This window comes from Phyllobacterium sp. 22229 (assembly GCF_052056495.1).
Classification (GTDB): domain Bacteria; phylum Pseudomonadota; class Alphaproteobacteria; order Rhizobiales; family Rhizobiaceae; genus Phyllobacterium; species Phyllobacterium myrsinacearum.
The window spans coordinates 114,417-169,847 of the sequence record NZ_JBQEPA010000013.1 but is presented as its reverse complement, the minus strand read 5'-3'; the positions used below and the strand labels follow the sequence as shown (position 1 = coordinate 169,847).

Here is a 55,431-nt window from a genome sequence, read left to right as displayed (position 1 = left end):
TGAGATAAAGGTCGGCGCCCGCATAATAGACGATGCACAGAAGCGCAAAGCCTGAGAGCCAGGTGGCATAGGACTCCCATTTGAACCAGATCAGATGTTCCGGCATGTTGGGCGGCGCGACCATATATTTCTGGATGTGGTAGAAGCCGCCGCCATGCACCTGCCATTCCTCGCCATTCACCCCCTGCGGCAGGCCCTGATGGCGGCGCAGTCCCAGATCGAGCGCGATGAAATAGAAGGATGAGCCGATCCAGGCGATTGCAGTGATCACATGCAACCAGCGGGCGGCAAAGCTGAGCCATTCCCAGAAAATAAGGTAATCCATCGGGGCCTCATGCAAAGCATCACAATGCGTGTGTTCGCGGCCCGATGCAAGGTGATGAACTACTTGGAATCGTGAAAGATAATCCCGAGTGTATGGCGCTGGCCGCTGCGCACGCGGCTCACACCATGGCGCATGTTGACCCGGTAATAGCCGCGCGATCCCTTGACGGGGCGCTGGCTGACCGGAAAGACCACGCCATCCCCCTGCCGCAGCGGCACCACCTCCGCCCGCGACTGCATGCGCGGGCGCTGCTCGGTCAGCACGAACTCACCCCCGGTGAAATCCGCTCCCGGCTCTTTCAGCAGAAACGCCACCTGCAGCGGGAACACGTGAATGCCATAGATATCCTGATGCAGGCAGTTGTAGTCGCCCGCGCCATATTCCAGCAGCAGCGGCGTCGGCCGGTCCTGCCCGGCGGCATGGCAACGCGCGATGAAAGCCGGATGCGCCTCGGGATAGCGGATGTCGATGCCCATCTGCCCGTTCCAGCGATTGGCGATATCGGCCAGCGGCGGATAGAGCGCTTCCCGCAACCCGTGGACAATTTCGGGGAGCGGATAGGAGAAATACTTGTATTCCCCCTGCCCGAAGCCATGCCGCGCCATGACGATGCGCTTGCGGAAGATGGTATCGTCGGGATAGGCATCCGCCAGCATCCGGCATTCGGTCTGCGACAGGACATTACGCAGGATGGTGCAGCCGGAAGCCTCCATCTCCGTTTGTGCGGCGGTCCAATCAATAGGGCTCAGCTCTGGCATTGCGGCATCCTTACTCACGCAGAAAGTCCTGCACAGGAGACAGCAATGCGAGCTGATCGACCACCCGTTTCCTGCGCAGAGTAGGATGAAAGGGCCTGCGCTTCACAAAAACGACGGTTTTTTTGGTCATGAGGCCGGGTGCGCGACGATTTTAAGTGACTCAGCATCCCGGACTTCATAAATAGAGTCGCAACGGGGTCTGACAGACCGCGAACGGGAAATGCTGGAAACGCATATGGGCTTGAACAGAAATGGCAAATCAGAAAGGCGTGGATCCGCTCCGCTGCTGATTTCTATCTTCTGGCTCATTGCGACCCTGGGCGCCGTCTATATCGCCGCTCCCGAAACGGACCTGCGCAACAACCGCGCCAGCGCGCCGGTGCGCGACGATGCCCGCCTCGCCCATGAGAGCGACAATCGCTCCGCCCCTGTGCAGAACTCCATGCGCATCGCAGCGCTCGAAGCCCTGCACCTGAAGATCAAAAGCGGCCTGCGCGCGGATACGAATTCCCATGACGGCATTGTGCCGGACGGGAATGCCCTGATTCTGGCCGGCGCACAGTCTGCCGCCCCCTTCGAAACCGGTTCCAGCCTGGCGCTGGACCGGATCAGCGTTTTTAGCGCCCGGGCTCCACCCCTCGCGCTTGCCTGAGGCAATCCGTTGCTCGGCAACGGTTCCAACGCAACACCATCGGCAGCCGCCCGGAACAGACGTGACCATTTCCCGGCAGCCTCGCCGCAATTCATGACGGAACACTGATATGCGCACTTCGAAATGGGTTCTGGGAACCTATATTTTCATCATTCTTGCGGGCATCATTCTCGCACTGCCCAATATTTTCACCAAAGCACAGCTCGATGCCTTGCCCAACTGGCTGCCGAAAAAGCAGATTTCGCTCGGTCTCGATCTTCGCGGCGGTTCCTATCTCGTTCTTGAAGTCGACGCCGCGGCCCTGAAGAAGGACCGCGTCCGTGCCATGCTGGACGATGCGCGCAACAAGCTGCGCACCGAACGCATTCAGGCGCAGTCGGTGCGCATCGCCGGTGATTCCGTCATCGTGACCATTGCCGACCAGGCTCAGCGCGACCGCGCCGTGACCGTTCTGAAGGAACTGACGGCCCAGGTCGCCCAGGTCGGCTTCGCCGCCCCGGTCAGCGACATCGATATCACCTCGGCCGACAACACGATCCGTCTCACCCTGACGGATGCCGGCATGAAGGACAGGCTCGACAACGCCCTGCAGCAGAGCCTTGAAATCGTCCGCCGCCGCGTCGATCAGGTCGGCGTGGCCGAACCGTCGATCCAGCGCGTCGGCTCCGACCGTATCGTCGTCCAGCTTCCCGGCCTGCAGGATCCGTCCCAGCTGCGCGCGCTGCTCGGCAGCACGGCGAAGATGACGTTCCACATGGTCGCCGACCGCAATTTCGGCGATACGCCGCCGCCCGGCATTTCCATCCTGCCGGATGCCAAGAATCCCGGCCAGACCTATCCCGTCGAGGACCGCGTTGCGCTCAGCGGTGAACGCCTGACCGACGCCCGCGCCGCCTTCGACCCGCAGACCAACCAGCCGATCATCTCGTTCCGCTTCGACAATGTCGGTGCACGCCAGTTTGCCGAAATCACCAGCCAGAATGTCGGCCGTCCCTTTGCCATCGTTCTCGACGGCAAGGTGCTGACCGCGCCCGTCATTCAGGTGCCGATCACCGGCGGTTCCGGCCAGATTACCGGCAATTTCACGGTGCAGGACACGGTGACAACAGCCGCCCTGCTGCGCGCCGGTGCCCTGCCCGCGCCATTGACGGTCATCGAAGAACGCACGGTTGGTCCTGATCTGGGCGGCGACGTCATCAAGATGGGCATCCTGACCGGCCTTGTCGGCTTCGCCCTCGTCGTCGGCTTTATCTTCGTGCTCTATGGCGCATGGGGCTTCATCGCCAACCTGGCGCTGGCGCTCAATGTCATCCTGACATTCGGCGTGCTCAGCCTCATCGGCGCCACCCTCACCCTGCCCGGTATCGCCGCCATCATCCTTGGCATCGGCTTTGCGGTGGATGCCAACATTCTCATCAACGAGCGTATCCGCGAAGAAGCCCGCAAGGGCATCGGCGCCATGGCCGCCGTCGACCGCGGCTTCAAGCACGCCTACGCCACCATCGTCGATGCGAACGTCACCCACCTGATTTCCACGCTGCTGCTGTTCCTGTTCGGCACCGGCCCGATCCGCGGCTTCGCCGTCACCATGGTCATCGGCACGCTGATTTCGATGTTCACCGCCGTGACCGTCGTGCGCATCGTCATGACGGCCATCGTCCGCCGCCGCAAGATGAAGACCATCCACATCGAGCACGTGGTCAAGCTGGTTCCGGAGACGACGAAAATCTCCTTCATGAACGCCCGCTTCTTCGGTATCGGCGTCTCGATCTTCCTGTCGATCGCCTCGGTGATCCTGTTCATCCACCCGGGCCTCAACTACGGCATCGACTTCAAGGGCGGCATCCAGGTTGCCGTCACCACGTCGAAGCCCGCTGACCTCGCCACCATGCGCAGTTCGCTGGAAGCACTCGGCCTCGGAGAGGTCGTGCTGCAGCAGGCCGGCGGCGACAATCAGGTCCTGATTCGCGTCCAGCGCCAGGATGGCGGCGAAGAAGCCCAGACGGCTGCCGTGACCAAGGTCAAGGCCGCAGTCGAACAGCTCGATGCCGGCGTGAAGATCGAAAGCTCGGAAGTCGTCGGACCCAAGGTCAGCCAGGAACTGGCGCGCTCGGGTGTCCTGGCGGTCATCCTCGCCAGTATCGCCATGCTGCTCTATATCTGGTGGCGGTTCGAGTGGCACTTCGCCCTCGGCGCGATTGCAACGCTCATCCTCGACACGACGAAAACGGTGGGCTTCTTCGCCCTGATGGGGCTGGATTTCAACCTCACCGCCATCGCCGCGCTTCTGACGATGATCGGCTACTCCGTCAACGACAAGGTGGTGGTCTATGACCGCATGCGCGAGAACCTGCGCATTCACAAGAAGATGCCGCTGCGCGAAATCATCGACATGAGTATCAACCAGACGCTGGCCCGTTGTATCTACACCTCGGTCACCATCTTCCTTGCCATGCTGCCCATGGCAATCTGGGGCGGCAAGGCCGTGGAAAACTTCGCGCTGCCGATGCTTTTCGGCGTCGTGATCGCCACAAGCTCGTCGATCTTTATCGCCGCGCCGATCCTTCTGCTTCTGGGAACCTGGTGGGAAAAGAACCACCAGCACCGCATCGGATCGAGCGAGACACCGGCGGTGAAGAGCTGAGCGGAGCCTGATCTGAGCTCTCCAGGCTAAATATCTGCGGCGTATGAAAAAAATTGCATTTCATGCGCCGCAGAACGACAAAAGTTGTTTGCAAGACATCATGTGTACGCAATACTGAGGCAGTCATTAGCTGTTCGCAGTTTGATTTCATTATTTTTCATCACGACCCAGGGGGAGACACCGACATATGCCTCATGAAACGCCGCTGATTGCGACAATCGTTGTGGGCCTTGTGGTGGCCTTCATCTTCGGTGCGATTGCCAACCGTCTGCGCGTTCCTCCCCTTGTCGGTTACCTGCTCGCCGGTGTCCTTGCCGGCTCCCATACACCCGGTTTTGTCGCCGATCAGGAACTGGCGGCCGAGCTTGCCGAGATCGGCGTCATTCTGCTGATGTTCGGCGTCGGGCTGCACTTTTCCCTGAAAGACCTGCTGTCGGTGCGGGCGATCGCCATTCCCGGTGCCATCGTGCAGATTGTCGTGGCAACTCTGCTCGGCGCCGGGCTTGCCTGGATTCTCGGCTGGAGCATGCAGGCGGGGTTTGTCTTCGGTCTCGCTTTGTCCGTTGCCAGTACCGTCGTGCTTCTGCGCGCCATGCAGGAACGCCGCCTGATCGAAACGGAGCGCGGGCGCATCGCCGTCGGCTGGCTGATCGTCGAAGACCTGGCCATGGTTCTGGCGCTGGTGCTGCTGCCGGCCATTGCCGACGCCGTCAACGGCAAGAACCCGGCGGCTGAAGCCGCTGCCCATATCGCCAGCGATCCCATCGCCGCCTATTTCAACCTCGGCATTGGCGGCATCATCGGGCTGACGCTCGGCAAGGTTGCCGCCTTCGTCGCCGTGATGCTGATCGTCGGCCGCCGCGTCATCCCGTGGACACTGCATGCCATTGCCCATACCGGCTCGCGCGAACTGTTCCGGCTCGCCGTGCTGGCCATTGCGCTGGGTGTCGCCTTCGGTGCGTCGAAACTCTTCGGTGTGTCGCTGGCCCTCGGCGCCTTCTTCGCTGGCATGATCATGAGCGAATCCGAACTCAGCCACCGGGCGGCGGAGGAATCCCTGCCGCTGCGCGATGCATTCGCCGTGCTGTTCTTCGTCTCCGTCGGCATGCTGTTCGACCCGATGACCATCATCAACGATCCGCTGCCGCTTCTGGCAACGCTGGCGATCATCGTGGTGGGCAAATCGCTGGCAGCCTTCTTCATCGTGCTGGCGTTCGGTTATCCCACCGGTACCGCCCTGATCATTTCGGCCAGTCTGGCGCAGATCGGCGAGTTCTCGTTCATTCTGGCGGAGCTGGGTGTCGGGCTTGGCATGCTGCCGCAGGAGGGGCGTGATCTCATTCTTGGCGGCGCCATCCTGTCGATCCTGCTCAATCCGGTTGTCTTTGCCGGGGTGGGATATCTGAAACCCTGGCTGGAAAAACGCTCCGCCTCGGCAACCGAAGCCAGCCCCGAGACGACGGTCGTCGAAGAACCCGACGTGGAAGAGCTGCATCCCACCACCCTCACCAACCATGCGGTGCTGATCGGCTACGGCCGTGTCGGCAGTCTGGTGGGCGATGCGCTGAAGGAGGTCGGCAAGCCGTTCCTGGTGATCGAGGATGCCGACAAGACCGTGGCAAGGCTGCGCGACGACGAGGTGGAAACCATCGTCGGCAACGCCGCCAATGGCGATGTGCTGGCCGCGGCCAACCTTGCCGAAGCCAGACAGCTCATCATCGCCATTCCCAACGCCTTCGAAGCCGGCCAGATCGTCGTCAAGGCGCGTGCCGCCAACCCGGCGATCAGCATCCTGGCGCGGGCCCATTCGGACGCCGAGGTCCAGCACCTGCAGGATCTGGGTGCCGACGCGGTGATCATGGGCGAGCGGGAAATTGCCCGGGGAATTGTCGCGCATATTCTCGATCTCGACAAACCGAAGCCGGAGGAGCCGTTATCGGCATAAGCAAAGAAAAAACGGGGTTCGCGGCGCAAGCCAGGTGAGAATGATTGGACGGGAATAGGTATGAAGTTAAAGGATTATATATGGCCGGTGATCGGGTTGGCCGCTGTTGCTGTCTCCGCATGGCTCCTCTACCGGGAGTTGCGGAGCATATCCCTTGAGGATGTGATCCACAGTCTCTATGCGATTCCGACCCACCGCTGGATTCTGGCCGCCCTTGCCTCCCTGCTCGCCTACGCCGCCCTTGCAGGCTATGACCGGATTGCGCTCCTGCATCTGCGCCGCAAGATTTCCTGGCTGTTCATCACCCTATGCTCCTTCACCACCTATGCGCTCTCGCACAATATCGGCGCGTCGGTGATCTCGGGGGCGGTGGTGCGCTATCGCGCCTATTCTTCGCAAGGGATGAGCGCAGCGGAAATTGCCCTGCTCATTGCCTTCTGCTCCTTTACCTTCATGCTCGGCACCATTACGCTCAGCGCGTTCGTGCTTCTGATTGAACCGGAAATCCTGCAGCGCTTCAACAATGAGTGGCCGCTCTCCCTCAGCTATATCCTTGGTTTCGGCGCCCTCGCCTTCGTGCTGCTCTATGTCTTCGGCAGCTGGCTGCAATTGCGGCCGCTGCGCATCCGCAAGTTCACGCTCGAATATCCGCGTCTGACCGTTGTCGCCCAGCAATTGATCGTCGGACCGCTGGAACTGATCGGCGCCGCCGCCATCATCTATTTCACCCTGCCCGAAGCGGGTAATCCCGGCTTTCTCATCGTGCTCGGGATTTTCCTCATCTCGTTTTCCGCCGCCCTCATTTCCCATGCACCGGGCGGCCTCGGCGTGCTGGAACTGGTCTTCCTGACCGGGCTTCCCGACATGAACCAGGCCGATGTGCTGGCGGCCCTCATCATCTTCCGTCTGTTCTACCTGCTGATCCCCTTTGCCCTGTCGTTGCTCGTCGTTCTGTTTTTCGAGCGCTCGCAATTGCTGTTGCGCTGGTACAAGAAAGACAGCGAGAGCTGAGCAGCCAACGCCGGACCGATTTCACGATTCCGGATTTTCGCATTGGAATTTTTTTCCAATACACCCCGACTTTAGACCCCCATTCCTTCAAAGAATGGGGGCCGGCACCTATTTTCAGGCTGTGATTTCAACATTTCCTCCCAAGCTGGAAGGATGAGCGCCTGATGACAACATTGATCATTCCCGGATATCTCGGCTCCGGGAAAGGCCATTGGCAGCGGCAGTGGCTGGCCGATGACGATACCGCCCGCCTTGTCGAACAGGATGACTGGGAAAACCCCGTTCTGTCGCAGTGGCTGCATGTGCTTGAAGCGGCGATCTCGGAAACACCCGGCGCCATTCTCGTTGCCCATAGCCTGGGCTGCGTGCTCGTCGCCCATCTGGCCAGCCGCCCCTCCGCCGCCCATGTGGCGGGCGCCGTGCTGGTGGCGCCCGCCGATGCCGAGCGCATGGCGGTGCAGGACCCGAAATTCCGCAGCTTTGCCCCGCTGCCGCGTCACGATTTCGGCTTTCCCTCCATCGTCGCCGCCAGCCGCGACGACCCCTACATGTCCTTCAACAAGGCGCAGGCGCTGGCAGACATCTGGGGCTCGGGATTTGTCGACATGCGTCATGCCGGCCACATCAATGTTGCCAGCGGTTTCGGCGCATGGCCGGAAGGTTACATCCTGGCGCAGTCCATGCGGCGGCCGGACGATGCCCTTCGCACCAGGCGGGCAGCCTAGCCCGCCTGCTTGCGTTCCAGAACATATTTGAGGATGAGGGTGACGACCGCGATCAGCGCCAGGGTCGACGAGGCGGCAAAGGCCCCGGTGACGTTGTAATCGTTGAACAGCAGTTCGATCTGCAGCGGCAGCGTGTTGGTCTGGCCGCGGATGGCGCCCGACACCACCGACACGGCACCGAACTCGCCCATGACGCGTGCATTGCATAGCACCGCGCCGTAGAGCAGCGCCCAGCGGATATTCGGCAGCGTCACATAGAAGAATGTCTGCAGCCCCGACGCTCCAAGGGTGATGGCCGCTTCCTCGTCCTCGCTGCCCTGCGCCTGCATCAGCGGAATGAGTTCGCGCGCCACGAACGGGCTGGTGACAAACAGGCTGACCAGAAAGATCGCGGGCACCGTAAACATGATCTTGATGTCATGGCTCTCCAGCAGCGGACCGAGCAGGCCCTGGCTGCCATAGAGGAAGAGATAGGTCACACCCGCGACAATCGGCGAGACGGAAAACGGAATCTCGATGAAGGTGATCAGCAGCCGGCGGCCGGGAAAGCGGAAACGCGTGACCAGCCAGGCGACGCAGATGCCGAAGACCATGTTGATCGGCACCACGACGATGGCCGTCAGCACGGTCAGCCAGATCGCATGCAATGTCGCGGGCTGGGTGATCTGCGCGATATAGACGGAGATGCCCTCGCGCAGCGCATAGGTAAAAATCACTGCAATCGGCACGCCGATGAACAGCGCCGACAGCGCCATGGCGGCGAGGATCAGCAGCCAGTGCGCCGTGCGTGCCGGGCGCTGGCCATGCCGCCGGGATGACTGCATTTTTGCGGGCGCGGCGGGCTCAGCTGCGGTCTGCATAACGAAGCTGCCAGGCTTGAATGGAATTGGTGACAAAGAGCATGAGGAATGCCAGCACCAGCATCACGGTGGCGATGGCCGCCGCCGCCGGATAGTCATATTCATCGAGGCGGATGAACACGAGCAGCGACATCACCTCGGTCTCGAACGGCAGATTGCCTGAGATGAAGACGATGGCGCCGAATTCGCCGAGGCTGCGGGCAAAGGACAGGCTGCATCCGGCAATGAATGCCGGGAAAATCGCCGGCCAGATCACCCGCGCAAAAATCTGCCAGTTCGTCGCCCCCAGCGACCGCGCCGCTTCCTCGACATCGACAGCCACATCCTCCAGCACCGGCTGTACGGTGCGGATGACAAAGGGAATGCTGGTGAACATCATGGCGATGGCGATGCCGAGCGGCGCATAGGCGACCTTGATGCCCAGGGGCTCCAGATAGCGGCCAAACCAGCCATTGGCGGAAAAGACGGTGACGAGCGCAAGACCGGCAACGGCTGTCGGCAGGGCGAACGGCAGGTCAACCACTGCGTCCAGCAGCCTCCGCCCCGGAAACTCATAGCGCACCAGCACCCAGGCAAGCAGCAGGCCGAACAATGCATTGAACAGCGTGGCAAGCAGCGCCGCCCCGACGGTAATCTTGTAGGTTGCAACCGCGCGCTCGGACGAAATGATCGCCCAGAAATCCGGCCAGCCGAGATTGACCGACTTGTACAGCATCGCCAGCAAGGGCAAAGCCACGATGACGGCGAAGTACAGCAGCGTCACGCCGAGGGTCAGGCTGAACCCCGGCAACAATCCGCGCTGGCTGGATTTTGAAAACAACGGCATGCTCGGGTTCTAAAGCCTGTTCGCGTGAAAGCAAGCAGAGGTTGAAAAAATGCGGCGCAGCTTGGAGGCCGCGCCGCTTTTTGGATTTTTAGCCGCTGATCAGCGCTTGGTGAAAACCTTGTCGAGGATGCCGCCTTCGCTAAAATGCTCCTTGGAGAGCTTGTCCCAGCCGCCGAAAACGTCCTCAACAGTCACCAGACGCGTTTCCGGGAATTGCGCGGCATATTTCGCCTTGATGGTCTCGTCATGCACGCGGTTGAAATTCTGGGCGAGAATGTCCTGCCCTTCCGGCGTGTAGAGGAATTTCAGATAGGTTTCGGCAATGGCCCGCGATCCGCGCTTGTCGACGACCTTGTCGACAACGGTGACGGGAAACTCCGCCAGCAGGCTGACCGGCGGCACCACCGCTTCATACTTGTCTTCGCCCAGCTGCTTGCGCGTGCCCAGCACTTCCGCCTCGAAGGTGATCAGCACATCGCCGATGCCGCGTTCGGCGAAGGTCGTGGTGGCGGCACGGCCGCCCGTGTCGAACACCGGCACGTTGGCGAAGAGCTTCTTGACGAAATCCTGCGCCTTGGCCTCATCCTTGTTGTTGGCCTCAAGCGCATAGGCATAGGCCGCCAGATAGGTGTAGCGCGCATTGCCCGAGGTTTTCGGATTGGGGAAAATCACCTTCACATCGTCGCGGACGAGATCATCCCAGTTCTTGATATGCTTCGGGTTGCCCGCACGCACCAGAAAGGCCGGCAGGGAATAATAGGGCGAGGAATTGTTCGGCAGGCGCGACTGCCAGTCAGCGGGAATGAAATTGCCCTTGTCATGCAACACCTGCACGTCGGTGACCTGGTTGAAGGTCACGACATCGGCTTCCAGCCCTTCCAGGATCGAGCGGGCCTGTTTTGACGATCCCGCATGCGACTGGCTGACGGTGATGTCCTTGCCCGCCTCTTTCTTGTAGGCGGCCGTAAAGGCCTTGTTGACCTGTTCGTACAGCTCGCGCGAAATGTCGTAGGATACGTTGAGGATTGCGGTGGGTTCGGCGGCATTCACCGGCCCGAGGCCGAGCGCCAGAGCGACCGTGGCATAAACGAACAGTTTCTTCATTGCATTCTCCCAAGCAGCCAGCACGGATCGTGCTGTCGAAATAAACCCAGCCCCATCCAACCCAGCGATGTCATAGGAGAACGGATATTTTTTCCGAGAATGCCGTCAATTTTCCGGGAGAGGAAGAATTGCAATTCCAACAATCACTTGCTTCTTAAAACTTTATTCTAAGAAATACCCAAAATGAAATATTCGCCCGGTCTATCGGGACCGGTTCCGCAATCTGCTTCCACCTCGCGATGCCGCGAGGCAGCGTCTCGATCAAAAGCGTCTTACCAGAAGCCGCGATGCTGCCAGCACCAGAGGAAATCCTCTTCGGTCCAGTTGCGGTGGCGCTTGGCCGAGGCCTCGTCGCTGTCCCGCTTCTTCGCATCGCGTGTCCCGGTATCGAGGGTTTCCGAGGCAAATACCTCGCGCCACAGGCGTTCCGCCCGATTAAAGATGCCGGATACTTCACTGTACATTGCGACCTCCAGAAAACAGTTGGGTTGCAGAGTGCAGCTGTCTCCACGAGACAACCAATACCCGATGATGACCGGTTGTAAAAATTTGTCAACAATCACTACCTGTTTAATCGTGTATCGATTTTAACGCTTTTGCAACTTTTAGAATGCTTAATTCTTTATGAATGATTATTTTTCAGGGCCTTAACAGCCATTTTTAAGACATTTGGCCGCCATGAAAAAACTCCATTTTTTAACATTTTTACACTAGAAAATGTGGAGCGAGGGACTATGACTGCATCTCATAGGGTGGTCAGGCAACAATCATGATTTCGCAGAAAGCCAAATATGCGCTCCGGGCGCTTGTCGTTCTCGCCAGAGCCGATGCCGAAAAGGCCCTCTTCATTTCGGATATCGCTGAAGAACAGAACATTCCGAAGAAATTCCTGGAACAGATCCTGCTTGACCTGAAACACCAGGGCATCGTCATGAGCCGCCGCGGCAAGATGGGCGGCTATCTCCTGCTCAAGCAGGCAGAAGACATCACCTTCGGCGAGGTCCTCAGACTGATCGACGGGCCGATTGCGCCCCTGCCGTGCCTCAGCAAGATTGCCTACCGGCGCTGCGAAGACTGCGACAGCGAAGACAAGTGCGAAATCCGCCATGTCTTCAGCGAGGTCGCCAATGTGACGCGCGGCGTGCTCGATAAGACCACGATTGCCGATTGCCTCGCCTATGGCAACGGCGGCAAGCTGGCAGCCGTGCTCGACAGCTAACCCCTCGGGAAACACCATGACCGCCAATGATCCGGAAACACTGGCTTTTTACGCCGATGAAGCCGTACGTTACGCCAAACGGCCCTGATCAGGTAAAGACAGCCTTTCCGATAACTGGCGTTGACGGCACCGCCACATCGCGCGGCTCCAGCATGCCCGCATGAAAGGCCATGTGCCCGGCATCCGCCGCCTTGGCGAAGGCAGCGGCCATGGCAACCGGGTCCGCCGCCTTGGCAACAGCGGTGTTGAGCAGGATCGCGTCAAAGCCCAGCTCCATCACCGTGGCGGCATGAGACGGACGGCCGAGCCCGGCATCGACGATGAGCGGAACCTCGGGAAAATGCCCGCGCAGGGCACGCAGCGCGTGCAGATTGAGCGGGCCGAGCGCCGATCCAATCGGAGCACACCACGGCATCAGCACCTCGCACCCCGCCTCGAGCAGGCGCTCCGCCACGACCAGATCGTCCGTCATGTAGGGAAACACCTTGAAACCATCCGCGTTGAGGATGCGCGCCGCTTCCACCAGCGCAAACACATCCGGCTGCAGCGTGTCGTGATTGCCGATGACTTCGAGCTTGATCCAGTCGGTGGCAAAAATATCCCGCGCCATCTGGGCGGTCAGCACTGCCTCCTTGACCGTGTGGCAGCCCGCCGTGTTGGGCAGGACATGCACGCCGAGCGACTGGATCAGCGACCAGAACCTGTCGCCGGATTTGCCGCCCGCCATCTCCCGCCGCAGGGACACTGTGACGATGCTGGTTTGCGATGCCTTCACCGCATCCATCAGGATCGCCGGTGACGAATATTGCGCGGTGCCAAGCAGGAGGCGCGAGGACAGTTCGGTGCCATAAAGGGTCAGCATGGCTCAGCCTCCCTGCCGCGGGGTGAGGATTTCCACCCGGTCGCCGTCATTCAGGCCCACGGCAGCACGCGCGGTCGCTCGCACCAGTTCGCCATTGAGCGCGGTCGCCAGCCATTCGCCCTCATACTCCAATTCGCCGAGCAAATCGGCCAGTGTTTTGGCCGCAACCTCGTGCGGTTCTCCATTGACGATCAGTCTCATGATCAAGCTACCTTCTGCGAGTCAAAAACCATCGCTGCCGCCCGCATCGCCATGGCAGGCGCCAGCAAAAATCCGTGCCGGTACATTCCGTTGATGCTGATCACCCGGCCATCGCGCGTCACGCGCGGAAAATTATCCGCATAGGCCGGGCGCACGCCCACGCCGGTCTCGATGATCGCCGCCTCGCCAAAGGCCGGGTGCAGGCTGTAGGCGGCATTGAGCAGTTCCATCATCGACCGCGCGGTGACCGGCCCCGTCGCATCGCTTTCGATCATCGTCGCGCCGACCATGAAGAGGTGATCGGCGCGCGGGACGATGTAGACGGGAAAACGCGGATGGATCAGCCGCACAGGCCGGGCCAGCGCGATGTCGCGGGTTTGCAGGATGAGCATTTCACCGCGCACCCCGCGCAGGTCCGGCTTGGCCGTGGAATAACCGGTGCAGTCGACAATGCGATCGAATTTGCCCTCGTCCCGCTCGTTCTCAAAGCGAACGCCGGATGCGGCCAGCTTCGCCGCCAGCGCCGTCAGGGCGCGGCGCGGATCGAGATGCGCTTCGTCCCTGAAAAACAGCGCCCGGCGGAAGCGTCCCGCAAGGTCAGGTTCGAGACTGCTCAGTTCCTGCGCGTCTAAGCCGGCAAAACCCGAGGTGCGCGAACCAAAACGGTCGAGTTCCCCGGCGTCGCGCGCCGGCGCCAGCACCAGCGTGCCGTTGCGCGTGACACGTCCAGGCAGGGCCGCCTCCCACCAGGAGGCAGCCGCCAGGCCGAGTTCCAGCACCCGCTCCTCCGCGCTTTCCCGCTCGCAATAGGGGGCGAGCATGCCGCCCGCATACCATGAGGCGGTCGAGGACGTATCGCGGCGCGGGTCGAAGACGGTCACGTCTGCGCCCCGCGCCATCAGTTCATGCGCGGCGGTAAGCCCGGCCACGCCAGCGCCTTTGACAAGGATACGCATCAGAAATCGTCACCCGATGCCGGTATGGGCTCACTAGCCGATTTCAGCGGCATGTAGAGATCGCCGCCCTGCCGGAATTTTTCCGCCATGGCTGACATGCCCTCCTTCTGCGCTTCGGCGCGGATGTCGTGGGAAATCCGCATCGAACAGAATTTCGGCCCGCACATCGAGCAGAAATGCGCCACCTTGTGCGCCTCCTTCGGCAATGTCTCGTCGTGGAACAGCCGCGCCGTTTCGGGATCGAGCGACAGGTTGAACTGGTCTTCCCAGCGGAATTCGAAGCGCGCCCGCGACAGGGCATCGTCCCGCACCTGCGCCGCCGGATGGCCCTTGGCAAGATCGGCCGCATGGGCGGCGATCTTGTAGGTGATCACCCCGATCTTCACATCGTCGCGGTTGGGCAGGCCGAGATGCTCCTTCGGCGTGACATAACAAAGCATGGCGGTGCCGAACCAGCCGATCATCGCCGCGCCGATGCCCGAGGTGATGTGATCATAACCCGGTGCGATATCGGTGGTGAGCGGTCCCAGCGTGTAGAACGGTGCCTCGCCGCAGACGGCCAGCTGCTTGTCCATGTTCGCCTTGATCTTGTGCATCGGCACATGGCCGGGGCCCTCGATCATCACCTGGCAGCCCTTGGCCCAGGCAATCTGCGTCAGTTCCCCCAGCGTTTCCAGTTCGGCAAATTGCGCCGCATCATTGGCATCGGCGATGGAACCCGGACGCAGGCCGTCGCCAAGCGAGAAGCTGACATCATAGGCGCGGCAGATATCGCAGATTTCCTCGAAATGCTCGTAGAGGAAACTTTCCCGGTGATGATGCAGACACCACTTGGCCATGATCGAGCCGCCGCGCGACACGATGCCGGTGACGCGGTCGACGGTCAGCGGGATATAATGCAACCGAACACCCGCATGGATGGTGAAATAATCCACGCCCTGCTCCGCCTGCTCGATCAGCGTGTCACGATAGACCTCCCATGTCAGGTCTTCTGCGATGCCGCCGACCTTTTCCAGCGCCTGATAGAGCGGCACCGTTCCGATCGGCACCGGCGCGTTGCGGATGATCCATTCGCGGATATTGTGGATGTTGCGGCCGGTCGACAGATCCATCACTGTATCGGCACCCCAGCGGATGGCCCAAACCATTTTCTCCACTTCCTCCGCCATGGAGGAGGTGACCGCCGAATTGCCGATATTGGCGTTGATCTTGACCAGAAAGTTGCGGCCGATGATCATCGGTTCGAGTTCGGGATGATTGACATTGGCCGGAATGATCGCCCTGCCCCGGGCAATCTCCTCACGGACGAATTCCGGCGTGACATGATCCGGCACCGACGCGCCGAAGGAATTGCCGTCGCGCTCCAACTGCGCTCTTGCGGCGTCGCGGCCGAGATTTTCGCGGATCGCCACATATTCCATCTCGGGCGTGATGATCCCCGCCCGGGCATAGGCAAGCTGGGTGACGGCTTTATCGCCCTTCGCCCGCAGCGGCCGGTTGCGCACCGGAAATTCCGGTGTCAGCCGTTCGCCGGTGACGAAGCCATTGTCTTCAAGCTTGACGTGGCGGCCGTCATAGGCGGCAAGGTCCGCATGACCGGAGAGCCAGCTCGCACGGAGGCGCGGCAGGCCTTTGGCAATGTCGATGACAGCATCGGCATCCGTATATGGCCCGGACGAATCGTACACCGTCACCGGCGGCTCGCCCGCCGTCGGGTGCACCGATATCTGGCGCAGCGGCACGCGCAAATCCGGATGGATATGGCCCGGTTTGTATATCTTGATCGAAGCCGGCAGCGGTCCTGCCGAAACGGTTGGGGTAATTGCGGTCATCATCAGGCTCCTAGGCGGTTAAGCGTGGAAACCCAGTTCTGTGCCGGAAGGATGAAAAGAGATTGCGAATCCGGATACGGATGTGCCGAGGCTGACTCGCATGACTTTCGCACCGTCCCTACGCCAGTATGAACTGGATCAGGTTCAACGGGTCACTGCGCTGCAAAAGCCAGCAGAATCTCAGCCCCTTGTCGGGACCCCCCTGGTGAATGTCTTGAATTGAACGCCCGATCCGCCATTTGTCAAGCGGATCGGTAAAATCGTGTGCGTGGCGCCCTGCTGTTTCCGGACGCCTTTACCGGATCAGGACGCGCGCAACGGCTTCAACGCATTGCTCCACTTGAGCAATTCGCCAAGCATGGTGTTGGCGCTCGCCGTCACCAGTTCATTGGCCTGGAAGACGCCTTCATCGTTGATGAACTGCTGATACGCCGGAACGGGAACGCCTTCGGGGATGGGAACCATGCGCAGGCCGGAAATGAGGCCCTTGACCGATTCGACCGAGCGCAGGCCGCCCGACACGCCGCCATAGCTGACGAAACCGACCGGCTTGTAGTTCCACTCCTGCCAGAGATAGATGATCGCATTGGTCAGGGATGGCGGGGCGAAATAGTCATATTCCGGCGTCACGAACACGATTGCATCGCCCGCCTCGACCAGCGCGCTCCACTTTTTCGTGTGCGCATGCTCGTACTTCTTGGCGCGCGGGTGGTTGGGTTCGTCGAAAACCGGCAGGTTGAGATCGGCCAGGTCAATCAGGACGGGTTCGAACTGGCCATCCTGTTTGACGAAGTCATGGAACCATTTCGAAACCGGCGAACCGGCGCGGCCCGGGCGGGTGCTGACATGGACGATGTTGAGCTTGGGTGCCATTGAAAGGTCTCCATAAGGCTTGAATATCATGGAGCATGCATAGGCGCGGCGTGATGCAACGCACAAGAAGGCACTTTTTTGAAACCGGGTAATATCGATGTGAAGACGACAGTTACGGCGGAGTCTTCATAAAACGAAACCCGCTCCAGCATGGCGTGCTGTGCGGGTTCTGTCGCGTTTTGCAAGGACCGGAAACTCCAGTCATTGATTATCGGTTGTTGTTGAAATCGCTGGAAGCGGCGCCTGGACGGGCAACGCGTTCTTTCTTCTTCGGACCAGGAAGCAGACCTTCACGCTGTGCCTGCTTGCGCGCTGCCTTGCGGGCGCGGCTGACGGCTTCAGCCTTTTCACGGACACGGCGCTCGGATGGCTTTTCAAAAGCCTGGCGCGCCTTCATTTCGCGAAAGAGACCTTCGCGCTGCATCTTCTTTTTCAGGACCCGGAGGGCCTGTTCAACATTGTTATCACGGACGAGAACTTGCAATCGTTTTCCTTACCCATGCTTGTCTCGTCTTGCGGACATAAGCGCCACAATCAGACAAGCGTTTGATGAATTACCACAACGGCAATCCCGAGAAGCGCGGACTTTATTCATTCCCGCGCTAAAAATCCAGTGCACGGGCGCAGTTTTACTGACATGCACTGTATTTCATCCCGGCAAATTCAATATTTCCGCCGGGATGAACCTGTCATTCTGCCAAATCCGCCCTATCGGACGGATTTTCCGCAGGGAATCAGATGGCAGCGGTGATGATGATTTCGACGAGGTAGTCCGGTGTCGCCAGCTTGGCTTCGCCGGTGGCGCGCGCAGGTGTGTTGGCAGGATCAACCCAAGCATCCCAGACCGCGTTCATTTCAGCAAAGTCCTTCATGTCGGCCATCCAGATGATGGCCTGCAGGATCTTGGACTTGTCGGAACCGGCTTCCTTCAACAGGCGCTCGACCGAAGCCAGAACGTCCTTGGTCTGCTCGGTGACGCTTTTGCCCGGCGTGCCGACCTGTCCTGCAAGATAAACCGTGTTGCCATGGATAACGGCCTGGCTCATGCGTGGGCCGACTTCAATACGACGAATGCTCATAGAAAGCTCCTCTAGCAGTTTGGATAGATCGATACTGGACAGGCATATAAGAAAAAAGGGCCATCCGGCCCTATTCAAGGCGTTATAGTTGGGACCCGCCGGAAAGCAACAGAAATCATCGTTCAACCCGTGGTTTTCACGTGCCTTGCCCTCTGACACGAGCCGCCCGCGGCCGTTTGCATCTGCGTTCGCTGCACCGGTATTAACCACGGGAAAGAAGGGCAAATGATCTGACGCAAATGGGCTTATTCTGTCGTTATGTGTCTTGCAGCATCACCGCGCCGCTGCATACTCGGCCATGCGGCGGTAGCAGCGCTCTTGACGGCGACGACCCGCACCAACCAACTGCAAATCACTATTAATTAAACTTTATACTTGCATCACTAGACAACATTACGATTATGTAAGAGAATCTTAAACAAAATTCGACGGGAGTGATAAGTAATTGATATATCCATTCGTTGAAAACATAAGATATGGCGACAGATCCTTGCCGTTTTGTATCGCCGATGAGATCGGATATCATTGGTACGTTGCAGTTGGTAACAACTATACTGGATTTCGCGAGCGTTGCATTTACTTGATCGAACCAGGCTCGCATGTTGTTGACTGCGGCTCCCATCATGGATTGATGACTGTGCTGTTCGGCCAAAAGGCGGGTCCCGCCGGCAGGGTGACCGCTTTTGACGCACTGCCATTCAATGCGGGTGTCGTGCAGCGCAATGCCGAGCTGAACGGGCTGGCAAATGTGGTAACGCATGGCAAGGCCGTCGGGCAGAAGACGGGCACCCACAAGGTGCTGGCCCCGCACAGCAACGTCATCCTCAACGATATCAATGTGCATGCTCCCGATGGTGATCTGGTCGTCGAGGTCATCGCGCTTGACGATGCGGATCTCGGCAAGGTGGATTTTCTCAAGATCGACGTGGAAGGACATGAGGTTGCCGCCCTGAAGGGCGCCCGCGGCGTGTTGCAGCAGCTGCCGTTTATCGACATCGAAATTCACAACTTCATGCAGGTCGACGCGCGTGCCCACTGCTTTGCCATCATGGAAGCCCTGCCGGCCGGCGGATATGTTTTTTCCATCGACGAGGATCCCGAATGGCACGAGGCGCATGAGATCGACATGAATTACCTCATCGGCCTGCCCAACCCTCATCTTCTGGCCAAGCCAAAACAGCGGATGCTCTAAAATCGCGGTAAAATGAGAAAACCCCAAGTCATCGATATGACCTGGGGTTCTGATTGGTGGGCACAGTAGGGATCGAACCTACGACCCGCTGATTAAGAGTCAGCTGCTCTACCAACTGAGCTATGTGCCCGTCAGCCGCTTTGACGACCGAAGGTGGGGGCTCTATAACGGGGCAAATCCGGCCTGTCCAGCCCTTCTTGAAAACTTTATGTCAGCTTTGAACAATAAGTTGTTTAAACAAAAAGCTGTCCCTCTGCCGTCTTGACCGCCGAACCGCCGATACGCCCGCCGGCAAGCTTCTGGTCGGCGATATCCAGCTCCAGCCGCAAGCGCGATGGACGGCCCATTTCCTGGCCCTGCTCCAGCCACAGCCGCAGCAATCCGTCGAGCGGCCGGTCAAAGTGCTGGATGGCGCCAGCAAAAGCTGCCGTGGCGGAACCCGTTGCCGGGTCCTCATAGGTGCCTTCGTCGCTGACAAACATCCGCGCATGAAAATTGCTGTCGTGCAGCGTCGTTTCGCGGCAATAGACGTAAGCGGGCAGCTGACGCCCGTCGATCACAGGCGCAGCCTTTTTCATGGCGTCCTGATTGATTCGAATCCGCCCGGCGGCGGCCAGCCCGTGAATCGGGATCAGCAGGTAAGGCACGCCCGCATCCCAGACGGTCGGAACGTGATTCTCGAAGCCGATCTCCCTTGGCTCCAGGCGCAGGGCATTGGCCAGTGCAATCCTGTCGTGATTGTACGGCACCTGTTCCGGCAGCTTGGGAAGATCGAATTCGGCAAATGCTCCCGCCTTGCTGAGCTTCACGCCGCAGCGGACCGGACCGACCTTCTCTTCCAGAATGATCAGCGTTTCCTGATCCCCCGCAACATCGGGAAAGCGGCTTTGCGCCAGGGCAATGGCAGAGCCAACGGTCGGATGGCCGGCAAAAGGCATTTCGTAGTCGGGCGTGAAAATCCTGATCTGCGCCGTATGGGCGGGGTTCTGCGCCGGCAGCACAAACACCGTCTCGGACAGATTGAATTGCCCGGCAATGCGCTGCATGGCGGCATCATCCAGTCCGGCCGCATCGTGCACAACCGCGAGGGGATTGCCCGTCAGGACCTCGTCGGTGAAAACATCATAGACTTGATAATGCCGGCCGGTCATTTGCTTACTCCTCGTCAAACCTTTGGCGAAAGTAGAGACTGGAGAGAGCTGTTCAAGATAAACCTTGTGACGGTGACATTCCAGCCTGCAGGCCATGTGGTGCGTGGTTCGACAAGCTCAAGATCCAAAATGCCAGTCGCCAAAAGTGGCGAAGGTGCGCGGCGTCGCCTCGCCCATCTCGCCCGCAGCCGCAATGGCACAAACACCATCCAGTTCCGGATCGGCCTGGGCGGCAATGGCTGCACGGATTGACGCGAGCAGTTCATCGCCGGTCTGCCGGAAGTAGTAACGCCGGAACACGGCAATGCTCCGCTCCACCCTGACGAGATAGGCCATGGCGTCCCGGCGCAATGCGCTGCCAAGATCGATACCGGTTTCCTCGGCCACCTCGCGCTGGGCATTGCCGTCGAAGTCGACCTGATCGCCAGCAAGATCACCCGCATCGAAGGAGCCTGCCGGGAAATATACCCGTCCGGCCGCCGATGTCGTTGCGCCCATCTGCCCCGCAATCAGCCTGTTGTCGGCCGATACCATGACCCCGACGCTGAAGATGTGCCACGGCTTTGCGTCCGTGCGGTTGCGCTTCCAGTGCATCATGGTGGCAAAGCTCGTCCGCCTGTAGGCCGCGCGGAAAATACCCGCATCGATCGCAGCCCGTTCAGCCAGGAAGAACGAGCCGTCGAAAAGCGAGGGATTGGCCGCCAGTTCGCGTGTCCAGTTCGCGGTTATGCCGGCACGGTGCTGAACATCGTAGGCGAGAGGCCCCTCCTCCACGCGCACAATGGCCTGACGGATCGGGATGACGGTTGCTTCGTCAATGGTGTGCATGGGTCAGACGACGTTGAACGTGACGGCAACGGGGCAATGATCGCTTGCCTTGGGGCGATCCCAGCCAATTCTTGGAAACAGCTCGACCTTCTGATCAGGCGGGAAAATCGTGCGGTATGGCTGGCCGCGCCGGATGATGTCGGGCACTACCTTGCTGTTGGTCCGGGCCAATGCGGGAGACGCCAGGATGTAATCGAGCTGGCACAGGTGCCGCTCCTCCGGGCCGCGCGTATGGTACAGCGTCCAGCGATCCATCACCGGGCGCCGTTCCACCAGATTTTCGCAGAAGCCGCCTTCCAGCAGCACATCGACGCTGCTCGTCGCCTCGCGCACCGGATCGAACCTGTATCCGGCCAGCGAATCGCCGCCAATGACGATCCGTTCGCGATAATCGTTGAAATCGCCGCAGATCACCCAATGCTTGCTGGCCGCACCGCCGCTGTTCGCAAACCGGTCCTCGATGATGCGCCGCACCGCCTTGGCCTCGGCCACGCGCACCGGCATGGAGGCCGTGCGCCCGTCCAGCCCGTTGCGCGGCGGCCCCATGGACTTGAAGTGGCTGACGAACAGTGTCAGCGGCCGCCCGCCAATACGCACGTCAATCTCCAGGCAGTCGCGCTTGAAAATGCGCTCATGCGGCTCAAGCCCGAGCGCAGCGATCTCGGCGTTGTAAAGCCCGAAATCATTATAGGTCACGTGGGCATGGCTGGTCATTTCGATGAATTCGATCGGCTCGCCATGCCGGGTCTGGTCGCGCATGAGCACTGCCACGTCGATACCGCGGCTGTCATTGCCTTCCAGCATGTATTTGTGCCGGTAGCCCTCGCCGACCATCTTGAAGAGATAGCCGAACTCGAAGGCGTTCAGCGCACCGATATTGTCGACTTCCTGCAGGCAGAGAATATCCGCGTGGGTTTCGGCAATGGCGAGCGCCGTCAGCTGGCGCGTATCGTCCGCATGGGCGATAGCCCGTGCCTGTTCCAGCTGCCGGTACTGTTCCTCATCATTGATCTGGAACAGCTGCAGCGTCCGGTCCTTGTTCAGATTGTTCTTGAAGCCGGAGAAATCGAACCTGTTCATCAGATTTTCGACATTGAACGTGGCGATGCGTACAGACATTCACAGACCCTGAATTATGAAAACCGGCGGCCGAAGCAGGACGCTGGTGTGAGCCTAACCTGATTGGCAGATCACAACCAGTGGTCCGATTCTGACATTTGCATTCCTTTGATACAGGCCATTCAGGCAAATGTCAGAATCAAAGGACCACTGGCAACCATATAACTCTAGTGGAACTTTGAATTTGACATTCGCATGCACCGCGCGATGTCAAATGCGACGCGAATGTCAAATTCGTTCCACTAGTGCCGAAACCGTTACCGCGCGGATTTCCGCTTGGCGGTAGCGATAGGAAATACAAAGGCCTATATTAGGGGAAACAGCATGGACATGACGATGATGAAGACCCTGATCACAGCCCTCGCCGCCTTTGGCCTTGCCCTGACCGTCGGCCTTAGCGCCGCATCGGCGCAGGTGCAGCCCTATCGCCCAGCTCCGCGCGGCAATGATGTGGTGCCAAAACAGCCACTGATCCTCGGCACCGACAGCCCCGCCAACCTTGCAGGCCCCAATTGCACGGGCTCGGCGCGCTGCAATGATTTCCGCACCAGTCGGCCCATCATCTCGCCGCCGACCCGCACCCAGGCGCAGATCTGCCAGGACCGCTATCAATCCTACCGCGCCTTCGACAACACCTATCAGCCGCTGAGCGGGCCGCGCCGCACCTGCACGCTGCAATGAAAAAGGCCGATAGATCGCTCTATCGGCCTTTTATTCGAACGGTCCGGAGACCTTAGTTCTTGGCCTTGTCGACCAGCTTGTTGCTGCCGATCCATGGCATCATGCCGCGCAGCTTTTCACCGACTTCTTCAATCTGGTGCTTGTCATTGTTGCGGCGGATGGCCTTGAAGCGCGATGCGCCGGCCTTGTATTCCTGCATCCAGTCGGAGGTGAACTTGCCGGTCTGGATGTCGGTCAGGATACGCTTCATCTCGGCCTTTGTTTCGGCGGTGATGATGCGCGGGCCGGAAACGTATTCGCCCCATTCGGCCGTGTTGGAGATCGAGTAGTTCATGTTGGCGATGCCGCCTTCATAGATCAGGTCGACGATCAGCTTCACTTCGTGCAGGCATTCGAAATAGGCCATTTCAGGGGCATAGCCGCCTTCAACCAGCGTTTCGAAACCGGCGCGGATCAGTTCGACCAGGCCGCCGCACAGAACCACCTGTTCGCCGAACAGATCGGTTTCGCACTCTTCGCGGAAATTGGTTTCAATGACGCCCGAACGGCCGCCGCCGACACCGCAGGCATAGGACAGTGCGAGATCATGCGCATTGCCCGATGCATCCTGGTGGATGGCGATGAGGCAGGGAACGCCGCCGCCCTTCTGGTATTCGCCGCGAACCGTGTGGCCGGGGCCCTTCGGCGCGATCATGACCACGTCAACGGTCTTCTTTGGCTCGATCAGGCCGAAATGCACGTTGAGGCCGTGGGCGAAGGCAATCGCGGCACCGTCACGGATATTGTCGGCGATGTGATCCTTGTAGATGTCGGCCTGCAGTTCGTCCGGGGTCGCCATCATCATCAGGTCGGCCCATTTTGCCGCTTCGGCAACGCTGACGACCTGGAAGCCGTCGGCTTCGGCCTTCTTGGCGGTGGCAGAGCCCTGACGCAGGGCAATGCGCACGTCCTTGGCTCCGGAGTCCTTCAGGTTCAGCGCATGGGCGCGGCCCTGCGAACCGTAACCGATAATGGCAACCTTCTTCGACTTGATCAGGTTGATGTCTGCATCGCGGTCATAATATACGCGCATTGATTTCTTCCCTTCAGCGTTGCGTACAGCGGCCTTAACCGGCCGCGTTGGTATGAGCTCCATAAAGAGCGAAAAACTGCTGTGTCGCGCGCCGGGCCTCGCCGTCGATTGCCACATCAGTCAACTCGAACCGGTCGCCGAGCAGCAACCGGATTTGCACATCCCGGACGACCAGTCCGAAAAAAGTGCGAAATGCGTCTTCCGTATCGTCGAACGCCAGCAGGCCAGCGTCGCGCCCGACGTCCAGCAGCGGCATCAGGCGGCGCGCCATGGCAAACGGCCCGTTCTCCAGCACGATGGCGCCGAGATCGCGCTTGTCGCTGCCCGCATGGCTGACGGCCACGCGGTTGAGCGCCACGGAAATCTTGCCGGAGAGAACGCGCAGCCAATCCGACGCAAAGCGTTCCAGCCCGCTTGTCAGCGATGCGAGATCAAGACCGTCGCGCCTGACCGTGACGCCGCGCACCTTCGACGCCTGCCACTGGACCGTCGCGGTCAGGAGCCCGTCCCGGTCACCGAACCATTTGTAGAGGGTTTCCTTGGAGCAGCTGGCGCGGCGCGCCACGCTCGTCATCGTCAGGGCATCGCCCGCTTCCACCAGCAGGCCAAGCGCCGCATCGAGAACGTCGCGCTGACGCTCTGTCAATGGGCTGTCACTGGCTTCCGCAGCGGATTGCACGAGGCTTCTTCCCTTCGATTTCACGGCTTCAATTGCCGTACCGTACGTTACGGTTCGGTTCTAGTGCGGTGAAAATCATTTGGCAAGTGGGCGTGAAAAAGATTCCTAAATCCAGGCCTTTTCCCGCAAACCGATTGGCCGGAACGGGTCGATCAGGGTACCCGATACCATGGATGCCAGAAGCTGCGGCGCCGGCGGAATACGCGCCACGGTCGGAACCACCCAGTCGCGCGCGAAGGGCAACAGGGTTGAATCCGACTGGTAGAACGGGGTGAATGCCCGCGACAGGGCCTGGAAACCGCGCACATGCGCCCGGCGGGAAGCGGCATAGGCTGATAGTGCCGCGTCGATCTCCGTGGATGTAGCAAGGGCATGGGCAAGCGCCCGCGCGTCCAGCAGCGCCATATTGGCACCCTGCCCGAGCTGCGGGCTGGTGGAATGGGCGGCATCGCCAATGACGGCAAGATGGCGCCCGGCAGGCATGGCCAGCGTATGATGGCCATAGCGCGCCAGCGTCATATCGTCGAAACCATCGATCTGACCGGTATAGGCGGAACATTCCGGCCAGAGCGACAATACCCGGTCTTTCCAGCTTTCGATCCCCGCAGCGCGCAGGGCCTCCGCCTCATCCGGTTTTGTACTCCAGAAGAAAGCGGCCATCGGATCTCCGGCGGCATCTGTTCTGCCAATCGGCAGCACGCCGATCATCACGCCAGCCCTACGGTAGCGCTGCAGCAGCGAGCGTGTGTCAAACCCGTCCCCGCACCATTTCAGCGACGTCCAGAAAGCGCCGTACGTCAGGGGCTCCGGTTCACTGGGATGAATGGCAAACTGCTTGAGCCGCGAGCGCGATCCACTGGCGTCGATGACCAGATCGAACGTGCCGATGCTGCGGCCCGTATTGGTCATCAGCCATGCCCGGCCATTGCCCGTGTGCATCGTGATGACATCGACATTGGTCGTGATATCGATACGCTCCTGCAGCACCGCCTGATACAGCACATCGAACAGGGCGGCGCGATGCACGGCCACGCCGTAGCGCCCGCTTTTCAACGCGACGTACCGGACATCCAGCACTGCCCGCCCGGACAGGGCATCGGCGCCGTAGAGCCGGTCGATCCGGTTGCCGAGGGATGCGATGCGATCAAACAGCCCGAGATCGTCGAGCACCGTCAGGCCGGTGGGTTGCAGGATGAGGCCGGAGCCGAGGGGCGACGGGGCGGCAAACCGTTCAAGCAGTTTGACATCATGCCCGGCGCGATGAAGGTAGAGCGCGGCGGCAAGCCCGGCCGGCCCTGCTCCAACAATGGCGATCTGTTGTTTTTTCAATCTGACCCCTGCCCGTTTGCTGCTACGGGCATACAGACGCAATATGGGTCTTTCAACCCGATATCGCGTCTCACTGGTTCAGATATTCACCTGCGTGCCAATTTCGACGACGCGGCCGGTCGGAATCTGGAAATACTCCGTGGCATCGCTGGCGGTACGCGCCAGCGCGATGAACAGCCGGTCCTGCCAATGCGGCATTTCCGAACGGGCCGACGCTTTCAGCGAGCGGCGCGACAGGAAGAAGGACGTGGTCATGATGTCGAACTTCCAGCCCTGCTTGCGGCAGATCGCCAGCGTGCGCGGTATGTTCGGGCGCTCCATATAGCCGAAGGTCAGCGTGACGCGCATGAACAGGTCGTTGATCGGCTCGATCTTGACCCGCTCGCTCTTCTTGACCAGCGGCGACGGCGCGGTGATAACAGTCAGGATCACATTGTTCTGATGCAGCACCTTGTAGTGTTTCAGGCTGTGCATGAGAGCTGTCGGCGTGCTCTTGGGATCGCCCGTCAGGAACACGGCGGTTCCCGGCACCAGCGGCGGCGGGTTCTGCGCCATCTTCTTCGAGATCAGATCGAGCGGCACTTCGCCCTTGCGGGTCTTTTCGAACAGCTGACGGCTGCCGCGGACCCAGGTGAACATCACCAGGATGATGAGGAACGCCACCACAAGGGAGGCCCAGCCGCCATCGACGACCTTGATCAGGTTGGCGCTGACGAATGTCAGGTCAATGATGATGAAAGAGACGGTCAGGCTCACGGCGACCCAGAGGCGCCACTTCCAGATGCGGCTCATGACGATGAAGAGCAGGATCGTCGTCACCAGCATGTTGCCGGTCACGGCAATGCCATAGGCGGAAGCCAGGTTGGTCGAGCGTTCGAAGCCAAGGACCAGCAGAATGACCACCAGGCCGAGCAGCATGTTGACCCGCGGCAGGTAGACCTGGCCGGACTGCTTCTCCGAGGTGTGCTCGATGTTGAGGCGCGGCAGGAGATTGAGCTGCACCGCCTGGCGGGAAAGCGAATAGGCGCCCGAGATAACAGCCTGACTGGCGATGACGGTGGCGGCGGTGGCAAGCAGCACCATCGGCAGCAGCGCCCAATGCGGGAACATTTCAAAGAACGGGTTCTTGGCCGACTCGCCATGCGCCAGGATGAACGCGCCCTGGCCGAAATAGTTCAGGAGCAGACAGGGGAAGACGACCCAGACCCAGGCGGTGGCAATCGGTTTGCGGCCGAAATGCCCGAGATCCGCATAGAGTGCTTCCGCACCGGTCACCGCCAGGAACACCGTGCCGATGGTCGGGAAGGCCGTTGCCGGGTTCTCGAGGATGTAATCCACCGCATAATACGGGTTGGCGGCGGCAAAGATGCTGACATCGTCGAACAGGTGCCATGCGCCGAAAAAGCCGATGGCCAGAAACCACAACAGGGTGATCGGGCCGAAAATCGTGGCAACACGCGCCGTCCCGAAGCGCTGGACCGAAAACAGGGTCAGGAGAATGACCAAAGTGATGGGAACCACAAAGGGTTCCAGCGACGGGGTAACGATCTCCAGGCCTTCAACCGCCGAAAGCACCGAGATGGCCGGGGTGATCACCGCATCGCCGTAAAACAGCGACGCACCGACAATGCCGAGACCGAGAATGAGCTGTGGCCGGGATTTGAAACTCGACCGCGCCAGCGCCATCAGCGAAAGAATGCCGCCCTCGCCGTCATTGTCGGCGCGCAGCACGAAGAAAACATATTTGATGGTCACGATCAGGGTCAGCGCCCAGAAGATCATCGAGACCACGCCGAGAATATCGGTGCGGCTCAGGACTCCATCGAGCGATGCGGCATGCAGCGCTTCGCGGAAAGCGTAGATCGGGCTTGTCCCGATGTCGCCATAGACAACGCCGAGGGCGCCTAGCACAAGAACCGGAAATGCTTCTTTGTGATGCGGTTCCGGTTCATAGGCGGCGGTACCGTTTAAACAGTTCTCGTCGCCAACTTGCTGGTCACTCATACAGGTTTTCCCTCGCTCCGACAGCGTGGGCGGACGAGTTAGTCGTGTTGCACCGCAATATCAATCGCCATTTTAACATAGCTGTCATCCCACGTTATGCAAAAACGCATGGCAACGCAAATCATGCACGCGAATCAAGGCGCTACGCCTGCAGCGCATTCATGAATCTTTCCACAGCCCGCGACATACCGTGCGTCAAAGCATCAGCTGTCAGCCCGTGACCGATTGAAACTTCCACCAGATTTGGCACTTTTCTGACGAGAGCAGGCAGATTGGCGACTGTCAGATCGTGCCCGGCATTGACCGCAACGCCTGCCCTTGCCGCCGCTTCCGCGGTCTTTGCCAGCCTGTCCAGTTCCAGCGCCTCGCGGCGCGGATCGTCATGCGCGCCGCCATAGGGGCCGGTATAGAGTTCGACACGATCCGCCCCGAGCGCCTTGGCCAGCGCCGGTGCGTCCGGATCGGCATCGATGAACAGCGACACCCGCGCCGACTGGTGTTTCAGCTGCCGGATGATCGGCGCCAGGAAATCGCCGGTCTTGTTCAGATCCCAGCCATGATCTGATGTGGCCTGTGCCGGATCGTCCGGCACCAGCGTGACCTGTTCGGGCTCGTTCTTGGCGACAAGATCGAGGAATTGCGCCGTCGGATACCCCTCGATGTTGAATTCGGCCTGCGGAAACTCGTCATCGATCAGGGCGCGAATTTCAGGCAGGTCGGAAAAGCGGATATGCCGCTCGTCCGGCCGCGGATGCACGGTCAGCCCGGCAGCGCCGCCAGCCAAGGCCACGCGGCCAAGCCCGATCACACTGGGCCAGGGCAGGTCGCGGCGGTTGCGCAACATGGCGATTGCATTGAGGTTCACGGAAAGGGAAGCTGTCATGCTGAAGTCCAATGTTTCTTGCTGTCCTGATCTTTACAGCAGAAAGCGAACATTAAACATTGGAATCTGGCCTGTCCCGAAAGATGTTCGCAGGTCAGCCCTCGCCTCGCAAGTTCTTGCCCGCAAAGAGTATGGTTTCATGAGCCCATCCGATTTTTCCTCCCCGGTTTTTGCCCAATGGCGTGCGCATGCCGCATCCGACTGGTCCGCTTATGTCGACCACGCCTTTGTGCGCGGCCTGGGCGATGGTTCCCTGCCCGAAACGGCCTTTCTGCACTATCTGGTCCAGGACTACATCTTTCTGTTCCACTTCTCGCGGGCCTGGGGCATGGCTGTCCTGAAAGCGGAAAGCCATGAAGAACTGGAGCTGGCATCGGCAACAGTGCATGCATTGGTCAATCATGAAATGCCGCTGCATATCGAGATATGCGCGAAGGCCGGGATTTCCCGCCAGATGCTGCTGCAGACCGACGAGGAGCCGGAGAACCTCTCCTATACCCGCTACGTCATCGATGCCGGGCTGTCCGGCGACTTTCTCGACCTCATTGCCGCGCTTGCCCCTTGCGTGATGGGCTATGGCGAAATCGGCACCCGCCTTGCCGCTGTCCCGGCGCAAGGCAATCCGTACCGACCATGGATCGATACCTATGCGGGCAAGGACTATCAGGAGGCATGCCACGCGGTCGGGCGGCTCATCGAAAGCAGCGTCCGCACCCGGCTCGGCTCATCGCCTGAAACATCCGGGCGCTGGAAGACGCTCAACCGCCGGTTTCGCGTGGCGACGCGGCTGGAAGCCGGGTTCTGGTCGATGGGATTGCGCGGCGCTTGATCAATAGATGGGCAAATGTGAAGGCGCTGCCTCAGGGCTGGTGGCGCAGCAGGGAGGATGTGCCTGTGGCGAAGCCCATTTTCTCGTAGAACGGGACGAGGCGATCCGGGCAGTAAAGCTCGAAGCTTGCCATGGACTGGAGCTTTTCATGGCCTTTGATGCGCTCCATGATCTTTTGCCCCAATCCTGTCCCGCGGAATTTTTCATCAACAATCACGTCGAAGATCATGGCCTTGTAGACATAGTCGGTCAGAACACGGGCAAAACCCACCAGCTTGCCCTCCGCGCAGCAACCGATGACAATGTCGCAGTGATCCAGCATACGCACGACATCGTCGAACTGCCGGTTCTTGGTCCACCATTCATTCCGGTAGAGTGCGTGAAGCTCCTGCCGATGGGGGCCTTCTATCCGGTCGATCCACTGCAAATCCATATTCGCCCCTCCCGGCAGACAAGACCTTAGCGCACCACCGTCAGCCGTTCGGCCGCGCGCGTGATAGCCGTGTAGAGCCAGCGGTCGCGCGTATCGCGGAAAGCAAAGCTCTCGTCGAACAGCACCACTTCGTTCCATTGCGAGCCCTGCGCCTTGTGGGTCGTCAGCGCGTAGCCATAGTCGAAATCGTCATAGCGCTTCTTGGTCTGCCACGGGATTTCCGTGTCGGGGTCCTCGAACTGCGCCTTGAGCAGCTTGATCTTGGCAACGCCCCTGCCCGGCTCTTCATCCTCCGGCGCCACCAGCAGGTTGATGCCGGGTTTGACCGTCTCGCGCGAGGAGGTCATGACCTTCCACAACGAACCGTTGAGCAGCCCCTTGGCCGGATCGTTGCGCAGGCACACAAGCTTGTCGCCAGCCTGCGGGAAGGAGGCGGAAAAACCCTTGAGTTCGCGCAGGCGCTGATTGTAGCGGCGGCGGGTGCGGTTGGTGCCCACCAGCACCTGATCGGCACCGAGCACCAGATCCTGCGTCACCTCGTTCTTGGAGATGACCTTGGCCGCACCGAAATCGCCATAGCCGAACTCGCGTCCCTCGCGCACGTCGAGCGCAAGCCGGAGAATGGGATTGTCGCGCGCCTGCCGGTGGATTTCGCTGAGCAGGAAATCCGGCTCGTGTTCGGTGAAGAAGCCGCCGCCGGATATGGGCGGCAGCTGGCCGGGATCGCCCAGCACCAGAATGGGCGTGCCGAAGCTCATGAGATCGCGGCCGAGCTGCTCGTCCACCATCGAGCACTCGTCGACGACGATCAGCTTGGCCTTGGCGACCGGGCTCTGCCGGTTGAGCGAGAAGGTCGGGGCGATGCTGGTCTTTCCCGTCGTTTCATCCTCGACCGCCTCTTCGCCGCGCGGGCGATAAATCAGCGAATGCAGCGTCCGCGCATTGGCGGCGCCCTTCGAGCGCAGGACCTGCGCGGCCTTGCCGGTGAAAGCGGCGAACTGCACATCGCCGTCAATATGCTCGGCGAAATAGCGGGCCAGCGTTGTCTTGCCCGTGCCGGCATAGCCGAAAAGCCGAAAAATCGGGCTGCGCCCGTCTTTCAGCCATTTGGAAACGGCGCCGAGCGCCTCATCCTGTTGTGGTGATAATTGCATTGCCCTGACTGACAGGATTCGCCCGCAAAGGGCAAGGAAAATGGGTGAATGACACCTTATACTATAGATTATCCGGGTTTCCCGGCCGGATTTTTCCCGTTCCGGAATAGCCGGTTTCCGTATCGGTCATACGGAATTCATCACCCTTCACCTGCAGGCGCCAGCAGACCTTCTGCTCCTCGCCCTCATAAAGCAGGCAGAGCGTGTCGTTCTCCAGCGTCCACTCGCCCGCATAGGCCATGCCGTTGGTCAGCACCTTGTCCGGCTTGCAGCATTCAATCAGCTTGCCGCGCGATTTGCCGTCTGTACCCAGAAACTCGGTGAAATTGAAAGGCGGCTGCGCCTTGACTTCACCGGTGATCGTCGCGCCGGTCAGGAGCTTGCGCAGGTCCTGTTCGGTGGTGGCGGGCCAGGACGCGTCCTGTGCCCGGACAGGCACGGAAAAAATGGCCGCTGCCACAAGCATCCATGCAATCGCTGCGCGGCGGACCGTCAAAGCTCCATGCATCTCAAGACCTTTCCGGATCGTTTTCCAGCCTGATCGGCTGACCATGCGGGGTTGCGTGGGCAGCACGTTGCCATGAAGCGGCGAGATCATCAATATCAGCGGAATTCGTCACGTTCTTTGCCGCAATGAGGGATTCCAGCGCCGCGACCCAGTGATGGTAGTAATCGCTGCCATCCGCGCGTGCGCCAGGGCGTTTCAGCTGTGTGGAGAGCGCCTGCGCCCACTCATCCCAGCCGAACAGTCCACGGCTGTGCAGGGCCAGCACCATGGCAAAGGCTTCCGCCTGCCAGGGTTCGGCAAAAACCGGCGCATCGATCCCATCACCCAGCCCTTGCGAATGCGCGATCAGGTCACGCAGGCTCAAGATAGCTCTCCCAGGCGTCGATGCTGACGGTCAAGGCCGGATCGGCGCCTTCACCCCAGATTTCAGCCGCCGTGAACACGACCGTATAGACATATTGCGGGTTCTCGCCTTGGCCATGGGCATTGGTATCCGGGAAGACGAAGCCGTCATGCACCGCTTCCACGACACCGGTTTTCCCGCGGGCGTAGCGCGGCAGTCGCGTATGCGTCTGCGGGTTGAAGTTGCGGGTTTTGACACGACTTCCCGGCTGGAAACGCGGCGTTTGCCCGACCGGACGGTCGCAGGGACCGCCCTTGGCCAGCACGGCGGCAACGTTCTCCGCTTTCAGGACGCGTTTGGGCTCGGCTCCCTTGCCAAGCGAATGTCCCTTTGCCAATTCCGCATCGGTGACGAAACCGTGGCGCTTCAGCAGCACTTCCAGCGCCTTGGTCCAGATTTCGTAATAGCTCGAGGAATAATAGTCCGCCGGATGCAGGCTTTCGCGCGCATGGCGGCTTTCATCGATGTTCCAGTGCCCCATGGCCCCGGCGGCGAGCGTCAGGCCGAGTGCCCGCTTTTCCCATGCGGCATGGAAATAGGGCTCGTCCTTCTCCGGATTAATCGGGCCGAAACCCATCTGCCCGCCAAGATCCTGCGGCCCGTTCATGCCACCTCCGGCACACGGGCGAGCCCCGTGCCGATCATCGAATCGCGCGTCACCAGCGTGGCAAGCTGTTCTTCGCTCCAGCCATCGGTGCCTTGCGGGCGCAGCGGTATGACGAGGTAGCGCAGCTCGGCGGTCGAATCCCACACGCGGATATTGGTGGTGTCAGGCAGAACCAGATCAAACTCCGCCAGCACACCGCGCGGATCGATGACGGCGCGCGAGCGGTAAGGCGGCGACTTGTACCAGACCGGCGGCAAGCCAAGCACCGACCACGGGTAGCAGGAACACAGCGTACACACGACGAGATTGTGGGTTTCCGGCGTATTGAACACCGCCTGCATATGCTCGCCCTGGCGGCCGGTATAGCTCAGCGACGCAATAGCTGCGGTCGCATCGCGTCTCAACCAGGCATTGAACTCCGCATCGACCCACGCCTTGGCCACAACCCTCGCGCCGTTGCGGGGGCCGACTTTGGTTTCGTAGGTGTCGACAATGGCATTGATTGCATCGGGGTCGACAAGACCTTTTTCAGTCAGGATCGTTTCCAGTGCCCGCACCCGCGCGGCCATCGGATCAAGCTCATTATCGTGGTGGTGGTGATCGTGATCATGGGACATGGTGGAAACTTATGCGCCTCCGGCATTTCGTGCAAGATCAGCGCAGCATCGGCCAGAGGCTGGCGACAAGCAAGGCGGCCATGCTGATATTGAACCATTTCAGCCGCGTGGGGTCCGACAGCCAGCCGCGCATGAACTGGCCGAAAGCCGCCCAGCTCGACACCGAGGGCACATTGACCAGGGCGAAGGCGATGCCGACAATCAGCACCGTGACGAGATAGGCCTGCGGCGCGGTATAGGTCGCCATCGCCGTCACCGCCATGACCCAGGCCTTGGGGTTGACCCACTGGAAGGCGGCGGCCTCCAGGAACGTCATGGGGCGGGCATTGCCATCAACCGTGCCGAGCGAGCGCGACGTCGCGATCTTGTAGGCGAGATAGACCAGATAGGCGCCGCCGGCGAATTTGAGGATCGCGTAGACCAGCGGGATGGTCTGGATCAGGGCGCCCAGGCCAAGGCCGACGCCGATCAGCAGCGAAAAGAAGCCGCTGCCGATACCCAGCATATGCGGGATGGTGCGCCGGAAGCCGAAATTCACGCCCGACGCGAGCAGCATCAGATTGTTGGGCCCCGGCGTGATCGACGTGACGAAGGCAAAAACAAGAAGCGTGAAAAAGATTTCGAGCGACATGACAAACCGGATCTGATGCGTGGGGAAGATTTAAGCTTCGGGTCCATGCCGCTCAATCGCAATCTTGTCAGGGATACAATTGCGCATCCCTGGGTTCGACTGCTGCCGAAGCCTACATGCCCAATGGACCGCGATTCATCGCGGCAACGCCAGTGCGGCAGATTTCAACCAGCCCAAGCGGCTTCATGATGGCGATGAACTGATCAATCTTGGAACCCTTGCCGGTGATTTCGAAGATGAAATGTTCCGTCGTCGCGTCCGCCACCTTGGCGTGGAAGGCATCGGCCAGACGCAGCGCCTCGTTGCGGTTCTCGCCGAGCCCCGCCACCTTGACCAGCGCCAGCTCGCGCTGGATCGGCTTTTCGTTGCCAAGCTCGTCAGCACGCACGGAAAGGTCGACCACCCGGTGCACCGGCACGATGCGTTCGAGCTGGTGGCGGATCTGGTCGAGCACATGCGGCGTGCCGCGCGTCACGATGGTGATGCGCGACAGATGCTGCTCATGCTCGGTTTCCGAGACGGTCAGGCTTTCAATGTTGTAGCCGCGGCCGGAAAACAGGCCGATCACCCGGGCTAGGACGCCGGGTTCGTTGTCAACGAGAACCGATAGCACCGTGGTGATCGGTAGCTCCGTCTCCTTGGCAATGAAATATGCCGAGCCGGAGGCTAGATTTTGAGCGTTCATTACAGTGTTTCCTCTCCGGTTTCTTAAACGAGCTGCCGTCCCTTGGCATCGATGGCATTGGCAACGGCTTCATCCGTCGCTTCGTCGGGCAGGAGCATTTCATTATGCGCCTTCCCCGACGGAATCATCGGGAAGCAGTTTGCCAGATTGGCCACGCGGCAATCGAACAGAACCGGTTTCTTCACGTCGATCATTTCCTGGATGGCATCATCCAGCTGGTCGGGCTTCTCGCAGCGGATGCCGTGGCCGCCATAGGCTTCCGCCAGCTTGACGAAATCGGGCAAGGCTTCCGTATAGGAGTGCGACAGGCGGTTGCCATGCAGCAATTGCTGCCACTGGCGCACCATACCCATATACTGGTTGTTGAGGATGAAGATCTTGATCGGCGCTTCATACTGCACCGCCGCGCTCATCTCCTGCATCGTCATCTGCACCGAAGCATCGCCGGCAATGTCGATGACCAGCGAATTGGGATGGGCAATCTGCACGCCCAATGCCGCCGGCAGGCCGTAACCCATGGTGCCGAGGCCGCCGGAGGTCATCCAGCGGTTCGGCTTTTCAAAACCATAGAACTGCGCCGCCCACATCTGGTGCTGGCCGACTTCCGTGGTGATGAAGGTGTCACGGTCCTTGGTCAGTTCATACAGCCGCTCCAGGGCATATTGCGGCATGATCACGTCCTTGTTGCGCGTGTAGGACAAGGATTTGCGCGAACGCCATTTGTCGATCTGCGCCCACCATTCGCCCATCGCCTTCTTCTCGGGCTTTTCGGACGATGCGCGCCACAGCCGCACCATATCTTCAAGGACACGGGCGACGTCACCGATGACGGGAACATCGACGCGAACTGCCTTGTTGATCGAAGACGGGTCGATATCGATATGGATTTTCTTCGAATTGGGCGAGAAACCATTGAGGCGCCCGGTGATGCGGTCATCGAAGCGCGCGCCGATGCAGACCATGACGTCGCAATCATGCATCGTCATGTTGGCCTCATAGGTGCCGTGCATGCCCAGCATACCGAGCCAGTTCTTGCCCGATGCCGGATAGGCGCCGAGGCCCATCAGGGTGGAGGTAATCGGGAAATTGGTCAGTTCCACCAGTTCGCGCAGCAGATGGCTGGCCTGCGGACCGGAGTTGATGACACCGCCGCCGGAATAGATGACCGGGCGCTTGGCGGTCGCCATCAGGGCAACGGCCTGCTTGATCGCCTCGATATCGCCGTCGACCTTGGGCCGGTAGCTGGTGCGCGGCGCGGTTTCCGGTGGCGTATAGAAGCCGGTGGCGAACTGCACGTCCTTCGGCACGTCAACGAGAACCGGGCCTGGGCGGCCGGTGCGCGCCACGTGGAAGGCTTCGTGCAGGACGCGCGCGAGATCGTTGACATCCTTCACCAGCCAGTTGTGCTTGGTGCAGGGACGCGTGATGCCGATCGTATCGCATTCCTGGAACGCGTCCGAACCGATGAGCGTGGTCGGAACCTGGCCGCTGATGCAGACCAGCGGGATCGAGTCCATCAATGCATCCTGCAGCGGCGTCACCGCATTGGTCGCACCGGGGCCGGATGTGACCAGCATGACGCCAACCTTGCCGGTGGAACGGGCATAGCCCTCGGCCGCATGACCAGCACCCTGCTCATGGCGGACCAGCACGTGATTGATCTTGTCCTGCTGATGCAGCTCGTCATAAATGGGAAGGACCGCACCACCCGGATAGCCGAAAATATCCGTCACGCCCTGATCGATGAGTGCCTGAATGACCATTTCGGCACCGGTCATCTCCCGTCGTTGCGATGTGTGGTTGTCACTATCCTGCTTGTCTGCGGTCATCGATCTCTTCCCGTGTATTCTGCGGCTCTCGGCCTTCCAGAAGGTGTTTTCGTTTAGCGTAAGGTTTGGAAATAAAAAAGGCCCCCGAAGGAGCCTGTGTTTCGCGCATGGGAGCTTCCGCCGGGTGCTTACAACACCCTGCCCATGCGCGGTCCCACGACGATAAGAACTGTTTTCATGGTCGCGGACGATAATTAAGCAAATTCTATCCGTCAACGGCAAAATTCAGGAAATTGAAATGTTCGCAAACAAAGCAATGCTTTGGCGCAACATCCTTCAAATGCGAAATGCATCGCTAAGATATTCTCAATGCCTTGCGCTTAAGGTTCAATCCCGTTGCCAAGTCCCAGGATTGACCACGACCCATGAGCGCCGAAGCCCTGTCCTCCGCACAAGAAAGACCAATGGTCCGCAACCGGACGGATGGGCACGTCATCGAATGCAACGGCGACAAGGCCATCATCCATGCCAAGACCGGACCGTCGATCACCGCTTCGGACGATTACTGGTCCGTCGGCCAGCTCATCTCCATCCAGGTTGCCGGCAACCGGGTGGTCGGCCTCGTCTACAAGGTTGACCTGCCCCATGCCGAATGGCAGCAGGACGCCGATCAAAGCATCCATATCCATGTCGAACTCGTCGGCCAGGTCGACACGCAGCTCGACGGCAAATTGCGCTTTTCCTCCGGCATTACGACCTATCCGCATATGGGCGCCATCGCCCATCGCATCCGCGCCGCCGATCTCGCCACCATCTACACCACTTCGCTGAAGAACACGGTTTCCATCGGCCATCTCTCGCAGAACGCCGATATTCCGGCGCTGATCTCGGTCGACAGCCTGATCTCCCGGCATTTCGCCGTTCTGGGCAGCACCGGTGTCGGCAAATCCAGCGCCGTGACCCTGCTTTTGCGCAAAATCATTGCGCAGCGCCCCGATCTGCGCATTCTCATTCTTGACCCGCACAACGAATTTGCCAGCGCCTTTCCCGACCTCGCCATCTCCATCGACTACAGCAGCTTCGACCTGCCCTACTGGATGTTCAAGCTGGAGGAATTCGGCGAAGCCGTCTTCCGCGGACGCCCGCAAATCGCGGCTGAAATCGATCTTCTGCGCGATCTTATTCCGCTGGCGAAAGAGCGCTTTGCCAATGTCGAAGCCGCCGCCACCTCTTCGCTGCTGAAGCGGGAGCGCGATGCCGCCTCCATGACCGCCGATACGCCGACGCCCTACCGGATGACGGATCTGATCAAGCTGCTGGAAGAGCGCATCGGCCAGCTCGACGGCAAGGCGGACCGGCCGACCATGAAGGCGCTGCGCTACCGCCTGCAGGCCCTTGTCGCCGACCCGCGCTACCGCTTCATGTTCTCGGCCCCGGCAACCCTCGACACGATGCGCCAGACCGTTGGCCACATTTTCCGCGTTCCGAAAAACGACCGGCCCATCTGCGTTTTTCAACTGGCGGGATTGCCGTCGGAAGTGGTGAACTCCGTCGCCTCGGTTCTTTGCCGCATGGCCTTTGACCTCGCCGTTTCCAGCGACGGCAATGTGCAGACGCTCGTCGTCTGCGAGGAAGCGCACCGCTACATCCCCGCCGATACCAGCGCCGGTTTCTGGCCGACACGGCAGGCTATTGCGCGCATTGCCAAGGAAGGCCGCAAATACGGCGTCTATCTCTCCGTCATCACCCAGCGTCCGGGCGAGCTGGACCCGACGATCCTGTCCCAGTGCAGCACGGTCTTTGCCATGCGGCTCGGCAATGAACGCGACCAGGAAATCATCCGCGGCGCCATCAGCGGCGCATCGCAAAGTGCCGTCGGCTTCCTCTCGTCAATCGCCAACCGCGAGGCGATCGCCTTCGGCGAAGCCGTGCCAACGCCAATGCGCATGATGTTCGAGACCATTGCGCCGGAACATCTGCCCGCCGCCCACATGACGCAGCAGCAGGAAGCCATGCGCAGCGGTGACAGCCAGGTTTCGCTCGACATGATCCTCGGCCGGATGCGCCAGCTCAATGCGGCCGACAACACCGCAACGGACCATGCTTCGGCCGGTTTTCACACCCCGGAAAAACCGGCAATGGTTCAACGTCCTGCCACACCTCTGCCGTCGCCGGTGCGGAGCCAATGGCGTGCAGCGGAGTCCGTCCCGATCATCGAGGAGCCGCGCAAACCGGCACGATCCGAGACCGAAGGGTTTCGCGCCAGCGACCTCATCCGCAGCTTCCGCACCGACAAGACTTAAGGGCCGGGATAGGCGATCCGCTCCCAGTCATCGCCGAGCTGATTGCGGAACCAGGTCATCTGCCGCTTGGCATATTGCCGCGTCGCAATGGCCGACAGCTCCGCTGCCTGAGCGGGGGTGATCGTGCCTGCCAGCATCCGGGCGATTTCGCCAACCCCGATGGCACGCATGGCCGGCAGATCGGATGGCAGTCCGAGCGCCAGCAGGGCCTTGACCTCCTCAACCGCTCCCTTTTCCAGCATGGTTGCAAACCGCAGCGCAATCCGTTCGCCGAGCCAGGCCCGGTCCGGATCGATGACGATCTTGCGGGCCGAGGCCGCATCGATCAGCGGGGTACCGGCCTGCTTCTGCCAATCGATGATCGAGCGCCCCGATGCATCGATCACTTCCAGCGCCCGCACGATGCGCTGGCTGTCGGTCGGGCGCAGCACGGCTGCCGCCTGCGGGTCTTTTTCGCTCAAAATGGCGTGCAACTGCTGCGCCCCGGCCTGCGCATCCTGCGCGCGCCAATAGGCCCGCACCGCATCGGGAATGTCAGGCATGGCCGAAAGGCCGCCGAGCAGTGCGCGGAAATACAGCCCGGTGCCGCCGACGAAGATCAGCGGACGGTCGCCCGCAGCTCCGGTTTTCAGAAAATGCTCGACATCGGCAAACCAGCGGCCGGTCGAATAGGCCTCGGACGGCGGCACATGACCATAAAGGAAATGCGGGGCCTGCCGAAGGTCATCCGGGCCGGGCCGCGCGGTCAGCACATCGAGCACGCCGTAGACCTGCATCGAATCGGTATTGACGATCCAGCCGCCGGTCTCTTCGGCAAAGCGCAGCGCCAATGCCGACTTGCCGCTTGCCGTCGGTCCGGCTATCAGGATTGTCTGTCTTCTTGTCACACCAATCGTCCAATCGGGAAATGCTCATGCCCTTGATGGCCACGCTTATCGCCAATCCGGCTTCACCCCGTCTCAGCGCATCGCTCGGGATTAAAGCCTCAGCGGCAGTCAATGCAACAGGACTTTACTGGCTGGCCGACGGAATTGCCTGCGATCTCGCGCTGCGGACCGGCTCTGACCCGGTCGAGGCCCATGCGGAACTGGCGCGGATCGTCGATGGCGAGCCCATCGACATCGTCGTGCAGGAACAGGATACGCGGCGCAAGAAAATCCTGATCGCCGACATGGATTCCACCATGATCCAGCAGGAATGCATCGACGAACTGGCCGAAGAAGCCGGCCTGCGCGACAAGGTGGCGGCCATCACCGCCCGCGCCATGAATGGCGAGATTGCCTTCGAGCCCGCCTTGCGCGAACGGGTTGCACTGCTCAAGGGCCTGCCCTATTCCGTCATCGACAAGGTCATTGCCAGCCGCATCACGCTGATGCCTGGCGGGCCGGAGCTTGTCCGCACCATGCGAAAACACGGGGCCTATACCGCACTCGTTTCAGGCGGGTTTACCGTTTTCACCCAGCGCATCGCCGCCATGATCGGCTTTCACGAGAATAGCGCCAATACACTCCTCGATGATGGCGAGGTACTGACCGGCGAAGTCACCGAGCCCATTCTCGGCCGCGAGGCCAAGGTCGCAGCCCTGAACTCCATCTGCGAGCGCTTCAATCTTTCCCCGGCAGAGGCCCTTGCCGTCGGTGACGGCGCCAATGATCTCGGCATGCTGCAGCTTGCTGGAACAGGCGTGGCGCTGCACGCCAAGCCGTCCGTCGCTGCACAGGCGAAGGTCCGGGTGGATCATGGCGATCTGACCGCGCTGCTTTACATCCAGGGCTATCGCAAAACCGACTTCGTCATCTGACAGGGGCGGAAACGAAAAAGGCGGCCGATGGCCGCCTTTTTGCTGTTTGGTGTGGAAATCAGTTCATCTGCAGGGTCACGAAACGCAGCTCGCCCGTTTTGGATGCCACCATCAAAAGGGCATTCTTGCGGCCTTCGTCGCGCAGCTTTTCAATGCGGGCCGCCACGTCTTCCGGCGTCTTGACGGCTTCCTGAGCGATATCGACGATCACGTCGCCCGCTTCGATGCGCTTGTTCGCGGCAACCGACTGGGCCTGCACTTCGGTGATCAGCACGCCTTCGACTTCCTTGGCGATGCCGAATTCCTTCCTGGTGTCATCATCGAGCACGCCAAGCGTCATGCCGAGAACATCCACGTCCTGGGCACTGTCTTCGTCCTGATCGGTCTGCGACTGGGATTTCTCCTTGGTCTTGGCGTCGGCCGTATCTTCCAGTCGGCCGAGTGTGATCTTGACCGTCTGTTCCTTGCCCTTGCGGATCACGACGACGTCGACTTCCTTGCCGACAGGGCTTTCCGCCACAGCGCGCGGCAGGTCCTTCACATTGTTCACCGGCTTGCCGTCGAACTTGGTGATGACATCGCCGGCAAGGATCGCCCCATTGGCCACGGGACCGCCGTCAATGATGCCGGCGACCAGCGCGCCCTTGCTCGACGTCATCCCCAGACTTTCGGCGATATCGTCGGTAACCGGCTGGATGCGCACGCCAAGCCAGCCGCGCTGCACTTCGCCGTGGTCGCGCAGTTGCTGGATGACGCCCGCCGCCAGTTCCGCCGGAATGGCAAAGCCGATGCCGATCGATCCGCCGGTCGGCGAAATGATCGCCGTGTTGATGCCGATGACCTGCCCGTACATGTCGAACAGCGGGCCACCGGAATTACCCCGGTTGATCGCCGCATCCGTCTGGATGAAATTGTCATAGGGGCCGGAATTGATGTCGCGGTTGCGGGCCGAAACGATGCCGACCGTTACCGTGCCGCCCAGACCGAAGGGATTGCCGATGGCCATGACCCAGTCGCCGATACGGGCTTTCGAGGAATCACCGAACTTGACAGCGACCAGCTTGTGCTTCTTCGGATCGACTTTCAGAACCGCCAGATCGGTCTTGGTGTCCTTGCCGACCAGCTCCGCCTTCAGCTTCGATCCGTCGGTGAAATTCACCTCGATATCGTCGGCATCGGCGATCACGTGATTGTTGGTCACGACAATGCCCTGCTCGGCATCGATGACAAAGCCGGAACCGAGCGATTGGACCTTGCGGGACGGATTGTTCTTGCCCGGTTCCTGCTTGCCGAAATATTCGTCAAAAAACTCCTGGAACGGCGATCCCTCGGGGACTTTCGGCATGGGAACAGGACCGGAATCGCCGTCCTGTCCCTTGACTGTCTGCGAGGTCGAAATATTGACCACCGCATCCAGCAGGCCCTCGGCGAGATCAGCGACGGAGGCCGGGCCCTGCGCGCGCGGCTGTGCCGATTGGGCTGGCTGTGCCGATTGCGCCGCTGCGACGGTTACAAAGGCCGGTGTCACGCTCGTGGCGGACAGGGCAATCAGCGCGATTGCCGCGGTAGCAGAACGGAAAATCGGGCGACGAGGGGTGAAAACCATGCGTTCGGGCCTTTGTCAGTGTACTCGGATTAAAAAATAAATGGCATTGAATTACAACAGAGCCGCGAGAGTAGACGAAAATATGGCCATCGGCTGCACGTCTGATCAAGTTTGGTAATGGCGGGGCCCGCCATTACCCCCGGGCGAGCCAGACGACACCCACGCCGATTGCAACCGATGCGACACCGGCCATGCGCAGGAAGCCATCCGGCTGTCCGCTGACATCCCGCGCGACGCGTTTGGCGATCAGCGGGAAACAGCCGTAGAGCAGCCCCTCGAAGACGAGGAACAGCCCTACGGCATCCAGAAAGTCGATCATCCCGGCCTGCCCCTATTGCGGGGCAGGTTTTGCGGCGGCCGGCGCCGCCGGAGCGGCACCGCCATTGGCATCCTGGAAATACCGGAAGAACTCGGAATTGGGCGAAAGCACCATCGTTGTTCCGGCATTGTCGAGGGCCGTGCCATAGGCCGCCATGGACCGGTAGAACGCGAAGAAATCCGGATCCTTGGAGAAGGCATCGGCAAAAATCCGGCTGCGCTCGCCTTCGCCCTCACCGCGGGCGATTTCCGATTCCTTGCGGGCTTCCGCAATGATCTCGACCACCTGGCGATCGGCGATCGCCTTGATGCGCTGGGCAGCTTCACGGCCGCGGGCGCGCAGGAATTCAGCCTGGGCAAGACGCTCGGCCTTCATGCGCTCAAAGGTCTGCTGCGACACTTCCTGGGTCAGGTCGGTCCGGCGAACGCGCACGTCCGCAATTTCGAGACCCAGCGATTCCGCGTCCGGGCGCAGCTGTTCGCGCACTTCACGCATCATGCCGGCGCGCTCGTCGGATAGGGCGGCTTCAAATCCACGCAGACCGTAAACGCTACGCAAGGATGCATCGAGACGCGTGCGCAAACGGGCCTGTGCAAATTCCACGTCGCCCGACACCGTCTGGCGGAACTTGCGCGGATCGGTGATCCGGTAGACCAGGAAGGCATCCACTTCGTAGAATTTACCGCCCGAAACCTGAACACGGATATTGTCGAGTTCAAAGCTCAGCAGGCGATCTTCGATCATCTGGACGTTGTCGGCTTCAAGAAAGCCGAACGGCAGCTTGAAATAAATGCCGGGCTGGGTCTTCACATCGACGATCTGGCCAAAGCGCAGGACAATGGCCTGCTGGCGTTCGTTGACGACGAAAACCGAGGAATAAACCAAAAGGGCGACGAATGCGATGAGACCCGCAATCAGAGGGAGACGGTTCTGGCTCATTACTTTGTCCCCTCAGTCGGGCGCTGCTGTTTTGTGATCTCAGACAGGGGCAGATAGGGCACGACCCCCTGACCGTTCTTCTGGTCGACAATCACCTTGTTCGAGTCCTTCAGCACACGTTCCATCGTTTCGAGGAAAAGACGCTTGCGGGTCACTTCCGGCGCCTTCACATACTGGTCATAGACCGATGTGAAACGCTGGGCCTCACCCTGTGCTTCCTGCACGATGCGGTTCTTGTAGGCGGCCGCATCTTCGCGAATCTGCGCGCCTTCACCGCGGGCCTGACCGAGTTTCTGGTTGGAATACTGGTTCGACTCTTCGACGAAGCGGTCTTCGTCCTGCTCCGCACGCTGCACTTCATCGAAAGCATCGGCCACTTCGCGCGGCGGCGACGCATCCTCGATGGAGACGGCATTGACCTGAACGCCGGCGCCGTAGTCATCCAGTGTCTTCTGAATGATGCCGCGCACGTCATTGGCGATACCAGCACGATTGTCGCGGAAAATATCCTGCGCCGGGCTGCGGCCAACGATTTCACGCATGGCGCTCTCGGAAACCTGCTGGACCATGTTTTCCGGGCTCTGCACGTGGAAGAGATAAGCAACCGGGTCGGAGACGCGGTAAAGAATGGAGAACTGAACGTTGACGATGTTCTGGTCGCCGGTCAGCATCAGGCCTTCCTTGGCACCCGATACGCCCTGCCCGCCGATGTTCTTCTGCTTCTCGACGATCTGGACCTTTTCATAGGTCTCGATGGGCCAGAGATGGAAATGCAGGCCCGGCTCGGAAATATCCGCCTTCGGCTTGCCGAAGCGCAGCTCGACAGCGCGTTCGTCCGGCTGGACCGTATAGATCGACTGGAACAGCCAGAAGGCAACCAGCGCTAGCGCCGCCAATCCGAAGATGGTCGAGCTGCTGCCGGTGCCGCCGGGCAAAGCCTGGCGCAGACGGTCCTGGCCGCGGCGGATGATGTCTTCAAGGTCGGGCGGATTGCCGCCGGGCCCTCCGCCTTGCGGCTTCTGGCCCCATGGACCACCGCCGCCGCCATTGTTGTTACCGCCGCCACCCCAAGGGCCGCCGCCACCGTTCTGATTACTCCAGGGCATTCCTACCTCATGTTTTGGAACGAGATTCGCCACCCCATGGCAACGTCCCGCTGACCCGATATCCCGTTTATAGGGATCGCAAGGCGCGCTTTCAACGCGCAGCGCGGTTTTTCATGCGAATTTGGTAAAAAGTCGAACGATTATGCCCGCTTATCACGAAATTTTCATATCGATTGCCGGATGACAGGCAATTTCTAGCGCCGCTCGTAAATCGTGTATCGGGTCGGATAATTGTCTTTTTCACCCGCCGGGAATTCCTCCTGGAACACTTCGTTCCAGTTCTTCGGATCGATGGGCGGAAAAGACGCATCGCCCTCGATATTGGCCAGAACCCAGGTGACATGGAGCCGGTCCGCCCGGTCCAGAAGCTGGCGGTAAATCTCGCCGCCGCCAATAATGCAGATTTCATCCACCTTGTCCGCCGCCGCATGGCTGCCGGCAATCATCAGCGCCTCATCCACCGACCGCACGGCAATGACGCCATCGACGGCAAAGGCGGGATCGCGGGTGATGACGATATTGGTGCGTCCCGGCAGCGGCTTGCCGAGCGTATCCCAGGTCTTGCGTCCCATGATGATGGGCTTGCCCATGGTGACGGCCTTGAACCGCTTGAGGTCGGAAGACAGGCGCCACGGCAGGCCGTTGTCACGGCCGATAACCCCGTTCTGTGCGACGGCAACAACAAAACTGATCATTGGACCCATTCCTTCCGGGAAAGCAGACAGCGTAAACCACAAGCCACGAGCAATCAGACCAGACCAACGGCTCCCGATCCTAGACGGCGATCGGCGCCTTGATGCTCGCGCCGGCCACGTAGTTCTCAAGATTGAAATCATCGAATGTGAAAGCAAAGAGGTCTTTCACGTCGGGATTAAGGCGCATGACCGGCAAAGGACCCGGTGTGCGGCTCAATTGCAGCCGCGCCTGCTCGAAATGGTTGGCATAGAGATGCGCATCGCCCAGCGTATGGACAAAATCACCCGGCTGCAGCCCGGTGACCTGCGCCACCATGAGGGTCAGCAGCGCATAGGACGCGATATTGAAAGGTACGCCGAGAAAAATATCGGCGGAGCGCTGGTAGAGCTGGCAGGAAAGTTTTCCGTCGGCCACATAGAACTGGAACAGGCAGTGACAGGGCGGCAGCGCCATTTCATCGACGAGCGCCGGATTCCATGCGGAAACGATCAGACGCCGCGAGTAAGGATTTTGCTTTATCGCACTGACAAGATTCGCGATCTGGTCGATATGCCGGCCGTCGGGCGCAGGCCAGGAGCGCCACTGATAGCCATAGACCGGCCCGAGATCGCCGTTTTCGTCGGCCCATTCATCCCAGATCGTCACGCCGTTTTCCTTCAGATAGGCGATGTTGGTTTCGCCCTTCAGGAACCACAGAAGCTCGTGGATGATGGATTTGAGATGCAGTTTCTTGGTCGTCAGGATAGGAAAACCCGCCGACAGATCGAATCGCATCTGATAGCCGAAAACGGAACGTGTGCCTGTCCCGGTACGGTCGCCGCGGTCGACGCCGGTATCAAGCACATGCTGAAGAAGATCAAGATAAGCGCGCATGGCTTCTCTTTAGCAGATTCGTTTCACGAAGCAGTAAAACTTCTGTGTGATCCACAAGCACAGATGGCAAAATCCCCGGCGAATCACCGGGGATTGTGCTCAACGCATAAAACGCTCAGAGGCTGCCGAGCAGTCCGAGTTCTTTTGCCGTCAGATAATAGAAGGTAACCCGGCCCTTGGAACGGTGATCTTTCATCTTTTCGCAGACGGCGTGAATGGCTGCATCCGCCTTGGCGGCATCGGTGACGCCGAGCTTCTTGCCAACCCAACTGGTACGAACGCGGGCCAATTCTTCCGGATCCGAGCAGGAAACCAGCGAAGAATCCCTGTTGCGCAGGGCAATTCCGAGATGTTTGACGATTTTGGCGACAATCGCCTCGTCCGCACCCGCATCGTAATGACGTACATCTGCTAGATAGTCACTCATGGAAAAATCCCCTGATTGTAAGGCTCGATGCTCAGGCACCGAGACCCTCCCTGACACAAAAGACATCGCACAACCGGCAGCTGCATAAGGCGATGACTCATTAGACACAGGAAACATTCCTCAGCTGCAGGAACCTGTCAATGCCGCTCTTTCATTTCGTCGCGACACCACTTATATAGGTCTTGCTGGTTTCGGCCAGCTATGGTGATAAACGGACGATACAATAAGCCTATTGGACCCGGGGGCGGTACCCGGCGCCTCCACCAGAGTGCAGTTGCAGGACTGCATTGTGGCGGGGGCGAAATAGGATCGACAAGGGTGTAAAAATCGCTCTTTTGCCCGGCATAGTACCACCGTTATCGGGCTAACTCAGTAGTTGCAAACGACAACTATGCGGAAGCACGTCTCGCTGCTTAATTGCGGTGTGATCGCTTCAAATTAAGTCCTAGGGGTTCGCACTTCTAGGCGGGGTTCGGAGGTACCTGGCAACAGAAACCTCCACTTTTCCCCTTTTTGAAAATCCGCCACGCCGCAAGCCTTCTCCAGGCTTTGCGCACGCGTTTCCTCAACCGCTGCGCCGTGCGGAGGGCCGCACCGCGTCATCAGGAGTTCCCTTCATGCATGAAAACAATGACCGCTACGTGATTCTGACCGGCGGACCGGGTGCCGGCAAAACCACGCTCATCGCAGCACTCAAGCAGCGCGGTTATGCCACCGCGCCGGAGGCCGGCCGCGCGATCATCCAGAATTATCAGGCGATTGAGGGTCCCGCCCTGCCCTGGCGCGACCGGGGGTTGTTTGCCGAGTTGATGCTGTCGTGGGAATTGCGCTCCTACGGCGCCGCTGCGGAGCAGGAAGGCACGGTCTTCTTCGACCGCGGCGTACCCGATGTCCTCGGCTATCTCGATCTTGTCGGGCTTCCCGTCCCCGAACACGCGAAGCGGGCGGCAGAACTGTACCGCTATCATCGCACCGTGTTCATCCTGCCGCCCTGGCCGGAGATTTTTGCACAGGATGCGCAGCGCAAACAGACACTGGAAGAAGCCGGACAAACCTGTGACGCCCTTGCCAAAGCCTATGCGCAGGCAGGCTATGCGCTCACCGAAGTTCCAAGGGGCACGGTGGCGCAACGCACCGATTTCATTCTCGCGAATCTCGGCGCCTGAAATGCAGAAGGCCCGGAACTGCGGTTCCGGGCCTTCGCCTGATGGATTGAGCGGGCCGCTTACTCCGCGGCGGCTTCCGCTTCGGCAACGCGGCGGCGCGCGATGGTCACCTGCGTGAGAATGAATGCCGCCACGGCGCACAGACCGATACCCGCCGCCATCGGCAATGCCGTACCGTCAAAGAACAGACCGGCGATTACCATCGCAACGGCTGCCGTCACGAAGTGCAACGTTCCCATCAGGGCGGACGCCGTACCGGCAATCTCGCCATGGTCTTCAAGGGCAAGCACCGCGGTCGTCGGAATAACCAGACCGAGGAAGCCATAGCCGATGAACAGGAATGTCGCCAAGACCGGCAGCTGGTTGAAGCCCAGTGCCATGACGACAACCATGGCCGCCATGGTGAACGAGAAGGCCGTCAGCGCCATGCGCATCACCCGCACCAGGCCGAAACGGTCGCCGAGCCAGCCAGTCAGCTGCGATACCGTGAAAAACGACACCGCATTGATCGAGAAAGCGATGCTGTACTGTGTCGGCGTCAGGCCGTAATGGTCGATCAGCACGAAGGGCGAGTTGGCGAGGTAAACGAGGAAGCTCGAAATGCCCAGCCCGCCGATAAAAGTCAGCGTCAGAAAATTGCGGTCGCTCAGCAGCAGGCGGTAGGCCGCCATGGCACTGCCAAGGCTGCTTTCCACGCGCGCGGCCTTGGGCCGGGTTTCCTTCAGCTGCGTCGACAGCAGGATCAGGCCGATGAAGGCGGCAATCGTCACCGCCCAGAACACGCCGCGCCAGCCGTAGAAGCTGATGACGGCACTGCCGGTGAGCGGCGCAAGGATCGGCGAAATGCTGAAGACCAGCATCAGCAGCGACATCAGCCGCGCAGCCTGGACGCCCGTGTGCATATCACGAACGATGGCACGCGGAATGACCATGCCTGCGGCACCGCCGATGCCCTGCAGGAAGCGGAAGGCGATCAGCGTTTCGATGTCATTGGACAGCGCGCAGCCGACGCTGGCCAGGGCAAACAGGCCGATGCCCATATAGAGCGGCGCCTTGCGGCCCCACATGTCGGAAAGCGGTCCGTAGATCAGCTGGAAGATCGCAAACGAAATGAAGAAGGCCAGAAGGCTCATCTGCACGACATTGTTTTCAGCGCTGAGATCCTTGCCGATGGATGGCAGCGCCGGGAGATACATGTCGATCGCAAATGGTCCGATGGCCGACAGGAGACCAAGAATGAGGGCCGTACGAAAGAAAGAGGTCGTCATGGTGTTCATCTTTCAGAAAACGGCAGCGCGAAGCTCATCGGCTTCTGCGCCGCATTGCTCTCAGGAGAGGTTCAGAATTTTTCACCTGCGATGGAGCGGCGCGGCTTGGGAGGACGCTCTCTCCACCACAAAACAGTGTGTCAATGTTTTTAGACACAACTGTCAAATTAGACACTATTGTCTAAAACGTCAATGCGCATTATCTTTGGTTCATGACAAATCCAAAAGAAGCAGCGCACAAGGCGACCGGTCATACCCAGCGCGGTCAATGTTCAAAACGGCTATCGATATTGGATGCAGCGGCCGAGGTATTTTGCCGGGAAGGCTTTGCCGGAGCGAGTATTGACGAAATCGCTGTGGAAGCATGCGTTTCGCGTCAGACTATATACAATCACTACCGGGAAAAGGAAACACTCTTCACCGCCGTGGTCGAAGATGTGATGAACCGCACCAATGCCAGCCTCTTCTCGATATTGGCGACATTTCCCGGCACGCCGGGCAATCTGGAAGACGATCTGACCGCTTTTGCGGTGCGGCTCACCAAGAACTGCCTGTGCAATCAGGACGGAAAAATCCTGCGCAAACTGGTTCAGTCCGAGGGCGAGCGCTATCCGCAGCTGTTCGAGGGCTGGCGCAAACATGGCCCCGGCAGGATCGGAACCGCCCTCGCTGCGCTCTTTGCCCGCCTCTCCCATGGCGGCGCCCTGCAGATGGACGATTTCGACCTGGCGGCGCGGCAGTTCCTGGCCCTGGTCAATGCGGATCTGCAGATGCTGATGCTCTTCGGCGAATCGCCGACCGCGGAACAGCTCGACAATGCCGCACGCAACGCCGTGCATACCTTCCTGAGGGCCTATTGCGCTCCCGCAGCCAATCCGGCAACCCGCCTGCCAATGCGTGCGGACAGCGATCCCCGGCGGACAGGGCAAGCTTAATTTAAGCATGGAGCTTACAACCAGTCGCAATTCCTTTATCCATGCGCCATAATGGCTCAAACGCGTTTGTCATCTCTGCTTGACAGAGAGGGGCGAATCCATGGGATAAGAGTGCATGCCACAAGATATGATCCGTTACGATATACTGGCCCAGGAAGCGCTGCGCGGCGTTATCCGCAAAGTCCTTGGCGAAGTTGCCAAGGCTGGTCTTCCTGGCAACCATCATTTTTTCGTCACGTTCCTGACCGGTGCGGCAGGCGTGCGCATTTCGACGCGCCTGCACGAAAAATATCCCGAGCAGATGACCATCGTCCTGCAGCACCAGTTCTGGGACCTGCAGGTCACGGACACCCTGTTTGAGGTCGGCCTGTCCTTCGGCGATGTGCCGGAACGCCTCGTGGTGCCATTCTCCGCCATTCGCGGCTTCTACGATCCCTCCGTCAACTTCGAACTGGAGTTCGACGTTGAGGTGGAAGAAACCGTCGGCGACAATGATCAGGGCGTAACCAGCATTGCGCCTGTACAGCCCGCCGAAAAGCCGAAGACCGTAACGTCCGGCACCAAGCCGAAACCCGCGGCCAAACCCGCCAAGAAGCCTGCCAAGGCGGGTGGCGACAAAGCCGATGCTCCGCGCGACGAAGCCGGCGAGAAGGCATCGGCGTCGGTGGTTTCCCTGGATTCATTCCGGAAGAAGAAGTAACGCACCCCCATGGCCGACATCGTCAACCTGCGGCAATTCAAAAAGCGCAAGGCGAAGGACGCGAAGGAACAAAGTGCGGCCGAGAACCGGATTGTGTTTGGCCGCACCAAAACCGAGAAGCAGTTTGACCGCAATGTGAACCGCAGGACGGAGCTGTTTCTCGACGGCAACCGGCTTGAGACCGATGTGCCGCCCGGCAAGGACAAGCCTTGAGTCTTGTCCGCAAACGCTCCGTGACGATCCGCGGGCATCGCACCAGTTTTTCCCTCGAAGACCCCTTCTATGCGATCATCACGTCCATCGCGGACGACCGCAAGATCACGCTGGCCCGCCTGATTGCCGAGATCGACGAGGGCCGCGACCGCAATTCCAACCTGTCCTCGGCCCTGCGCATCTACGTGCTCGACTGGGTAATGAACGGGATGAAGACAGCTCCCTAAGATTCTGATTTGATTCGCGGTGTTGTGCTCACCCCCCTCTGGGCGGCAGGACAGAGGGGGGTGAAAGCGCATCCACAATCCGCCAGCCTCTACTCGACCGTTGGCCCCAGCGTCTTCAGGAAATCGTCCACGGACTGCTTGTTGAGGGCACCGCTTCCCTGCTGCGGCGGCATCTGCGCCCCGCCGCTGGGAGGGGGCGTCTGCTCGCGGACCTTCCGGGCCGCCTCTTCCGCGGCCTGCTTTTCGGCGGCCGCCTTTTCCGCCGCGGCTTTCTCGGCCGCAGCCCGTTCCGCCGCCTGCCGCTCGGCTTCGGCCTTGTCAGCCGCTTCCTGTTCCGCCTTCACCCGTGCTTCTTCCGCAAGCCTTTGCCGCTCCGTAGCCTTGCTCTGATACAGCAGGGCCTCGCGGCGCAGCCGCTGCTTTTCAACCAGCGATGCCTGCATGGTTTCGACGCGCTGCTGCTCGCGCTCCAGCGTGCGCTGCGTCAGGAACTGTTCCAGCGGCTGACGGTTCAGCGTCCATTTCGGCGCACGCCACGGCCCCTCGCCCTTGAACTCGACGACCGGCTCGGCACCAGCAACCACCAGCTTGCCCGGATCGAACGAGAAACGGCCCTGCGAAGCCATGGTCATGTCGGGAAGGTTGAGCCGCAGATCGGCATTCAGGGTTGCGCCGGGGCTTTTCAGCTGGAACGTCGATGTCCGCGCCGTGCCGCCGGCAATGGTAAAGGCAAACTCCGCCGCGCCCGCATTGAACGGTCCCGCATGCAGATATTTGCCGATCACGCCGTTCACCGCATCGGCGGTGATCGGGCCCGACAGCCCGTCGGCATCGCCCAGAATGGGCTTGAGCGCGCCGGGATTGATAGTGTCGATGGCCAGATCATCCACGGAAACAACGCCCGAACCGGCGACCGATGCCATCATGTCGGCGATGGAGGTGCCGGTTGCATTGACCGAGGCGACGATCTTGGCTGTCCCCATCAGCGGCTCATGGTCGTCAGGCGTGTAGAGATCATCGAGGGAGGCCTGCTCCAGCGTGAACTGGCCGGCCGCAAGACCGGTGCCGCTGGTGTTGCGCAGCTCGAATGTTCCCTTGACGTTGCCGCCGAGAACCTCTCCCTGCGTATCGTCGAGGCGCAGATAGCCGTCTTTCAGCGATACCGTGGATTGAAGCTTGCCAACCCGCCCGAGAACACCGGCGTCGGCTTCATCGGCCTTGATCTTGAGATTGAAATCGGCCGGGAACAGCGGCGCCTTGGCAAAGGCTTCCTTGGGCCAGTGCGTTTGCCCGCCCGCATCGATGGCGCCGGTGCCGAGCATGAACTGTACCACCGCGGGAAGATCGGCCCTGCCAAGCGTCAGATTGCCCTGCGCATCGGGAATGCCGTTGTTCACGCCGAGATCGAGACGGCCGGCAATCTTTGTATCATGCACCTTGCCGTTCAGATCCGGCAGCACCAGCCGGCCCTTGGCAAGCTGGAAGCTGCTGGCCATGTCGACAGGCATGCCACTGCCAAATCCCGGCAGCGAATAGCCGGCCGTGGCAAGATACGGTTCCAGATCGCTGGCCTTGATCGACGCCCGCCCTTCGCCGTTCAATAGGCCGTTGGTGCTGCGCAAACTGCCATCGACAAGAGCCTGGCCATCCGGCGCTTTGAGCGCAAGCTGTGTCTGGATGCCGTCCTTGCCATTGCCTTTCAGGGCCAGGTCCGCCTCCAGCTCACCGGCAAGGCCGAGCGGCAGCGCCGGAAGCCCCATCAGGGCCATCACATTTTCGCCGTGATCCGTGCGCGCATTCATCGTCAGTTCGAGCACGCGCGACTTGTCGGTGCCCTGGCTGGTGGTGCCGGAAAGCGTGATATCCATGCCGCCGGTTTTCCCCGCCGCACTCAGCGAAAACTCATCGGCAGCATCCTTGCCATGCAGCGCATTGGCGATGATGCTCAGCTCCGTTGCCTCAAACAGTCCAGGAAATCTGGCCGCATGCTCATTGAGGGCCGCCAGGAAGGGGAAGTCGGGAAACTGCGCCGCCAGTGCCGCAACGAAAGGCGCCATGTCATCCGAGAGAACCGTTGCATCGAGCGAACCGGAAGGCTCGGCCTTGAACGGCGCGATCTTGCCGGTTGCAGTAATCGTCGCCCCGGACACATTGCCCACGGTCAGGCGGTCGATGTCGAAGACGCCGTCGCGCAGGCGAAAGCCGGTATCGAGCGTTTCGGCCACCAGCCCGCCATGACTGACCGGCCCGGCCTTCACGCGCACATCGAGATCTTCACCCGCCAGTTGCGGCGCGCCCTTGCCCGCCTCTGACGGCGTGTTGCGGCCGAAGATGGCGGCGAAAGCTTCCAGCGCATCGCCATCCAGCGCACCGCCGTCCAGTGTCAGCTGGGTCAGCGGCACCGATTCGCCCTTGGCGCTGCGGATCAGCGATCCCTTCAGCGAGGCGCCGCCAAGCGCCACTTCCAGATTGTCGATGCGCTGCAGGTCGTCGTGCAGTTTCACATCGCCGGAAAAACCCGCCCCCGCCAGCCGCCGGATCGATTCATCCACCGTATCGGTCAGCCAGGCAGCCAGTCCCGAGGGCTGGCGCGATGCGACGAGCAGCTTTCCGTCAAAGCCGAAATCCTTGCCGATCTGCAGCATGCCGCTGGCCTCGAACTGGGTTCGTCCGGGCAGTTCCGCGCGCAGCTGGTTGATCTTCCAGGCGCCGCCGGAGGGTTCCGCATCGATCCGCACCGAACGGATGGTGGTGTCGCCCGCCACGATGGCCGGAAGTTTCAGATCGATGCTGCCCGGAACCGTAGGAATTGGCAGCTGGTCCATCAGGCGGCGGAACACGCCCAGCCGCTGCGCCGCCGTGTGCGGCGTCGGCTTGCTGCCCTTGCTGTCCTCGTTCTGGTTGTCGAAGGTGACCTGCTGGCCATCCGCCTTGATTTCAAACCGGGGGTTGTTGCCATAGTCGAAAAGCGCGTTGCCATTGACGATGTAGGGGTCGTCAACCGTCCCCTGCTCCATGCGGAACTCCGGAATTGTCACGCTGGCATGATCGGCTTCGAAGCGTCCGCTCACACGCACGCTGGAGAGAAGCGGCTTGCCTTCGGCTGGCGTCCCCTTGCCCGCAGCCGCTGCTTTGGGCGCTGTCTCGTCAGCCGAACGGATATTGATGCTGCCGGCATATTTCAGCGCGCCCTTGTCAAGCGTCACCCCGCCATCGGTCTCAAGCACCGCCGGAATGCCATCCGGTGTCAGACGGGCATGCACGTTGAGCGAGCCATCCGGCTTCAACTGCCCGGTGGAAGCGGAGACGCTGGTCCGCTCCCCGTTGAACAGCAGCGTGCCGTCGAATTTCCATGGCCCGCTGAGCTTGGTCGCCGACACCGTCGCATTGAGGTCGTTCACAGTGCGCACCGTCGCGGTTGAGGCATCGCGCACCACCACGGACCCATTGGTGATCTGCACGTTTTCCAGCTTGACCTGCGTCGAGCCGAACGATGTCTGCGGCCGGATAGCCCAGTCGATCACACCGTTGCGGTCGATGTTGACTGACGCGGTCGGTTTCTCCAGCCGCATGTCGAAAATGAGAATCTCGCCGCGCAGGAACGGCGCAAGTTCCGCATCCATCGAAAACTTGTCGATCGTCATGACCGGCGCCGATCCGGGATCGCCAACCTTGACGTCGGAGAAGGTCACCGACGGAAACGGCAGAAGCCGCGCACTGGCCGTTCCGGCAACCGTGACACGCCGCCCGAGAAGCGCCGATGCCTCCCGTTCAAACGAAGAGCGGTAACCGGCCCAGTCGACAAAATACGGCACCACCAGTGCCGCCGTCAGCACCAGTACCAGTAATCCGCCGATCAGAACAAAAAGGCGCGCCAGTGTTTCAGCTCCATTCCTACGCGTTGAGCACCATATACACCGCACCGTTCACAAATTGGGCGAAGATGCGGAATCAACGTGCAAAGTTACAGGCGTAAGATCTTGCCGGGATTCATGATATTGCCCGGATCGATCGCCCGCTTGATCGATTCCATCACGTCGACCGCGCCGCCAAGCTCGAGCCGGAGGAATTTTATCTTGCCCTGGCCGATGCCGTGCTCGCCGGTGCAGGTCCCATCCATAGCTATCGCCCTGAGATTGAGACGCTCGACAAAGGCTTCCACGTTCTGGATTTCCTCCGGATTCTTGTCGTCAAACAGGATCAGCACGTGGAAATTGCCGTCGCCCGCATGGCCGACAATCGGTGCGATCAGCCCGCTCGCCGCAATATCCTTCTCCGTTGCGACAATACATTCGGCGAGGCGCGAAATCGGCACGCACACATCCGTCGACAGCGACTGCTTTCCGGGCGCCAGCGTCATGCAGGCAAAGTAGGAATTGTGCCGCGCCGACCACAGCTTTTCCCGC

At 60.4% G+C, this 55,431-nt stretch carries 57 protein-coding genes, 1 tRNA gene, 1 other RNA gene and 1 riboswitch (2 of these 60 running past the window's edge); of the genes, 17 read left to right on the top strand and 42 right to left on the bottom strand.

The genetic code is table 11. The features are described 5' to 3' along the window. Both ACTJJ7_RS17355 and ACTJJ7_RS17350 read right to left on the bottom strand, forming a co-directional pair. On the bottom strand, positions 1–325 hold the beginning of the coding sequence (locus ACTJJ7_RS17355) for a urate hydroxylase PuuD (protein WP_440968280.1). Its footprint begins 905 nt before the window's first position; only the first 325 of its 1,230 coding nucleotides appear in the window; it begins with the start codon at positions 323–325; the stop codon falls past the left edge of the window. A 59-nt stretch (positions 326–384) separates the two neighbouring features. Next, the gene (locus ACTJJ7_RS17350) at positions 385–1,038 is read right to left on the bottom strand and encodes a 2OG-Fe(II) oxygenase (protein WP_440968288.1); all 654 of its coding nucleotides are present in this window, start codon (positions 1,036–1,038) and stop codon (positions 385–387) included. A gap of 280 nt (positions 1,039–1,318) precedes the next feature. On the opposite strand from ACTJJ7_RS17350, the gene ACTJJ7_RS17345 reads away from it, so the two are divergent. The 5 genes from ACTJJ7_RS17345 to ACTJJ7_RS17325 all read left to right on the top strand — a co-directional run bounded on the left by ACTJJ7_RS17345 (position 1,319) and on the right by ACTJJ7_RS17325 (position 8,060). After that, the gene (locus ACTJJ7_RS17345) at positions 1,319–1,735 is read left to right on the top strand and encodes a hypothetical protein (RefSeq protein ID WP_440968279.1); all 417 of its coding nucleotides are present in this window, start codon (positions 1,319–1,321) and stop codon (positions 1,733–1,735) included. A 109-nt stretch (positions 1,736–1,844) separates the two neighbouring features. Continuing rightward, positions 1,845–4,379 carry a protein translocase subunit SecD gene (secD, locus tag ACTJJ7_RS17340; RefSeq protein WP_105732269.1) on the top strand — a complete coding sequence of 845 codons (2,535 nt, stop codon included), beginning with the start codon at positions 1,845–1,847 and terminating at the stop codon, positions 4,377–4,379. Between the two features lie 187 nt (positions 4,380–4,566). Then, entirely contained in the window at positions 4,567–6,324 is a 1,758-nt protein-coding gene (gene ybaL, locus ACTJJ7_RS17335; protein ID WP_105732268.1) for a YbaL family putative K(+) efflux transporter, read from the top strand. A 60-nt stretch (positions 6,325–6,384) separates the two neighbouring features. Next, entirely contained in the window at positions 6,385–7,335 is a 951-nt protein-coding gene (locus ACTJJ7_RS17330; RefSeq protein WP_105732267.1) for a lysylphosphatidylglycerol synthase domain-containing protein, read from the top strand. Between the two features lie 164 nt (positions 7,336–7,499). Further along, on the top strand, positions 7,500–8,060 hold the full coding sequence (locus ACTJJ7_RS17325; RefSeq protein WP_245420959.1) for an RBBP9/YdeN family alpha/beta hydrolase: 561 nt from the start codon (positions 7,500–7,502) through the stop codon (positions 8,058–8,060). Here ACTJJ7_RS17325 and cysW read toward each other — a convergent pair. From cysW to ACTJJ7_RS17305, 4 genes are all read right to left on the bottom strand, one after another. Then, positions 8,057–8,884, bottom strand: coding sequence for a sulfate ABC transporter permease subunit CysW (gene cysW / locus ACTJJ7_RS17320; protein WP_130270717.1), 828 nt, complete (start codon positions 8,882–8,884; stop codon positions 8,057–8,059). The genes ACTJJ7_RS17325 and cysW overlap by 4 nt on opposite strands. 19 nt (positions 8,885–8,903) lie before the next feature. Then, entirely contained in the window at positions 8,904–9,746 is an 843-nt protein-coding gene (cysT, locus tag ACTJJ7_RS17315) for a sulfate ABC transporter permease subunit CysT (RefSeq protein ID WP_105732265.1), read from the bottom strand. A 99-nt stretch (positions 9,747–9,845) separates the two neighbouring features. Then, positions 9,846–10,850: a sulfate ABC transporter substrate-binding protein gene (locus ACTJJ7_RS17310; RefSeq protein ID WP_105732264.1), complete on the bottom strand. Its 1,005-nt coding sequence runs from the start codon at positions 10,848–10,850 to the stop codon at positions 9,846–9,848. A gap of 272 nt (positions 10,851–11,122) precedes the next feature. Next, positions 11,123–11,314 carry a hypothetical protein gene (locus ACTJJ7_RS17305; RefSeq protein WP_105732263.1) on the bottom strand — a complete coding sequence of 64 codons (192 nt, stop codon included), beginning with the start codon at positions 11,312–11,314 and terminating at the stop codon, positions 11,123–11,125. 305 nt (positions 11,315–11,619) lie between these two features. Between ACTJJ7_RS17305 and ACTJJ7_RS17300 the strand changes: the two genes are divergently transcribed. Next, positions 11,620–12,069 (top strand): RrF2 family transcriptional regulator, encoded by a 450-nt coding sequence (locus ACTJJ7_RS17300; RefSeq protein ID WP_105732262.1) that lies wholly within the window; start codon positions 11,620–11,622, stop codon positions 12,067–12,069. A gap of 88 nt (positions 12,070–12,157) precedes the next feature. Here the strand turns inward: ACTJJ7_RS17300 and ACTJJ7_RS17295 are convergent, their stop codons facing one another. The 7 genes from ACTJJ7_RS17295 to ACTJJ7_RS17265 all read right to left on the bottom strand — a co-directional run bounded on the left by ACTJJ7_RS17295 (position 12,158) and on the right by ACTJJ7_RS17265 (position 17,872). Beyond that, a complete protein-coding gene (locus ACTJJ7_RS17295; RefSeq protein ID WP_440968278.1) occupies positions 12,158–12,931 on the bottom strand; it encodes a thiazole synthase in 774 nt (257 codons plus the stop codon). Between the two features lie 3 nt (positions 12,932–12,934). After that, the gene (gene thiS / locus ACTJJ7_RS17290) at positions 12,935–13,132 is read right to left on the bottom strand and encodes a sulfur carrier protein ThiS (RefSeq protein ID WP_440968277.1); all 198 of its coding nucleotides are present in this window, start codon (positions 13,130–13,132) and stop codon (positions 12,935–12,937) included. A gap of 2 nt (positions 13,133–13,134) precedes the next feature. Continuing rightward, positions 13,135–14,088 carry a glycine oxidase ThiO gene (gene thiO / locus ACTJJ7_RS17285; protein ID WP_440968276.1) on the bottom strand — a complete coding sequence of 318 codons (954 nt, stop codon included), beginning with the start codon at positions 14,086–14,088 and terminating at the stop codon, positions 13,135–13,137. Further along, positions 14,088–15,920 carry a phosphomethylpyrimidine synthase ThiC gene (gene thiC, locus ACTJJ7_RS17280; RefSeq protein WP_440968275.1) on the bottom strand — a complete coding sequence of 611 codons (1,833 nt, stop codon included), beginning with the start codon at positions 15,918–15,920 and terminating at the stop codon, positions 14,088–14,090. Before thiC ends, thiO begins: the two co-directional genes overlap by 1 nt. A gap of 97 nt (positions 15,921–16,017) precedes the next feature. After that, positions 16,018–16,134, bottom strand: a riboswitch (TPP riboswitch). Between the two features lie 89 nt (positions 16,135–16,223). After that, positions 16,224–16,793, bottom strand: coding sequence for an NADPH-dependent FMN reductase (locus tag ACTJJ7_RS17275; RefSeq protein WP_440968274.1), 570 nt, complete (start codon positions 16,791–16,793; stop codon positions 16,224–16,226). Positions 16,794–17,001: 208 nt separating this feature from the next. Continuing rightward, positions 17,002–17,277: a 30S ribosomal protein S21 gene (rpsU, locus tag ACTJJ7_RS17270; protein WP_105732257.1), complete on the bottom strand. Its 276-nt coding sequence runs from the start codon at positions 17,275–17,277 to the stop codon at positions 17,002–17,004. Positions 17,278–17,527: 250 nt separating this feature from the next. After that, a complete protein-coding gene (locus ACTJJ7_RS17265; protein WP_105732256.1) occupies positions 17,528–17,872 on the bottom strand; it encodes a RidA family protein in 345 nt (114 codons plus the stop codon). A gap of 445 nt (positions 17,873–18,317) precedes the next feature. Between ACTJJ7_RS17265 and ACTJJ7_RS17260 the strand changes: the two genes are divergently transcribed. Then, on the top strand, positions 18,318–19,064 hold the full coding sequence (locus ACTJJ7_RS17260; RefSeq protein WP_342588448.1) for an FkbM family methyltransferase: 747 nt from the start codon (positions 18,318–18,320) through the stop codon (positions 19,062–19,064). 54 nt (positions 19,065–19,118) lie between these two features. Here the strand turns inward: ACTJJ7_RS17260 and ACTJJ7_RS17255 are convergent. From ACTJJ7_RS17255 to ACTJJ7_RS17240, 4 genes are all read right to left on the bottom strand, one after another. Then, positions 19,119–19,194 (bottom strand) — tRNA-Lys (locus ACTJJ7_RS17255). A gap of 103 nt (positions 19,195–19,297) precedes the next feature. Further along, positions 19,298–20,215, bottom strand: coding sequence for a PhzF family phenazine biosynthesis protein (locus ACTJJ7_RS17250; protein WP_440968273.1), 918 nt, complete (start codon positions 20,213–20,215; stop codon positions 19,298–19,300). Positions 20,216–20,332: 117 nt separating this feature from the next. Further along, complete coding sequence (locus tag ACTJJ7_RS17245; RefSeq protein WP_440968272.1) at positions 20,333–21,043, bottom strand: NUDIX hydrolase; 711 nt, start codon at positions 21,041–21,043, stop codon at positions 20,333–20,335. A gap of 3 nt (positions 21,044–21,046) precedes the next feature. Next, positions 21,047–22,162, bottom strand: a complete 1,116-nt coding sequence (locus tag ACTJJ7_RS17240) for an endonuclease/exonuclease/phosphatase family protein (RefSeq protein WP_105732252.1) — start codon at positions 22,160–22,162, stop codon at positions 21,047–21,049. 324 nt (positions 22,163–22,486) lie between these two features. Between ACTJJ7_RS17240 and ACTJJ7_RS17235 the strand changes: the two genes are divergently transcribed. Beyond that, complete coding sequence (locus ACTJJ7_RS17235) at positions 22,487–22,843, top strand: BA14K family protein (RefSeq protein WP_105732251.1); 357 nt, start codon at positions 22,487–22,489, stop codon at positions 22,841–22,843. Between the two features lie 52 nt (positions 22,844–22,895). Here the strand turns inward: ACTJJ7_RS17235 and ilvC are convergent, their stop codons facing one another. The 5 genes from ilvC to ACTJJ7_RS17210 all read right to left on the bottom strand — a co-directional run bounded on the left by ilvC (position 22,896) and on the right by ACTJJ7_RS17210 (position 28,810). Beyond that, complete coding sequence (ilvC, locus tag ACTJJ7_RS17230) at positions 22,896–23,915, bottom strand: ketol-acid reductoisomerase (RefSeq protein WP_440968271.1); 1,020 nt, start codon at positions 23,913–23,915, stop codon at positions 22,896–22,898. 34 nt (positions 23,916–23,949) lie between these two features. Continuing rightward, complete coding sequence (locus ACTJJ7_RS17225; RefSeq protein WP_440968270.1) at positions 23,950–24,594, bottom strand: TetR/AcrR family transcriptional regulator; 645 nt, start codon at positions 24,592–24,594, stop codon at positions 23,950–23,952. A gap of 105 nt (positions 24,595–24,699) precedes the next feature. Beyond that, on the bottom strand, positions 24,700–25,923 hold the full coding sequence (locus tag ACTJJ7_RS17220) for an FAD-dependent oxidoreductase (RefSeq protein ID WP_440968269.1): 1,224 nt from the start codon (positions 25,921–25,923) through the stop codon (positions 24,700–24,702). 78 nt (positions 25,924–26,001) lie between these two features. Continuing rightward, positions 26,002–27,927, bottom strand: a complete 1,926-nt coding sequence (locus ACTJJ7_RS17215; protein WP_440968268.1) for a potassium transporter Kup — start codon at positions 27,925–27,927, stop codon at positions 26,002–26,004. Positions 27,928–28,069: 142 nt separating this feature from the next. Next, positions 28,070–28,810 carry a pyridoxine 5'-phosphate synthase gene (locus ACTJJ7_RS17210; RefSeq protein ID WP_440968267.1) on the bottom strand — a complete coding sequence of 247 codons (741 nt, stop codon included), beginning with the start codon at positions 28,808–28,810 and terminating at the stop codon, positions 28,070–28,072. Positions 28,811–28,949: 139 nt separating this feature from the next. Here ACTJJ7_RS17210 and ACTJJ7_RS17205 point away from each other — a divergent pair, with 139 nt between their 5' ends. Continuing rightward, on the top strand, positions 28,950–29,639 hold the full coding sequence (locus tag ACTJJ7_RS17205) for a TenA family protein (protein ID WP_440968266.1): 690 nt from the start codon (positions 28,950–28,952) through the stop codon (positions 29,637–29,639). A gap of 31 nt (positions 29,640–29,670) precedes the next feature. Here the strand turns inward: ACTJJ7_RS17205 and ACTJJ7_RS17200 are convergent, their stop codons facing one another. The 9 genes from ACTJJ7_RS17200 to ACTJJ7_RS17160 all read right to left on the bottom strand — a co-directional run bounded on the left by ACTJJ7_RS17200 (position 29,671) and on the right by ACTJJ7_RS17160 (position 36,506). After that, complete coding sequence (locus ACTJJ7_RS17200) at positions 29,671–30,072, bottom strand: GNAT family N-acetyltransferase (protein WP_440968265.1); 402 nt, start codon at positions 30,070–30,072, stop codon at positions 29,671–29,673. A gap of 26 nt (positions 30,073–30,098) precedes the next feature. Further along, the gene (locus ACTJJ7_RS17195) at positions 30,099–31,226 is read right to left on the bottom strand and encodes an ATP-dependent DNA helicase (protein WP_105732245.1); all 1,128 of its coding nucleotides are present in this window, start codon (positions 31,224–31,226) and stop codon (positions 30,099–30,101) included. Between the two features lie 61 nt (positions 31,227–31,287). Further along, entirely contained in the window at positions 31,288–31,734 is a 447-nt protein-coding gene (locus tag ACTJJ7_RS17190; protein ID WP_105732244.1) for a hypothetical protein, read from the bottom strand. A gap of 1 nt (position 31,735) precedes the next feature. Beyond that, positions 31,736–32,098: a nitrile hydratase accessory protein gene (locus tag ACTJJ7_RS17185; protein ID WP_281032800.1), complete on the bottom strand. Its 363-nt coding sequence runs from the start codon at positions 32,096–32,098 to the stop codon at positions 31,736–31,738. Then, the gene (nthB, locus tag ACTJJ7_RS17180; RefSeq protein ID WP_440968264.1) at positions 32,085–32,744 is read right to left on the bottom strand and encodes a nitrile hydratase subunit beta; all 660 of its coding nucleotides are present in this window, start codon (positions 32,742–32,744) and stop codon (positions 32,085–32,087) included. The genes ACTJJ7_RS17185 and nthB overlap by 14 nt, the downstream gene beginning before the upstream one ends. After that, positions 32,741–33,361 carry a nitrile hydratase subunit alpha gene (nthA, locus tag ACTJJ7_RS17175; protein WP_440968263.1) on the bottom strand — a complete coding sequence of 207 codons (621 nt, stop codon included), beginning with the start codon at positions 33,359–33,361 and terminating at the stop codon, positions 32,741–32,743. The genes nthB and nthA overlap by 4 nt, the downstream gene beginning before the upstream one ends. 37 nt (positions 33,362–33,398) lie before the next feature. Next, positions 33,399–33,992, bottom strand: a complete 594-nt coding sequence (locus ACTJJ7_RS17170) for a LysE family translocator (protein ID WP_130270050.1) — start codon at positions 33,990–33,992, stop codon at positions 33,399–33,401. Between the two features lie 112 nt (positions 33,993–34,104). Then, a complete protein-coding gene (gene ilvN, locus ACTJJ7_RS17165) occupies positions 34,105–34,677 on the bottom strand; it encodes an acetolactate synthase small subunit (protein WP_105732240.1) in 573 nt (190 codons plus the stop codon). A 23-nt stretch (positions 34,678–34,700) separates the two neighbouring features. Further along, positions 34,701–36,506, bottom strand: a complete 1,806-nt coding sequence (locus ACTJJ7_RS17160) for an acetolactate synthase 3 large subunit (protein ID WP_440968262.1) — start codon at positions 36,504–36,506, stop codon at positions 34,701–34,703. 404 nt (positions 36,507–36,910) lie between these two features. Here ACTJJ7_RS17160 and ACTJJ7_RS17155 point away from each other — a divergent pair, with 404 nt between their 5' ends. After that, positions 36,911–38,749, top strand: a complete 1,839-nt coding sequence (locus ACTJJ7_RS17155) for an ATP-binding protein (protein ID WP_440968261.1) — start codon at positions 36,911–36,913, stop codon at positions 38,747–38,749. Here the strand turns inward: ACTJJ7_RS17155 and miaA are convergent. Further along, the gene (gene miaA / locus ACTJJ7_RS17150; RefSeq protein WP_440968287.1) at positions 38,746–39,642 is read right to left on the bottom strand and encodes a tRNA (adenosine(37)-N6)-dimethylallyltransferase MiaA; all 897 of its coding nucleotides are present in this window, start codon (positions 39,640–39,642) and stop codon (positions 38,746–38,748) included. The genes ACTJJ7_RS17155 and miaA overlap by 4 nt on opposite strands. 20 nt (positions 39,643–39,662) lie before the next feature. Between miaA and serB the strand changes: the two genes are divergently transcribed. Beyond that, positions 39,663–40,550 carry a phosphoserine phosphatase SerB gene (serB, locus tag ACTJJ7_RS17145; protein WP_105732236.1) on the top strand — a complete coding sequence of 296 codons (888 nt, stop codon included), beginning with the start codon at positions 39,663–39,665 and terminating at the stop codon, positions 40,548–40,550. 58 nt (positions 40,551–40,608) lie between these two features. Here the strand turns inward: serB and ACTJJ7_RS17140 are convergent, their stop codons facing one another. The 7 genes from ACTJJ7_RS17140 to ACTJJ7_RS17110 form a co-directional block, all read right to left on the bottom strand. Further along, positions 40,609–42,156: a DegQ family serine endoprotease gene (locus tag ACTJJ7_RS17140; protein ID WP_440968260.1), complete on the bottom strand. Its 1,548-nt coding sequence runs from the start codon at positions 42,154–42,156 to the stop codon at positions 40,609–40,611. A gap of 133 nt (positions 42,157–42,289) precedes the next feature. After that, entirely contained in the window at positions 42,290–42,475 is a 186-nt protein-coding gene (locus ACTJJ7_RS17135; protein ID WP_105732234.1) for a DUF2065 domain-containing protein, read from the bottom strand. Positions 42,476–42,487: 12 nt separating this feature from the next. Beyond that, on the bottom strand, positions 42,488–43,414 hold the full coding sequence (hflC, locus tag ACTJJ7_RS17130; protein ID WP_105732233.1) for a protease modulator HflC: 927 nt from the start codon (positions 43,412–43,414) through the stop codon (positions 42,488–42,490). Then, a complete protein-coding gene (hflK, locus tag ACTJJ7_RS17125) occupies positions 43,414–44,520 on the bottom strand; it encodes an FtsH protease activity modulator HflK (RefSeq protein WP_105732232.1) in 1,107 nt (368 codons plus the stop codon). The genes hflC and hflK overlap by 1 nt, the downstream gene beginning before the upstream one ends. A gap of 194 nt (positions 44,521–44,714) precedes the next feature. After that, positions 44,715–45,224 (bottom strand): dihydrofolate reductase, encoded by a 510-nt coding sequence (locus tag ACTJJ7_RS17120; RefSeq protein WP_165403423.1) that lies wholly within the window; start codon positions 45,222–45,224, stop codon positions 44,715–44,717. A gap of 70 nt (positions 45,225–45,294) precedes the next feature. Next, a complete protein-coding gene (locus tag ACTJJ7_RS17115) occupies positions 45,295–46,089 on the bottom strand; it encodes a thymidylate synthase (RefSeq protein WP_440968259.1) in 795 nt (264 codons plus the stop codon). Positions 46,090–46,204: 115 nt separating this feature from the next. After that, positions 46,205–46,516 (bottom strand): DUF2853 family protein, encoded by a 312-nt coding sequence (locus tag ACTJJ7_RS17110; protein ID WP_105732229.1) that lies wholly within the window; start codon positions 46,514–46,516, stop codon positions 46,205–46,207. 145 nt (positions 46,517–46,661) lie between these two features. Here ACTJJ7_RS17110 and ssrA point away from each other — a divergent pair. Both ssrA and ACTJJ7_RS17100 read left to right on the top strand, forming a co-directional pair. Continuing rightward, positions 46,662–47,019, top strand: a transfer-messenger RNA (tmRNA) gene (gene ssrA / locus ACTJJ7_RS17105). Positions 47,020–47,133: 114 nt separating this feature from the next. Further along, positions 47,134–47,682 carry an AAA family ATPase gene (locus ACTJJ7_RS17100; RefSeq protein WP_440968258.1) on the top strand — a complete coding sequence of 183 codons (549 nt, stop codon included), beginning with the start codon at positions 47,134–47,136 and terminating at the stop codon, positions 47,680–47,682. Positions 47,683–47,741: 59 nt separating this feature from the next. On the opposite strand, the gene ACTJJ7_RS17095 is transcribed toward ACTJJ7_RS17100, so the two are convergent. Continuing rightward, complete coding sequence (locus ACTJJ7_RS17095) at positions 47,742–48,950, bottom strand: multidrug effflux MFS transporter (RefSeq protein WP_105733070.1); 1,209 nt, start codon at positions 48,948–48,950, stop codon at positions 47,742–47,744. A 212-nt stretch (positions 48,951–49,162) separates the two neighbouring features. On the opposite strand from ACTJJ7_RS17095, the gene ACTJJ7_RS17090 reads away from it, so the two are divergent. The 4 genes from ACTJJ7_RS17090 to ACTJJ7_RS17075 all read left to right on the top strand — a co-directional run bounded on the left by ACTJJ7_RS17090 (position 49,163) and on the right by ACTJJ7_RS17075 (position 51,025). Then, a complete protein-coding gene (locus ACTJJ7_RS17090) occupies positions 49,163–49,885 on the top strand; it encodes a TetR/AcrR family transcriptional regulator C-terminal domain-containing protein (protein WP_440968257.1) in 723 nt (240 codons plus the stop codon). 115 nt (positions 49,886–50,000) lie between these two features. Further along, positions 50,001–50,585, top strand: a complete 585-nt coding sequence (locus ACTJJ7_RS17085; RefSeq protein WP_105732226.1) for an SspB family protein — start codon at positions 50,001–50,003, stop codon at positions 50,583–50,585. A 9-nt stretch (positions 50,586–50,594) separates the two neighbouring features. Then, a complete protein-coding gene (locus tag ACTJJ7_RS17080) occupies positions 50,595–50,798 on the top strand; it encodes a DUF4169 family protein (RefSeq protein ID WP_440968256.1) in 204 nt (67 codons plus the stop codon). Then, on the top strand, positions 50,795–51,025 hold the full coding sequence (locus ACTJJ7_RS17075) for a ribbon-helix-helix domain-containing protein (protein WP_105732224.1): 231 nt from the start codon (positions 50,795–50,797) through the stop codon (positions 51,023–51,025). Before ACTJJ7_RS17080 ends, ACTJJ7_RS17075 begins: the two co-directional genes overlap by 4 nt. A gap of 89 nt (positions 51,026–51,114) precedes the next feature. On the opposite strand, the gene ACTJJ7_RS17070 is transcribed toward ACTJJ7_RS17075, so the two are convergent. Beyond that, entirely contained in the window at positions 51,115–54,948 is a 3,834-nt protein-coding gene (locus ACTJJ7_RS17070; protein ID WP_440968255.1) for an AsmA family protein, read from the bottom strand. 41 nt (positions 54,949–54,989) lie between these two features. Beyond that, a protein-coding gene (locus ACTJJ7_RS17065) for an FAD-binding oxidoreductase (RefSeq protein WP_105733069.1) crosses the window boundary here: on the bottom strand, positions 54,990–55,431 show its final stretch. The gene runs 968 nt beyond the window's last position; only the last 442 of its 1,410 coding nucleotides appear in the window; the start codon falls outside the window, past its right edge; it ends in the stop codon at positions 54,990–54,992.

Bases quoted from the DNA above. Each gene is read 5' to 3' on its own strand.
- ACTJJ7_RS17350 (WP_440968288.1), bottom strand. From the start codon at position 1,038: ATGGAGGCTTCCGGCTGCACCATCCTGCGTAATGTCCTGTCGCAGACC.
- ACTJJ7_RS17345 (WP_440968279.1), top strand. From the start codon at position 1,319: ATGGGCTTGAACAGAAATGGCAAATCAGAAAGGCGTGGATCCGCTCCG.
- secD (WP_105732269.1), top strand. From the start codon at position 1,845: ATGCGCACTTCGAAATGGGTTCTGGGAACCTATATTTTCATCATTCTT.
- ybaL (WP_105732268.1), top strand. From the start codon at position 4,567: ATGCCTCATGAAACGCCGCTGATTGCGACAATCGTTGTGGGCCTTGTG.
- ACTJJ7_RS17330 (WP_105732267.1), top strand. From the start codon at position 6,385: ATGAAGTTAAAGGATTATATATGGCCGGTGATCGGGTTGGCCGCTGTT.
- ACTJJ7_RS17325 (WP_245420959.1), top strand. From the start codon at position 7,500: ATGACAACATTGATCATTCCCGGATATCTCGGCTCCGGGAAAGGCCAT.
- cysW (WP_130270717.1), bottom strand. From the start codon at position 8,884: ATGCAGTCATCCCGGCGGCATGGCCAGCGCCCGGCACGCACGGCGCAC.
- cysT (WP_105732265.1), bottom strand. From the start codon at position 9,746: ATGCCGTTGTTTTCAAAATCCAGCCAGCGCGGATTGTTGCCGGGGTTC.
- ACTJJ7_RS17310 (WP_105732264.1), bottom strand. From the start codon at position 10,850: ATGAAGAAACTGTTCGTTTATGCCACGGTCGCTCTGGCGCTCGGCCTC.
- ACTJJ7_RS17305 (WP_105732263.1), bottom strand. From the start codon at position 11,314: ATGTACAGTGAAGTATCCGGCATCTTTAATCGGGCGGAACGCCTGTGG.
- ACTJJ7_RS17300 (WP_105732262.1), top strand. From the start codon at position 11,620: ATGATTTCGCAGAAAGCCAAATATGCGCTCCGGGCGCTTGTCGTTCTC.
- ACTJJ7_RS17295 (WP_440968278.1), bottom strand. From the start codon at position 12,931: ATGCTGACCCTTTATGGCACCGAACTGTCCTCGCGCCTCCTGCTTGGC.
- thiS (WP_440968277.1), bottom strand. From the start codon at position 13,132: ATGAGACTGATCGTCAATGGAGAACCGCACGAGGTTGCGGCCAAAACA.
- thiO (WP_440968276.1), bottom strand. From the start codon at position 14,088: ATGCGTATCCTTGTCAAAGGCGCTGGCGTGGCCGGGCTTACCGCCGCG.
- thiC (WP_440968275.1), bottom strand. From the start codon at position 15,920: ATGACCGCAATTACCCCAACCGTTTCGGCAGGACCGCTGCCGGCTTCG.
- ACTJJ7_RS17275 (WP_440968274.1), bottom strand. From the start codon at position 16,793: ATGGCACCCAAGCTCAACATCGTCCATGTCAGCACCCGCCCGGGCCGC.
- ACTJJ7_RS17265 (WP_105732256.1), bottom strand. From the start codon at position 17,872: ATGAGCATTCGTCGTATTGAAGTCGGCCCACGCATGAGCCAGGCCGTT.
- ACTJJ7_RS17250 (WP_440968273.1), bottom strand. From the start codon at position 20,215: ATGACCGGCCGGCATTATCAAGTCTATGATGTTTTCACCGACGAGGTC.
- ACTJJ7_RS17245 (WP_440968272.1), bottom strand. From the start codon at position 21,043: ATGCACACCATTGACGAAGCAACCGTCATCCCGATCCGTCAGGCCATT.
- ACTJJ7_RS17240 (WP_105732252.1), bottom strand. From the start codon at position 22,162: ATGTCTGTACGCATCGCCACGTTCAATGTCGAAAATCTGATGAACAGG.
- ACTJJ7_RS17235 (WP_105732251.1), top strand. From the start codon at position 22,487: ATGGACATGACGATGATGAAGACCCTGATCACAGCCCTCGCCGCCTTT.
- ilvC (WP_440968271.1), bottom strand. From the start codon at position 23,915: ATGCGCGTATATTATGACCGCGATGCAGACATCAACCTGATCAAGTCG.
- ACTJJ7_RS17215 (WP_440968268.1), bottom strand. From the start codon at position 27,927: ATGAGTGACCAGCAAGTTGGCGACGAGAACTGTTTAAACGGTACCGCC.
- ACTJJ7_RS17210 (WP_440968267.1), bottom strand. From the start codon at position 28,810: ATGACAGCTTCCCTTTCCGTGAACCTCAATGCAATCGCCATGTTGCGC.
- ACTJJ7_RS17205 (WP_440968266.1), top strand. From the start codon at position 28,950: ATGAGCCCATCCGATTTTTCCTCCCCGGTTTTTGCCCAATGGCGTGCG.
- ACTJJ7_RS17200 (WP_440968265.1), bottom strand. From the start codon at position 30,072: ATGGATTTGCAGTGGATCGACCGGATAGAAGGCCCCCATCGGCAGGAG.
- ACTJJ7_RS17195 (WP_105732245.1), bottom strand. From the start codon at position 31,226: ATGCAATTATCACCACAACAGGATGAGGCGCTCGGCGCCGTTTCCAAA.
- ACTJJ7_RS17190 (WP_105732244.1), bottom strand. From the start codon at position 31,734: ATGCATGGAGCTTTGACGGTCCGCCGCGCAGCGATTGCATGGATGCTT.
- nthB (WP_440968264.1), bottom strand. From the start codon at position 32,744: ATGAACGGGCCGCAGGATCTTGGCGGGCAGATGGGTTTCGGCCCGATT.
- nthA (WP_440968263.1), bottom strand. From the start codon at position 33,361: ATGTCCCATGATCACGATCACCACCACCACGATAATGAGCTTGATCCG.
- ACTJJ7_RS17170 (WP_130270050.1), bottom strand. From the start codon at position 33,992: ATGTCGCTCGAAATCTTTTTCACGCTTCTTGTTTTTGCCTTCGTCACG.
- ilvN (WP_105732240.1), bottom strand. From the start codon at position 34,677: ATGAACGCTCAAAATCTAGCCTCCGGCTCGGCATATTTCATTGCCAAG.
- ACTJJ7_RS17160 (WP_440968262.1), bottom strand. From the start codon at position 36,506: ATGACCGCAGACAAGCAGGATAGTGACAACCACACATCGCAACGACGG.
- ACTJJ7_RS17155 (WP_440968261.1), top strand. From the start codon at position 36,911: ATGGTCCGCAACCGGACGGATGGGCACGTCATCGAATGCAACGGCGAC.
- serB (WP_105732236.1), top strand. From the start codon at position 39,663: ATGCCCTTGATGGCCACGCTTATCGCCAATCCGGCTTCACCCCGTCTC.
- ACTJJ7_RS17140 (WP_440968260.1), bottom strand. From the start codon at position 42,156: ATGGTTTTCACCCCTCGTCGCCCGATTTTCCGTTCTGCTACCGCGGCA.
- ACTJJ7_RS17135 (WP_105732234.1), bottom strand. From the start codon at position 42,475: ATGATCGACTTTCTGGATGCCGTAGGGCTGTTCCTCGTCTTCGAGGGG.
- hflC (WP_105732233.1), bottom strand. From the start codon at position 43,414: ATGAGCCAGAACCGTCTCCCTCTGATTGCGGGTCTCATCGCATTCGTC.
- hflK (WP_105732232.1), bottom strand. From the start codon at position 44,520: ATGCCCTGGAGTAATCAGAACGGTGGCGGCGGCCCTTGGGGTGGCGGC.
- ACTJJ7_RS17120 (WP_165403423.1), bottom strand. From the start codon at position 45,224: ATGGGTCCAATGATCAGTTTTGTTGTTGCCGTCGCACAGAACGGGGTT.
- ACTJJ7_RS17115 (WP_440968259.1), bottom strand. From the start codon at position 46,089: ATGCGCGCTTATCTTGATCTTCTTCAGCATGTGCTTGATACCGGCGTC.
- ACTJJ7_RS17110 (WP_105732229.1), bottom strand. From the start codon at position 46,516: ATGAGTGACTATCTAGCAGATGTACGTCATTACGATGCGGGTGCGGAC.
- ACTJJ7_RS17100 (WP_440968258.1), top strand. From the start codon at position 47,134: ATGCATGAAAACAATGACCGCTACGTGATTCTGACCGGCGGACCGGGT.
- ACTJJ7_RS17095 (WP_105733070.1), bottom strand. From the start codon at position 48,950: ATGACGACCTCTTTCTTTCGTACGGCCCTCATTCTTGGTCTCCTGTCG.
- ACTJJ7_RS17090 (WP_440968257.1), top strand. From the start codon at position 49,163: ATGACAAATCCAAAAGAAGCAGCGCACAAGGCGACCGGTCATACCCAG.
- ACTJJ7_RS17085 (WP_105732226.1), top strand. From the start codon at position 50,001: ATGCCACAAGATATGATCCGTTACGATATACTGGCCCAGGAAGCGCTG.
- ACTJJ7_RS17080 (WP_440968256.1), top strand. From the start codon at position 50,595: ATGGCCGACATCGTCAACCTGCGGCAATTCAAAAAGCGCAAGGCGAAG.